Raw genomic sequence first — 56,527 nt, forward strand, 5'->3', positions numbered from 1 at the left:
GCCGACCCAGTCCCAGAACTCGAACATGTTGTCCGTGTCGATGCCGAAGTCGGCGACCTTCCCGGCGTTCGTCGACAGCGCCACGAAGTGCTTCGCCACCGCGGCGTCGTCGCCCAGCGCGGCCAGCAGCCACTGGCGCGCGGAGGTGGCGTTGGTGATGGTCTCGATGGTGGTGAAGGTCTTGGAGGCGATGATGAACAGCGTCTCCGCCGGGTCCAGGTCCCGGGTGGCCTCGTGCAGGTCGGCACCGTCCACATTGGAGACGAAGCGGACCGTGAGGTCGCGGTCGGTGAAGGTGCGCAGCACCTCGTAGGCCATCGCGGGGCCGAGGTCGGAGCCGCCGATGCCGACGTTGATCACATTGCGGATGCGCTTGCCGGTGTAGCCGGTCCACGCGCCGGAGCGGACCCGGTCGGCGAAGCCGGCCATCTTGTCCAGCACCGCGTGCACCTTGGGCACGACGTTCTCGCCGTCGACCTCGATCACGGCCGACCTTGAGCGTGTACCCGGTGCCGCGCCCGGGGTCGGATGCGAACAGTTCCCTCAGCCGGGTGTCCGCCAGCTCCTCCCGGTGCTTGGCGAGGGCGGTCCACTCGGGCGTCTGGTGGAGCCTGGTACGGCCGTCTGCGTTCATGTCCGTCTTCAGCCTTCTTTCCTGCAACCTGTCCGCTGCCGGCTCCAACCTAATTGATCAGCGCCCCGGGTGAGCGGTCGCGCCGCCGTTCTCCGGGGCGACGACGGATACGTCCGGCCCGCGGGCCGGTATCAGCGCGGCGACGGCCGACGCGAACAGGACGGCCGCGAGCAGGGCGGGTGCGTTGAGGCCGTAGAGCCCGGCCACGGCGCCGCCGAGGAACGCGCCGAGCGGGGCACCGGAGACGGAGGCGGTGCGGAAGGCGGCGGCGATGCGGCCCACCATCGACTCGGGGCCGCGTTGCTGCATCAGCGTGACCTGGTTGACGTTCCACACCATGGTCATCGCGCCGAGCAGGACCATCCCGGCGACCAGCGCGGCCACGTGCCGCACGGAGCCGATGAGCAGCAGCGAGCCCGTCTGGAGCACGCAGCCGTACAGCAGGGCCCGCACCCGCCCCGTCCGGCGGGCGATCCGCTGGGCGACGAATCCGCCGGCCAGGCTGCCGGCCGAGTACGCCGTCATGGCGGCGACATAGCCGGAGTCGCCCGCGTCCAGCCAGCGGGTGACGTGCAGCGCCAGCGTGGCGATCAGGGCGCCCATGCCGATGTTGCACAGCAGCGTCGCCAGGCACACCGCGCGCAGGACCCGGTCCCGGCCCAGGGCGCGCAGGCCCGCGCCGACCTCCGAGCGCAGGGTGGTGCCCGCCGCGCGCGGCTCCCGCTCCGGCGGGCGTATCCGCAGGGACGCCACGAGCGCGGCGGCCACCAGATAGGTGCCGGCGTCCGTCGCGAACGGCGTGAAGGCGCCGGCCGTCAGCAGCAGCGGCACGAACGGGGCCGCCAGCAGCCCGCCCGCGAGTTGCTGACCGGTCATCAGCCGGGCGTTGGCGCTGCCGAGCGCCCCGCGCTCCACCAGGGAGGGCAGCAGGGCCGTGGCGGCGTTGTCGAAGAGCGTCTGGAGCGCGGTGAGCGAGAAGGCGAGGGCGATCAGCAGCGGGACGGAGGCGTGCCCCAGACCCACGGCGAGGGCGAAACCGGCGACGAGCACGCCCCGTACGGTGTCCACGAGCCACATCGCCCGCCGCTGGTCGACCCGGTCCGCCAGGGCGCCGCCGAGCAGCCCGAACAGCAGCCAGGGCAGATAGCCGCAGGCGGTGACGGAGGCGACCACGAGGGGCTCGTCGGTGAGGCGCACGGCGAGCAACGGCAGCGCGGAGGTGCGCAGCGCGTCACCGAACCGGGACACCACGGCGGCCGTCCACAACCGCCCGAATCCCCCGCGCCAGGCGGGGGTGCCCCCGCTCTCCGTGCCGGCTCCGGCCACGCTCTCCCCCTCACGATGTGCGATGCGCACACCGTAGAGGGCACCACTGACAATCGGTCGGGGCCGAGGGGGCGTCAGACGGCTCCGGCCAGGCGCCCTCGGGCACCCGGCCGGTGTGAAGTCCTAGATCTCGCCCCGCAGTTTGGCGAGCGCCTCGGCGAGGATCGCCTCGCCGTCCGCGTCGCTGCGCCGCTCGCGGACGTACGCGAGATGCGTCTTGTAGGGCTCGGTGCGCGGCGGGGCCGGCGGGTTGTCCCGGTCCTGGCCGGCCGGAAAGCCGCAGCGGGGGCAGTCCCAGGTCTCGGGAACCTGCGCGTCGCTGGCGAAGCTGGGCTGCGTCTCGTGCCCGTTGGAGCACCAGAAGGAGATGCGCAGACGCGGTGCGGACTCGCCGCGCTCGGCCTCGCCCATCGGCCCCGCCCCGACCCGGCTTCCTCGGATCGCGTTGCCACTTGCCACGGTCGTAACTCCCTGCGTGATGGTGCCGCGAAGCGAGTCGGCGTTTCGCTTCGCCGCGAGCGCCTCAGTCTACGTAAGGCCCAACGCGCGTCCAGTGATTGGAGTTACCGGCCCCCACACCAAGACGCAAGCCCCATGATAGGCCGCGCTCACAGGCGCGTACCCAACATGGGGCTTTGCGGGGGAAATCCGCGGCGCGGTCCGGAAGTACGGCTGGTTCGCGCCGGTCGTGCGTCAGCTGTTCGACTTCATCACGAGGCCGAGGACGATGATGCACGCGAACCACAGCAGGGCGATCACGATGGTGATCCGGTCGAGGTTGCGCTCGGCGACCGAGGAACCGCCGACGGAGGACTGCATGCCGCCGCCGAACATGTCGGACAGGCCGCCGCCCTTCCCCTTGTGCATCAGCACCAGCAGCATCAGCAGCAGGCTGAAGACGATCAGGGCGATCGAGAACCCCAAAACCACGGCTGGACCAACTTCCTCGGATTCGGATGGACGACGGGGGCACAGCGCTCGGCTGTGCCCCCGCAAGAGTACGACGTATCGCCGCTACCGCCTACTCACGGTCGGGGCGTCACTGATCGCGGAAGCGCACGATCTTGACGAACTCGTCGGCGTCCAGCGAGGCGCCGCCGACCAGGGCGCCGTCGATGTCGGGCTGGGCCATGATCTCGGCGCAGTTGCCCGACTTCACGGAGCCGCCGTACTGGATGCGGACCTTGTCGGCCACGTCCTGGGAGTACAGCTCGGCGACCTTGGCGCGGATCGCGGCGCAGACCTCCTGGGCGTCCTCGGCGCCGCAGACCTTGCCGGTGCCGATGGCCCACACCGGCTCGTAGGCGATCACGATCGTCTCGGCCTGCTCGGCCGGGAGGTCCTTCAGACCGCCCTCGACCTGGGCGAGGGTGTGGGCGACGTGGTTGCCCGCCTCGCGGACGTCCAGCTCCTCGCCCACGCACAGGATCGGGGTGAGGCCGTGCTTGTAGGCGGCCTTGACCTTGGCGTTGACCAGCTCGTCGGTCTCGTTGTGGTACTGGCGGCGCTCGGAGTGGCCGATCACCACGTAGGTGCACTTCAGCTTGGCCAGCATCGGCCCGGAGATCTCGCCGGTGTAGGCGCCGGAGTCGTGCTGGGAGATGTCCTGGGCACCGTACTTGATCTTGAGCTTGTCGCCGTCGACCAGGGTCTGCACGGAGCGCAGGTCGGTGAAGGGCGGCAGGACGGCGACCTCCACGGCCTCGTAGTCCTTGTCGGCCAGGGCGAAGGCGAGCTTCTGGACGTGCGCGATGGCCTCGAGGTGGTTGAGGTTCATCTTCCAGTTGCCCGCCATCAGCGGCGTGCGCGTGCTCATCGAGGTCAGTCCTCCAGTGCGGCGAGGCCGGGGAGCGTCTTGCCCTCGAGGTATTCGAGGGAGGCGCCGCCACCGGTCGAGATGTGGCCGAATGCCTTCTCGTCGAAGCCGAGCGTACGCACGGCCGCGGCGGAGTCACCGCCGCCGACGACGGTGAAGCCGTCGGATGCGACGAGGGCCTGGGCGACCGCCTTGGTGCCCTCGGCGTAGTCGGGGTGCTCGAAGACGCCCATGGGACCGTTCCAGAAGACGGTCGCGGCGTCGGCGAGCTTCGAAGCGTACAGCTTGCGGGTCTCCGGGCCGATGTCCAGGCCCTCCTGGTCGGCCGGGATCGCGGTCGCGGCGACCGTGGTGGGGTTGGCCGGGGCCTTGGTCTTCAGGTCCGGGAAGTCGGGCGAGACGAGGACGTCGACGGGGAGGACGAACTCCACCCCGCGCTCCTCGGCGCGCTTCATGTACTCCTTGACCGCCGGGATCTGGTCCTCCTGGAGCAGGGAGATGCCGACCTCGTGGCCCTGGGCCTTGAGGAAGGTGTAGGCCATGCCGCCGCCGATGAGGATGCGGTCGGCCTTCTCCAGCAGGTGGTCGATGACGCCCAGCTTGTCGGACACCTTGGCGCCGCCGAGCACGACCGCGTACGGCCGCTTGACGTCATCGGTGAGCTTCTTCAGCACGCCGACCTCGGTGGCGATCAGGTAGCCGGCGTAGTGCGGCAGCCGGGCCGGGAGGTCGAAGACGGAGGCGTGCTTGCGGTGGACGGCGCCGAAGCCGTCGCCCACGTAGACGTCCGCGAGGGCGGCGAGCCGGTCGGCGAACTCCCCCCGCTCGGTGTCGTCCTTGGAGGTCTCGCCGGGGTTGAAGCGCAGGTTCTCGATGACCGCGACCTGGCCCGGCTGGAGGCCGTCGACGGCGTCGTGGGCGGCGGGGCCGACGGTGTCCTCGGCGAAGGCGACGGGGGCGCCGAGCAGTTCACCGAGGCGCTCGGCCGCGGGCAGCAGCGAGAAGGCGGGGTCCGGGGCACCCTTGGGGCGGCCCAGGTGCGAGGCGACGACCACCTTGGCGCCCGCCTCCGCGAGGGCCTTGACGGTGGGCAGGACGGCGCGGATGCGGCCGTCGTCGGTGATCGTGCCGTCGGCGAGCGGCACGTTGAGGTCGGCGCGGACGAAGACCCGCTTGCCGCTCACGCCGTCGGCGAGAAGTTCGTCGATCGTCTTCATGGGGTGGACTCCTGAGGAGGGCTCGTGTGCACCTGATCGTAAAAGGGCGTGGTCGCTACGTGGGACAGGGCCCGGTCAGCGCGACGGTGCGCTGCCCGAGCCCTGCTCTCACTTCGTGGTCCTGCTGTTTGCGATCAGAGCTGGTTGCCGACGAAGACCGTGAGATCCACGAGGCGGTTGGAGTAGCCCCACTCGTTGTCGTACCAACCGATGACCTTCACGTTCTTGCCCTCCTGGACCATGGTCAGGGAGGAGTCGAAGGTGCAGGACGCCGGGGCGTTGACGATGTCGGAGGAGACGATCTGGTCCTCGGTGTAGTCGAGGAGGCCCTTCAGCTCGCCCTCGGCGGCCTTCTGGAAGGCGGCGTTGACCTCTTCCTTGGTGACCTCGCGGCTCAGTTCCACGACCAGGTCGGTGACCGAACCGGTCGGGACCGGGACGCGCATGGCCATGCCGTCCAGCTTGCCCTTGAGGTGCGGCAGGACCAGGGCGGTGGCCTTGGCGGCGCCGGTGGTGGTCGGGATGATGTTCTCGGCGGCGGCACGGGCGCGGCGCAGGTCCTTGTGCGGGAAGTCCAGGATGCGCTGGTCGTTCGTGTACGCGTGCACCGTCGTCATCAGGCCCTTGACGATGCCGAAGTTCTCGTCGAGGACCTTGGCCATCGGCGCCACACAGTTGGTGGTGCAGGAGGCGTTGGAGATGACGTGGTGGTTCGCCGGGTCGTACTTGTCCTGGTTGACGCCCATGACGATGGTGATGTCCTCGTCCTTGGCCGGAGCCGAGATGAGGACCTTCTTGGCGCCGCCGGCGATGTGCTTCGCGGCGTCTTCCTTCTTGGTGAAGATGCCGGTGGACTCGATGACGATGTCGACACCCAGCTCGCCCCACGGGATGTCGGCCGGGTTGCGCTCGGAGAGCACCTTGATGGTGTGGCCGTCGACGGTGATCGTGTCGGCGGTGTGGGTGACCTCCTGCTTGAGGCGGCCCAGGATCGTGTCGTACTTGAGCAGGTGGGCGGTGGTCGCGGTGTCACCCAGGTCGTTGACAGCCACAACCTCGATGTCCGCCCCCTGCTCCAGCAGGGCGCGGAAGTAGTTACGACCGATGCGGCCGAAGCCGTTGATGCCTACGCGGATCGTCACGAACCGATCTCCTCGTTGGTACGCCGGCTATGCGGTGCCGGCGAGCTCTGTTTGGGATGTCCCCGACCACCCCCGACCCTACCTCTCCGAGGCCCCCTGGGTGACATCGAGACGACCCATACACGGGCAGGCGGTCCGTACCCGCCAGTAGAGGTACGGACCGCCCCGGATCGACAGTGGATTCACCCGTATTTGTTAGGGATTGCCGGGCACTCTCGACGCCATTTTCACTCGTTCGTGAGCGGGTCGGCTCACTTGATGAACCGCCCGTCCGCGCACCGTTGAGAGGGGTCTCCGCTCACCTGTCGAGCGCGGCGAACGCCTTCCTCAGCAGGGCCGTCCGGTCGGCCGCCGAGACCACCTGCTCCAGGCCGAATCCGAGCAGCACGGTGTCGTCCGTGGTGACCGCCGCGTAGGTCCGGAACAGGGCCCCGCCTCGGGCCCAGTCCTTCTGCACCGGGGCGCTGCCCGCGGGCGGTCCGGCCGCCCGCCAGGCGCCCAGGGACGCCTCGAAGCCCTCCGTCTCCCGCGCCGCGCCGCCGAGGACCAGCGAGGCCTCGTCGGCCAGGACGCCGTACCCGCCGGTGCCGGTGTCGGTGATGTAGCCGATCGAGACCTCGACGGACTTCCCGGCGTACGCGCTCAGGTCGAAGCTCACCTGCTGCCAGCCGTCGGAGGCGCCGTCGAGGCTGTTCCAGGAACCGGTGGTCCCGGTCGCGGTGCAGGTGGTGCCGGCCGGCGTCAGATAGTGCTTCAGCCACGGGTGCTCGCCGAGCAGGGAGCCGCACTCGTCCGGCACGGCCGTCCGCGTGGCCCCAGAGGTCTCCGGCAGCGTGGTCCAGTCGTCGGCGCCCACGGTGTGCGCCTCGACCACCGCGTGGTCGTAGCCGGGTTCGGTGTCCCACAGCAGCCGGGCGCCGAGGGCCGGCCGGTCGGCGGCGGTGACACCGGTGAGGTCGATGGTGCGGGTGAGCCGCTTGTAGGCGTTGTCGGTGTGCGCGGCGACGGCCATGAAGGCCCCCGCGTACGGCCCGTACGGGTTGACGGTCCCGCGGAACGCCCCCGCGGCCGCGCTCCTGAACTGCGGGAACTCGGCGACCGGCAGCTCCTCGGAGGTGACGCCGTAGGTACCCGCCGCGTCCAGCGGGTTGCCGGGCGCGTCACCGAGGGCGCCGGAGAAGCCGGCGAGCGCGCCGGAGCCGGTGAAGCCGGTGGCTCCCTTGGCCGGCATACGGCTGTAGGCGCCCAGGTAGTACTGGCTGAAGTCGTCCGACGGGGTGCCGTCGCCGAGGTCGACGCTGCCGCCGGCCCGCTCGCCGGCCTCGATCAGCCTGCCGCCCTCGTTGAGGTAGGCGCGCAGCCGCAGCTGGGTGGCGTTGCCGGGGCCGTTCGCGCCGGAGTAGTGCACGACCGTCCGGAAGTGCTTCAGCACGCCGAGCGCGTCCGGGGCGCCCTGGGTCGCCACGTCCCACACGAGGGCCCGGTGCCCGGCCGCGCGGAGCGCGTCCGCGTAGATCCGTGCCTGGGTGGCGGCGGTCGCCTCCTCGGCGACCACGAGGGTGTCGGCGGCCGGCCGCCGCGCGACGGTGTAGGTGAAGTGGGGACTGGAGACCTTCCTGCCGCTCCTGGTCTCGCCGGTGAACCACACCTCCACCCGGTCGCCCGGCTCGCCGTCCCGCACCTTGGCGCGGTACTCGTCGAAGTAGAGGTTGTCCTCGCCGCCGTAGGTCTCGCCGCCCTTCCAGGGCCTGAGCGCCTGGTCGAGCGTACGGCCGCCGTTGACGCGGTACTTGAGCTCCTTGTCCCGGACCGCCTTGCGGGCGACGACCGCGACCTCCTGGTCCGCGCCCCGGGAGTACGACGTGGTGAACGCGGCCGGGGTGAAGTCGGCTGCGTCCAGGCCGACGGCGGAGGCCGGCCGGTCGGGGTGCGCCGCGGTCTCGGCGACGGAGAGCGCGAACGGGATGTTCTTGGCGAACTCCCGCTGGATCAGCGTCTCGTCGTCCGGAAAGGTGAAGCCCGACCGGCAGTCCCGGCTGTTCCAGGCGTCGTCCGGGTCGCTGTCCGAGGCGGTCTTGCAGGTCGACATCTCCGGGGTGAACATGACCATCCCGTTGACGTTCGACGCGTGGCCGTCCGCCTCGCCGTTGGTGGTGTACAGCTCGGAGGAGAGCTGCGGGCGGTAGCCGGGGACGGCCGAGTTGTCCGGTGTGCCGGCCAGTGCCCGGTTCAGGACGTCGTCGGGGGTCGGCGTGGCCACCTGCCAGCCCACTCCGTAGAGCAGGAGTTCGGCCGCGGAGTGGTAGTTGATGCCGTAGCGGAAGCCGATCCGCTTCTCCAGGGCGTCCAGGGCCCTGGTCTCCGGCTCGGAGGCGGGGCTCGCGCCGCGGTAGGTCTGGCTGGTGGGGTTGGGGGACGAACCCTCGTTGTCGTAGCCCCACTTGTAGGGGAAGTTGCGGTTGAGGTCGACACCGTCACCGCTGCCGATGACTCCGTCGCCGTCGACGTCCCGCAGGTTCTTGCGCCACAGGCGGGTGTCGGGGCCCTTGAAGGTGTAGTCGTAGCCGTCCGGGTTGGCCGAGAGGACGAACCACAGCTCGGTGGAGTCGACGATCTTCTTGATCCGCCGGTCGGTCTTGTAGTGGTCCAGGTAGTAGTGCATCAGCCGGCGGGTCATCTCCGGCGTGATCCACTCGCGCGCGTGCTGGTTGGACATGTAGAGCACGGCCGGCTTGGAGCCGTCCTCGGACTTCCTGGCGTTCCCGGTCAGTTTGAGCGCGAGGATGTCCTGGCCCTTGATGGTCCTGCCGATGGACTCGACCTTGGTGAGGCCGGGGTGGGCCCCGGCGGTGCGGAGGATCTCCTCCTTCAGCCCGCCGCTTCCGCTGTACGGGCGGAAGACGCCCTGGGCCGCGTCCTCGATGCGGGCCTCGGCCTTGGCCGAGAGGGTGTGCTCGGTGAGGGCGACGCCCTGCTCGCGCAGTCGCGCGGCCTGTTTGCCGGTGAGGTAGACCTCGACCCGGGTCCTGCCTCCCCGGGCCGTGCGCTCACCGAGTTCGTGGCCGTCCTGACCGGCCTGGAGCAGCAGGGGTACCTGTTGCTCGGTGACCTCCGCGTGGAAGACCCTGACCTCTTCCGGCGCGGGTGACGGGTCTTCGCTCCGTGCCTGGGCTGTGGGTGCGAGGCTCGCTCCGCCGATCATCAGCGCGCCGACAGCGAGGATCGATCTCGCTCTGTGTCTCATGAACCCCCCTACAGGTGGTCCGCACCAGCGGCGAACAAGGCTGCCAGGCTCATGGCACTCGATGATCGAGTCAAGAGCGCCTCATGGACACGCGAACGCCGGTGCCGATCACCCGAAAGGGGGGTGACGGCACCGGCGAGTTGACGCTCCGTCCGGTGTCAGCCGGCCAGGTTCTCGGCCAGTTCCTCGGTGAGGTTGGCCTCCGTGCCGGGGATGCCCAGGTCGGCCGCCCGCTTGTCGGCCATCGCCAGCAGCCGGCGGATACGGCCCGCGACCGCGTCCTTGGTCAGCGGCGGGTCGGCGAGCGCGCCCAGCTCCTCCAGGGAGGCCTGCTTGTGCTCCATGCGCAGCCGCCCGGCGGCGGCGAGGTGCTCGGGAACCTCGTCGCCGAGGATCTCCAGGGCCCGCTGGACACGGGCGCCGGCGGCCACGGCGGCCCGGGCCGAGCGGCGCAGGTTGGCGTCGTCGAAGTTGGCGAGCCGGTTGGCCGTGGCCCGCACCTCGCGGCGCATCCGGCGCTCCTCCCAGGCCAGCACCGACTCGTGCGCGCCCAGCCGGGTGAGCAGGGCGCCGATCGCGTCGCCGTCGCGGACGACCACCCGGTCCACCCCGCGCACCTCGCGGGCCTTCGCGGCGATGGACAGTCTGCGGGCCGCGCCGACCAGGGCGAGCGCCGCCTCCGGGCCCGGGCAGGTCACCTCCAGAGAGGAGGAACGGCCGGGCTCGGTCAGCGAGCCGTGCGCCAGGAAGGCCCCGCGCCAGGCCGCCTCGGCGTCGCAGGTGGCACCGGAGACCACCTGCGGGGGCAGCCCGCGGATCGGCCGGCCCCGCCCGTCGACCAGGCCGGTCTGCCGGGCCAGCTGGTCACCGCCCGCGACGACCCGGACGACGTAGCGCGAGCCGCGGCGCAGCCCGCCGGGGGCCATCACGATCAGCTCGGAGCTGTGGCCGAAGATCTCCAGGATGTCCCGCTTGAGCCGGCGCGCCGCCATCGCGGTGTCCAGCTCGGCCTCGATCACGATGCGCCCGCTCACCAGGTGGAGGCCGCCGGCGAACCGCAGGATGGCGGAGACCTCCGCCTTCCTGCAGCAGGTCCGGGTGACGGGGAGCCGGGAGATCTCGTCCTTCACCGCTGCCGTCATCGCCATGGGCCGATCCTTCCATGCATCCGAAAAATACGGTCGTACGCGGCGGCCAACAGCTCCGGGTCGTGCCGGGGCGATCCGTCGGTCCGGGCCACCGGCGCCAGCTCGACCGCGGCTCCCAGCCGCTTGGCGGCCTCGGTGAGTGAATCGCGGTCGGGCACGGCGGCCTCGTCGGCCAGCACCACGTCCAGGGCGAGTTTAGGGGCGTGTCGCCCCAAAACCTCCAAATGACGCTGCGGGGAGAAGCCCTCTGTTTCTCCCGGCTGCGGCGCCAGGTTCAGGGAGAGCACACGGCGCGCCTTGGTCTCGGTGAGGGCGTCCAGCAACTCGGGCACCAGCAGATGCGGGATGACCGAGGAGAACCAGGAGCCGGGGCCGAGCACCACCCAGTCCGCGTCCAGGACCGCCGCCACGGCTTCGGGGACCGCGGGCGGGTCGTTGGGCACCAGGTGCACCGACTGCACCTCGCCGGGGGTCAGGGCGACCGTGGCCTGCCCGCGCACCGTGTCCACGTCGTCCGGGCGGTCCGGGTCGTGGCCCTTGACCAGGGCCTGCAACTCCAGCGGCACGGCGGACATGGGCAGCACCCGGCCGTGCGCGCCGAGCAGCTTGCCGACCAGGTCCAGGGCCTGCACATGGTCGCCGAGCTGCTCCCACAGGGCGACGATCAGCAGGTTGCCGACCGCGTGCTCGTGCAGATCGCCCTGGGACTGGAAGCGGTGCTGGATGACCCGGGCCCAGGTCTGGCCCCACTCGTCGTCGCCGCACAGCGCGGCCAGCGCCTTGCGCAGATCGCCGGGCGGCAGCACGCCCAGCTCGTCCCTGAGCCGGCCGCTGGAGCCGCCGTCGTCGGCCACGGTGACGACGGCGGTGAGATCGCCGGTGATCCGGCGCAGCGCGGCGAGCGACGCGGACAGGCCCATGCCGCCGCCGAGCGCGACCACTTTGGGCTGGGCCCCGCGCCGGCGGGGCCGGCCGCCGCGGGCCTCGGCCGGGCGGCCGGCGCGCGCCTCGGGCACCATCCGGCGCAACCTGCCCAGCCGCGGTGTACGTTGCGTCATTCCCGTCCCATGTCCCGGTGTACGACCACCGTCTCCACGCCCTCGGCCGCGAGACGCGCGGCGAGCTTCTCCGACATCGCGACCGAGCGGTGCTTGCCGCCGGTACAGCCGATGGCGATGGTCACATACCGCTTGCCCTCGCGCCGGTAGCCGGTGGCGATGAGCCGCAGGAGCTCGGCGTACCGGTCCAGGAACTCCTTCGCACCGGGCTGGTTGAAGACGTAGGCCGCGACCTCCTCGTTGAGGCCGGTGTAGGGGCGCAGCTCCGGGACCCAGTGCGGGTTGGGCAGGAAGCGCATGTCCGCGACCAGGTCGGCGTCGACCGGGAGGCCGTACTTGAAGCCGAAGGACATCACCGTGGCCCGCAGCTCGGGCTCTTCCTCGCCGGCGAACTGGGCGTCCATCTTGGCGCGCAGCTCGTGCACGTTGAGGCTGGAGGTGTCGATCACCAGGTCGGCGTCGCCGCGCAGCTCGCGCAGCAGCTCGCGCTCGGCGACGATGCCGTCCACGATGCGTCCGTCGCCCTGCAGCGGATGCGGCCGGCGCACCGATTCGAAGCGGCGGACCAGGGCCTCGTCGGAGGACTCCAGGAAGACGATCCGCCGGGTGACGCCCCGGGTGTCCAGGTCGGCGAGGGACTCGCGCAGGTTGTCGAAGAAGCGCCGGCCGCGCACGTCCACGACGACCGCGATCCGCGCCACGTTGCCCTGCGAGCGGGCGCCCAGCTCCACCATGGTGGGGATGAGGGCGGGCGGCAGGTTGTCCACGACGAACCAGCCGAGGTCCTCCAGACACTTGGCGGCCGTGGACCGGCCGGCTCCGGACATCCCGGAAATGATCACCAGCTCGGGGATGGCCGCCTCGGGGACCCCGGCTGTCTCGCTGCCCGTATTCACCTGTGCTCCGTTGTCCTGGCCCGTCTCCCGGCCGGCGTCGGGCCGGGCCGTGCCCTGGCCGGTGTCGTGCCGGACGGCCTCGCCGCCCGTGGCGCCGTGCGCCTGATCTCGCTGTGCCCTGGGCTGTGCGTCGTGCTCCGTCATGTCTCCTGCCCCCGTCGTTCGTCCGGGACGCCCGCGGTCACGGGCTCCCCTGAGGAATCCCCCGTCGTGTCGGGTTCCTCGTCCTCAATGATCTCTCCGGTCGCCGTGTTCACGGCGGGTGCGGCCGGGGCCGCCTGGGCGAGGGCCACGGCGATGGTCTCCGCCGTCTTCCGGCCTATCCCGGGAACTTCCTGGATCTGCTCGATGGTGGCGGACCGCAGCTTCTTCACCGAGCCGAAATGCTTGATGAGGACCTGTTTGCGGGTCTCCCCGAGGCCGGGGACGTCGTCCAGCGGACCGGCGCGGAAGCGCTTGGCGCGCTTGGTGCGCTGGTAGGTGATCGCGAAGCGGTGCGCCTCGTCACGCACCCGCTGGAGCAGGTAGAGCCCCTCGCTGGTGCGCGGCAGGACCACCGGGTCGTCCTCGCCGGGCACCCAGACCTCCTCCAGGCGCTTGGCGAGACCGCACACGGCGATGTCGTCGATGCCCAGTTCGTCCAGGGCGCGCTGGGCCGCGGCCACCTGCGGCTGACCGCCGTCGACGACCACCAGCTGGGGCGGGTAGGCGAACTTCCTGGGCCGGCCGTCGTCGTCCTTGAGGGAGTCCGTGATCACCTCCGGGCCGGCGAGCGTGCCGTCGGTGTCCGCGCCGTCCGCGCCGTCGGTGCCACCCGCGCCGTCGGTGCCGTCGGCCCACTCCCCCGTCCGCTCCTTCTCGGCGAGGTAACGCCTAAAGCGGCGGCTGATCACCTCGTGCATGGAGCGGACGTCGTCCTGACCGGCGAAGCCCTTGATCTGGAAGCGGCGGTACTCGCCCTTGCGCTGGAGCCCGTCCTCGAAGACGACCATGGAGGCCACCACGTCGTCGCCCTGGAGATGGGAGATGTCGTAGCACTCGATCCGCAGCGGGGCGCTGTCCAGGCCGAGGGCCTCGGCGATCTCCTCCAGCGCGCGCGAGCGGGTGGTCAGGTCGGAAGCGCGCCTGGTCTTGTGCAGCGCGAGGGACTGCTGGGCGTTGCGCTGCACGGTCTCCATGAGCGCCTTCTTGTCGCCGCGCTGCGGGATGCGCAGCGACACGTTCGCCCCGCGACGGCCGGTCAGCCACTCCTGGACCGGCTCGACCGGCTCGGGCAGGGCCGGGACCAGCACCTCCTTGGGAACGGCGTCCCCGCTCTCCTCGCCGTACAGCTGCTGGAGGGCGTGCTCGACCAGCGCGCCGGTGGTGACGTCCTCGACCTTGTCGGTGACCCAGCCGCGCTGACCGCGGACCCGGCCGCCGCGTACGTGGAAGATCTGCACCGCCGCCTCCAGCTCGTCCTCGGCGACGGCGATGAGGTCGGCGTCGGTCGCGTCGGCGAGAACGACCGCGTTCTTCTCCATGGCCTTCTTCAGCGCCCCGATGTCGTCGCGCAGGCGAGCCGCCCGCTCGTACTCCATCTCCTCGGCCGCCTCCATCATCTGCTTCTCCAGACGGCGGAGGTAGGTGCCGGTCCGGCCGGCCATGAAGTCGCAGAATTCCTCGGCCAGCTCCCGGTGGTCCTCGGGGGTGATCCGGCCGACGCAGGGCGCGGAGCACTTGTCGATGTAGCCGAGCAGACAGGGGCGGCCGGTGCGGGCGGCGTTCTTGAAGACGCCGGCCGAGCAGGTGCGCACCGGGAACACCCGCAGCAGCAGGTCGACGGTGTCCCGGATGGCCCAGGCGTGCGCGTACGGCCCGAAATACCGCACGCCCTTCTTCTTGTGACCGCGCATCACCTGGACGCGGGGGAACTGCTCGTTCAGCGTCACCGCGAGGTACGGGTAGCTCTTGTCGTCGCGGTACTTGACGTTGAACCGGGGGTCGTACTCCTTGATCCAGGAGTACTCCAGCTGGAGCGCCTCGACCTCCGTGGACACCACGGTCCACTCCACGGACGCGGCGGTGGTCACCATCGTCCGGGTGCGCGGGTGCAGGTTCGCCAGGTCCTGGAAGTAGTTCGCCAGGCGCTGGCGCAGGCTCTTCGCCTTTCCGACGTAGATCACCCGGCGGTGCTCGTCGCGGAACCTGTACACCCCCGGGGAGTCCGGGATGTCACCCGGCCTGGGGCGGTAGCTGGAGGGGTCGGCCATGTCTCACACCCTACTGGCGAGCACCGACACCGCGTCGGGCCTGTGCCGGGCCTGTGGATAACCTCCGCGCCCGCATGCCGGCACACCCGGGACCGGCGGTGCGCCGTGGGCGGCCGAGGGGTGCGCCGTGGGGGGCCGAGGTGGTGCGCCGTGGGCCGGGGGAGCCACCGCCGGGCGCTGGACCAGTGGTGTCCGGTTGCCGCCTGACTGGACCAGCGCTGTCCGGTGGCCGCCTGAGTCGACGGCCAGGATCCGGCCATGCCGGGTGCCGGGGACGCGCCGCCCGCTGCCCGCCCGCCGCTCTCCGGCGGGGCCCGGGAAGAGGGCCGCACCACGCCACGCCCCGGCCCGCTCCGCCGTCCGCGCTACGGCGAGGTCCGGCCAGTCGTCCGGAACGGCCGGGCCAAGGTGTTGTCGGGTCCTGGTCAACACGCTTCAATGCGGGGGAATCGGGGCCGCGCACCGGGCGGTGCGGGCGTGGCCCGCCCGGCCACGGGTGTGCGCCGCGCCCCCGGAGGCGGCCCCGCACACCCGCGCAGGCGGTGTGACCGGCCGTAGTGACACTCACAGAAAGGCCCCTCGGCATGCGGCATGCCACAGAGCACGCGGACCTTCCCACCGCGGAACTGGCCACGGCCCTGCGGGGCGGCCCCTTCCACGTGGCGCTGCGCGCCGCGATCGCCGCACGTGGACTGCCGCTCCAGCGGGTGCAGCACCATCTGTCACGCCACGGGGTCAAGGTGGGCGTCACCAGCCTGAGTTACTGGCAACAGGGCGCGCGCCGACCACAGCGCCCGGAGTCGCTGCGGGCCGTACGGGCGCTGGAGGAGATCCTCCGGCTGCCCGACGAGTCGCTGATCCGGCTGCTCGCCGAATCCGACGGACACGCGCCCGCCGACCACCCGGCGGGCCGCTCCTACCGCTCCCTGGTCGAGGCATCGGACGTCCTCGACCGGCTCACGGCCGGCCTCGGCTGGTCACCGGACGGCGGACTGCGCACCCTGAGCCACCACGAATGCGTCCGGATCGGCGCCCGGCGGGAGCTGGTGAGCCGCGAGGCCCACCACATCGTGCGCGCCCACCGCGACGACGTCGACCGCTTCGTCGCCGTCCATCACGGCGACCCCGGCTGCGACCCCCGCCGCGTCACCGTGCACGCCCTGGAGAACTGCCGCACCGGCCGCCTGCGCTGGGACCGGGACACCGGCGTCCTGGTGGCCGAGCTGCTCTTCGGCACGCGGCTGCGCTCGGGCGACACCTTTCTCTTCCGGTACGCCGTCGAGGACGGCACGGCCGGGGCGTCCCGTGAGTATCTGCACCGGTGTGGCTTCCCCGGCGGCCAGTACGCGCTCCAGGTGCGCTTCGACCCGGCGGCGCTGCCGGTGCGCTGCCATCGCTTCGCCCAGCACTCGGTCGCGGCCCCGCGCACCGGCCGGCAGGAGCTGTCCGTGACCGGCCCCCACCACAGCGCCCATGTGGTCGAACCGCGGCTCCGGCCGGGCATCCTGGGGATCGCCTGGGACTGGGAGTGACCGGTCCCCCGGCCCCGCGCCGCCCGGCCGAGGGGCGCTCGGCCCGGCCCGGCGGCGCCGCGGTCAGTTCGCGGGACCGGCGACGAACCGGCCGTCGGTGGCCTTCACCGCCAGCTCGGTCAGCGGCTCGGTGGCCGGCGCCGCGACCACCTTGCCGGTGACGGCGTCGAACCGGCTGCCGTGGCAGGGACAGATCAGCGTCGTCCCCTCCAGCTTGTTGATGGGGCAGCCCGCGTGCGTGCAGATCGTGCTGTACGCCTTGAGGCCGCCGTCCTGGTCACGGCTGACCACCACGTTGTGATCCCGGTAGAGCTTCGCCCCGCCCTTCGCGACCTCGCTCTCCTTGCCGAGGTCGACGGCCTCGGTGGCGGCGGACGCGGACGAGCCGTCGTCGTCCGGAGCGGAACACGCCGCCAGGGCGAGCCCGGCGACCGGGGCCGCGGCGGCCCCTCGAAGGACGGTACGACGGCTCGCGGAGGAGCAGGCGGGCATCTGGACTCCACTGGTCAAGGGGTGTGCGGAGCGCACGATACCGGGACAGAGGGGCCGCTTCCCGGGCGGGGGGCGGCGGGCGGGGTCGCTCACGTGAGCGTTTACGCCGAGCCGGGTCATGGGATAGCGTCCCGGCCGGAAGACGACCGAGGGCCGGGTGGTCGGATCGGTGAGGAACGGTGGGCCCGCGCGGTGAAGGTTCGTCCACCGTGTGTCCTGCGACCGCCCCGGTGCCGGGCCGCGCCGAAGCCGCCGGACGCACCGCACCATCCGCGCTGTCCGAGAAGGGAACCGCCTCGTGATCGTCGTCGCCGGTGAGGCACTGATCGACCTGGTACCGCAGGGGCTTGGTGCCCTCGCGGAGCTGAAACCGGCGCTGGGCGGCGGCCCGTACAACACCGCCGTGGCCCTCGGCAGGCTCGGCTCCCCCACCGCCTTCTGCTCGCGGATGTCGACCGATGCCTTCGGTGAGGCCCTGCTGGACGGGCTGCGGCGGGCCGGAGTCGACGTGTCCCACGTGCGACGGGGACCGGAGCCGACGACCCTCGCCGTGGCCACGGTCGACGCCGGCGGCTCGGCCGCCTACTCCTTCTATGTCGAAGGCACCGCCGACCGCCTGTTCACCGCCCCCGCCGCGCTCCCCGCCGGGACGCGCGCGGTCTCCTTCGGTACCTGCTCGCTCGTCCTGGAACCGGGGGCGAGCGCCTACGAGGAACTGCTGCGGACCGCTGCCGGGCAGGGGCTGTTCACCGCGCTCGACCCCAATATCCGGGCGGGACTGATCCCGGACGCGGACGCCTACCGGGAGCGTTTTCAAAGCTGGCTGCCCTCGGTGACGCTGCTGAAGCTGTCCGCGGAGGACGCGGCGTGGCTCGGTGGCACCCCGCGCGCATGGCTGGCCGCGGGTCCGGCGGCGGTGGTGATCACGCGGGGCGGCGATGGTCTGACCGTGTACACCCGGGACGGCGGGGAGCATTCCGTGCCGGGTGAGAAGGTCGATGTCGTGGACACCATCGGGGCCGGCGACACGGTGAACGCGGCTTTGCTGCACGGGCTGGCCGAGCGTGACGCGCTGTCCGCCGAGGCGCTCGCCGCCCTCGGGGCGGAGGGCTGGACGCGGCTGTTGCGCTTCGCGGCGCGGGCGGCGGCGATCACCTGCTCGCGGGCGGGGGCCGAGCCGCCGTACGCGGCGGAACTGGGCGATCCGGACGCGCTGTGAGCGGCTGTTCTTCCCTGTGCTGTTGACAAGGTACGACCGGGACGGTGGTGTGCGGAGGCCTGCCGGGCCGCCGGACCGGGCCTGCCGAGGGTGGAACGAGCGGCGCCCCGCGAGGAGTTCCCGCGGGGCGCCGTTTGCTGACGAGGCGTCGGGCCGACGGCCGGCTGCACCGAGCCGGCCTCGGGGGCCCGTCGGCTCAGGAACTGCGGGACCGCGTGGTCTTCTTCGCGGGCGTCGCCTTCTTGGTGGCCGTGGCGGCCTTCTTGGTCGCGGTGCTGTTGGCCTTGGACGTGGTGGTGCTGTTGGCCTTGGACTTGGTGGCGGTGCTGTTGGCCCTGGCCGTCACCGTCTTCTTGGCCGGTGCCTTGGCCGCGGCCGTCTTCCTCCGGGTCGTGCCGCCGGGCTGTGACTTGACCTGCTGGGCGTCGCTGACGCGGTCGGCGCCGAGGATCTCCCGCAGGAACTTGCCCGTGTGGCTGGCCGGGACGCCGGCGACCTCCTCCGGCGTGCCCTCGGCGACGACCAGGCCGCCTCCGGCGCCGCCCTCGGGGCCCATGTCCACGATCCAGTCGGCGGTCTTGATCACGTCGAGGTTGTGCTCGATGACGATGACCGTGTTGCCCTTGTCGACCAGTCCGCCGAGGACCGTGAGCAGCTTGCTGATGTCCTCGAAGTGCAGACCGGTGGTCGGCTCGTCCAGGACGTAGACCGTGCGCCCGGTGGACCGCTTCTGCAGTTCGCTGGCGAGCTTGACGCGCTGCGCCTCACCACCGGAGAGGGTGGTGGCGGACTGGCCGAGGCGGACGTAGCCGAGACCGACGTCGTTCAGCGTCCTCAAGTGCCGGGAGATCGCCGGGACCGCCTCGAAGAAGTGCATGGCCTCCTCGATCGGCATGTTCAGGACCTCGGCGATGGACTTGCCCTTGTAGTGGACCTCCAGGGTCTCCCGGTTGTACCGGGCGCCGTGGCAGACCTCGCACGGGACGTAGACGTCCGGGAGGAAGTTCATCTCGATCTTGATCGTGCCGTCGCCCGAGCAGTTCTCGCAGCGGCCGCCCTTGACGTTGAAGGAGAAGCGGCCGGGCAGGTAGCCCCTGACCTTCGCCTCGGTGGTCTCGGCGAACAGCTTGCGGATGTGGTCGAAGACACCGGTGTAGGTCGCCGGGTTGGACCGCGGGGTCCGGCCGATCGGCGACTGGTCGACGTGCACCACCTTGTCCACCAGGTCGTCGCCGTCGACGCGGGTGTGCCGTCCGGGGACGGTACGGGCGCCGTTCAGCTCGCGGGCCAGGTGGGTGTACAGGATGTCGTTGACCAGGGTGGACTTGCCGGAGCCGGAGACACCGGTGACGGCCGTGAACACGCCCAGCGGGAAGGACACGTCGATGTCCTGGAGGTTGTTCTCGCGGGCGCCGTGCACGGTGAGCTGCCGGGACGGGTCGCGCGGGCGGCGCACGTCCGGGAGCGGGATCGCCTTGCGGCCCGAGAGGTACGCACCGGTCTGCGACTCGGTGTTGGCCAGCAGTTCCTTCACGGAGCCGCTGTGCACCACCTTGCCGCCGTGCTCGCCGGCGCCGGGGCCGATGTCCACGATCCAGTCGGCGACCTTGATCGTGTCCTCGTCGTGCTCCACGACGATGAGCGTGTTGCCCATGTCCCGCAGCCGGACCAGGGTCTCGATCAGCCGGTGGTTGTCCCGCTGGTGCAGACCGATGGACGGCTCGTCCAGGACGTACAGGACGCCGACGAGGCCGGAGCCGATCTGGGTGGCCAGGCGGATGCGCTGGGCCTCGCCGCCGGAGAGGGTGCCGGCCGCGCGGTTGAGCGAGAGGTAGTCCAGGCCGACGTCGACCAGGAAGCGCAGCCGCTCGTTGACCTCCTTCAGGACCCGCTCGGCGATCTTCTTGTCACGGGCGCTCAGCTTCAGCTCGCCCAGGAAGTCCGCGCAGTCGCTGATCGACATCGCGGAGACCTCGGCGATCGACTTCCCCATGATCGTGACCGCGAGGACGATCGGCTTCAGGCGCGTGCCCTCGCAGGAGGGGCAGGGCACCTCGCGCATGTAGCCCTCGAAGCGCTCGCGGCTGGCGTCGCTCTCGGCCTCGCTGTGCCGGCGCTTGACGAAGGGCACCGCTCCCTCGAAGGGGGTGGTGTAGACCCGCTCGCGGCCGTACCGGTTGCGGTAGCGCACCTCGATCTGGGTCTTGTGGCCGTAGAGCAGGGCCTTCTTGGCGCGCTGCGGCAGGCCCGCGAAGGGGATGTCCGTGCGGAAGCCGAGGGCGTCCGCGAGGGCGCCGATCAGACGGCCGAAGTAGTCCTTGGTGTGTCCGTGCGACCAGGGGTGGATGGCGCCCTCGTCCAGGGACTTGTCCTCGTCCGGGACGATCAGCTCCGGGTCGACCTCCATGCGCGTGCCGATGCCGGTGCACTCGGGGCAGGCGCCGAAGGGCGAGTTGAAGGAGAAGGAGCGGGGCTCCAGCTCCTCGAAGGACAGGTCGTCGTACGGGCAGTAGAGGTGCTCCGAGTACATGCGCTCGCGCTCGGGGTCGTCCTCGGGGAGATCCACGAAGTCGAGCACGACCATGCCGCCGGACAGGCCGAGGGCCGTCTCCACGGAGTCGGTCAGGCGCCGCTTGGCGGAGTCCTTCACCGTCAGGCGGTCCACGACCACCTCGATGGTGTGCTTCTCCTGCTTCTTCAGCACCGGCGGGTCGGACAGCTGGACGGTCTGGCCGTCCACGCGCGCGCGGGAGTAGCCCTTGGTCTGGAGGTCGGCGAAGAGGTCGACGAACTCGCCCTTGCGCTCGCGCACCAGCGGGGAGAGCACCTGGAAGCGGCTTCCCTCGGGCAGCTCCAGGACCTTGTCCACGATGGCCTGCGGCGACTGGCGCGAGATGGGGCGGCCGCACTCGGGGCAGTGCGGCTTGCCGATGCGCGCGAAGAGCAGACGCAGGTAGTCGTAGACCTCGGTGATCGTGCCGACCGTCGAGCGGGGGTTGCGGGAGGTCGACTTCTGGTCGATGGAGACCGCGGGGGAAAGACCCTCGATGAAGTCGACGTCGGGCTTGTCCATCTGGCCGAGGAACTGCCGCGCGTACGAGGAGAGCGACTCCACGTAGCGGCGCTGGCCCTCCGCGAAGATCGTGTCGAAGGCCAGGGAGGACTTGCCCGACCCGGACAGGCCCGTGAAGACGATGAGCGAGTCACGAGGCAGGTCGAGCGAGACATTCTTCAGATTGTGCTCGCGCGCGCCACGGACGATGAGACGGTCGGCCACGCCGGTCCGCACCTTTCTTGGGAGAAGTGACAGGGGCGGGGCCCCTGTGCTTCTTCAGACTAGGGGGAGCCACTGACAACGTCGGGCGGATTGCCCGGTTGCATAACAATCCCCGGCCCTCCAGCATGCCCGATGCCGCCACCGACGATATAGCACGTGCATTCGATTTGCGGGCGGGGTTCGTCACCTTCACCCGAAGGAGTGGCCGGGCTAGGGTCGGCGCCATGATGGATCACGCTCATGACCTGGTCTGTGTACGTGAGGCGACCGACCGGCTGCTCACCGCGGTCGCCGCACTGGACGACGCCGCGCTCGCCGGGCCCTCCCGGCTCCCGGGCTGGAGCCGCGGGCACGTCCTCGCCCACCTCGCCCGCAACGCGGACGCTCTCGTGAACGTCCTCCAGGGCCGCCCCATGTACGCGAGCGCCGAGGCGCGGGACGCCGACATCGAGGAGGGCGCGCCGCGTCCTGTGCGGGTCCAGGTGGCCGACGTCAGGGACAGCGCGGGCCGCTTCCAGGCGGCCGGGGACGCGCCCGCGGACTGGTCGCGCACGGTGGAGCTGCGCAACGGGGTCACCGACTCCGCGTCACGGGTCCCGTTCCGCCGGTGGGTGGAGGTGGAGCTGCACCACGTCGACCTCGGGATCGGCTACGAGCTGGAGTATCTGCCGGGCGAGTTCACGGAGCGGGAGACCGGCTTCCTCGCGGAGCGGTTCTCCGGGCATCCCGACGTCCCCGCGATCCGTCTCACGGACGGCACGCGCGCGTGGATCACCGGGCGGGGGGCCGACGCGCCGGGGATCACGGTCACCGGCCGGCCGGCGGACCTGCTGGGCTGGCTCGCCGGACGCCGCGACGGCGCGGCGCTGGAGGTGACCGGCGGGGAGCTGCCGAAGCTGCCCCCGCTCTAGGACGCCGTTCGCGGAGCAGGGCGGTCCACGGGCCCGGCCGAACGGCCGTGCGCCGGGCCGTCCCGCTATAGGCTGCCGACATGACGTACTCCGGAGAGGTCAAGGTCGGCGGACCGGCGGATGTGCACGAGCTGAAAGACCTGATGATCACCAAGATCGCGGTCGGCCCGATGGACAACAACGCCTATCTGCTGCGCTGCCGGGCCACCGACGAGCAGCTCCTGATCGACGCCGCCAACGACGCGCGGACGCTCCTCGGCATGATCGGTGACGACGGCATCGCGTCCGTCGTCACCACGCACCGGCACGGTGATCACTGGCAGGCGCTCGCCGAGGTGGTCGCGGCCACGGGCGCCCGTACGTACGCCGGCCGCGAGGACGCCGCGGGCATCCCCGTGCCCACGGAGGTCCTCGTCGACGACGGCGACGTGATCAGGGTGGGCCGGGTGGAGCTGACCGCACGCCATCTGGTCGGTCACACGCCCGGTTCGATCGCGCTGGTCTACGACGACCCGCACGGCCACCCGCACGTCTTCACCGGCGACTGCCTCTTCCCCGGCGGTGTCGGCAACACGCACAAGGACCCGAAGGCGTTCGCGAGCCTGATCCACGACGTGGAGACGAAGATCTTCGAGGTGCTGCCGGACGAGACCTGGGTCTACCCGGGACACGGCAACGACACGACGCTGGGCGCGGAGCGGCCGCATCTGCCGGAGTGGCACGCGCGCGGGTGGTGAGCGGGGGCCGGGCGCTGCACGAACGCCGCACGGCTCCGTCCGCGCCCCCTGCCGAGCTCCCGGTGCCGAGAACAGCCGCGCTCGGGCGCATTCGGTCGTGCACGGGCCGCGCGGGAACGTCGCACACGCGCCGGGCGCGCTCCGCACACCTCGCATGCTCCGGGCGCACGCCGCCTCGGCACGCGCCCCGTGTGATTCCTTCGCCCGGACGGAGCCCCCGTGCGCACTCGCGGAGAACGGCGCTTGGCAGTCAACTGGTAGCAGCCCGCGCAGGACACCCGTTCCTGAAGCGGTAGGGCCGCCGGTCTCCAACCCACCGCCCTCGGCCGGCGGCCCAGGCATCGTCCGCGCGCGTCAGACACGCGGCCAGGTTCACACAGCCGCAACACCCGTTCCCACTATGCGGACAACTAACGCTGTGACCTGGACAGATGCCGCGTTCGCTGCCACTCTCCCGCCATGCATCCTGCCCCTCGCACCCCGCGCCGCGCGGTCGCCGCCGTCACCGTAGCCCTGCTCGCCACCGCTGTCGGCTGTGCGCCGCAGCCCGAGGAGAAGGCGTCCGCCACCTCGTCCGGGCCGGCCGCGAAGAGCTGCGCCCAGGGCAAGCTCGCCACGAAGACGTCCGGGAAGCTGACGATCGCGACGGACGAACCGGCGTACGAGCCCTGGTTCAAGGACGACAAGCCCGCCAACGGCCAGGGCTTCGAGTCGGCGGTCGCCTATGCCGTGGCGAAGCGGCTCGGCTACGACAAGAGCGCGGTCGTCTGGCAGCGCGTGCCGTTCAACAAGGCGTTCGCGCCGGGTGTGAAGAGCTTCGACTTCGACATCAACCAGGTTTCGATCAGCGACGAGCGCAAAAAGGCCGTCGACTTCTCCTCCGGCTACTACGACGTGCGCCAGGCCGTCATCGCGCTCAAGGGCGGCAAGGCGGCCAAGGCGAGGAGCGTCGCGGACCTGCGCGAGCTCAAACTCGGCGCCCAGGTGGGCACCACGAGCCTCGACTACATCACCGACCTGGTGAAGCCGACCCGGCAGGCGGCCGTCTTCGGCAAGAACGACCAGGCGAAGTCCGCGCTGAAGAACGGTCAGGTCGACGCCGTCGTCACCGATCTGCCCACCGCGTTCTACATCACCGCTGCCGAGGTCACGGACGCTCAGATCGTCGGCCAGTTCGAGAACCAGGGCGGCGCGCCCGAGCAGTTCGGACTCGTGCTGGACAAGGGCAGCGCGCTGACCTCGTGCGTGACCGCCGCCGTCGACGCCCTGCGCGAGGACGGCACGCTGGCCGGCATCGAGAAGCAGTGGCTCTCGGACGCCGTCGACGCCCCGGTGCTCAAGTGACGGTCGTCAAGGGCGAGCCGGCCCCGGAAGGGGCGGACGACACCGGGGAGATGACCCGTGGCGGCCCGGACGGCGACGGCTACGTGCCCTCCGAACGGCGGCTGGCCCGCGAACGCCACCGCCGCGCGCGTGCCCGCCGCGCCACGGCGGTCGCGGCCCTGTCCACCCTCGCCACCGCGGCACTGCTCTACCTGATCGTCGTCAACGCCCCCGGCTGGCCGCGCACGAAGGAGACTTTCTTCAGCGCCCACTACGCGCGCGAGGCGTTCCCGAAGGTCCTCGAAGGGCTGTGGCTGAACCTCCGGCTGCTGCTGGTGTGCGGGGCGGCCGTCCTGGTCCTCGGCATGCTGATCGCGATCGCGCGGACCCTGCGCGGCCCGGTCTTCTTCCCGCTGCGGGTGCTGGCGGCGGCCTACACCGACTTCTTCCGCGGTCTGCCCCTGATCATCAACCTGATGATCGTCGTCCTGGGCGTGCCGGCGCTGCGGCTGCAAGGGGTGACGGTCGATCCGGTGCTGCTCGGCGGCACGGCGCTGACGCTGACCTACTCGGCCTATGTGGCGGAGGTGTTCCGGGCCGGCATCGAGTCCGTCCACCCCTCGCAGCGCGCGGCGGCCCGCTCGCTGGGCCTGACCAGCCGGCAGGCCCTGCGCTACGTCGTGCTGCCGCAGGCGGTGCGCCGTCAGGTGCCGCCGCTGCTCAACGACCTGGTGTCGCTGCAGAAGGACACCGGCCTGGTCTCCATCGGCGGTGCGGTGGACGCCGTACGCGCGGCCGACATCATCGTCGGCCGGAGTCTGAACTACACGCCGTACATCGTCGCGGGGCTGGTCTTCGTGGCGCTGACCATCCCGATGACCCGGTTCACCGACTGGGTGACGGCCCGGATGGACCGGCGGCGGGCGCAGGGAGGGTCCCTGTGACCACCCGGGGAGGATCGCTGTGAGCACGCTGGAGAACGCGCCCGAGGGTCACGGGCCCGTCCTGCGCCTGGAGTCGGTCCGCAAGACCTTCGGCGGCTCGGTCGTCCTGCGCGACGTGTGTCTGGAGGTCGCCCCGCACACGGTGACCGCGCTGATCGGCGCCTCCGGTTCGGGCAAGTCCACGCTGCTGCGCTGCGCCAACCTCCTGGAGGAGATCGACGACGGCGCCATCTGGCTGGACGGCGAGGAGATCACCGACCCGCGGGTGGACCAGGACGCGGTACGGCGCCGGATCGGCGTCGTCTTCCAGGCGTACAACCTGTTTCCGCACATGACGGTGCTCGACAACATCACGCTCGCGCCGCGCCGGGTGCACGGCGTGGCCCGCGCGGAGGCCGAGGAACGGGCCAGGGAGCTGCTGGAGCGGCTCGGCCTGGCCGGGAAGGCGGATGCCTACCCCGACCGGCTCAGCGGCGGCCAGCAGCAGCGTGTGGCGATCGTACGGGCCCTCGCGGTGCGGCCCCGGCTGTTGCTGCTGGACGAGATCACGGCCGCGCTCGACCCGGAACTGGTGGGCGAGGTGCTGGAGGTGGTCCGCGGCCTGAAGGAGGAGGGCATGACCATGGTGCTGGCGACGCACGAGATGGGGTTCGCGCGGGACGTCGCCGACCAGGTGTGCTTCCTGGACGGCGGGGTCGTGCTGGAGCGCGGCAGCGCCGAGCAGGTCTTCGGCGCGCCTCGGCACGAGCGCACCCGGCGCTTCCTGCGCCGGATCGTGGAGGCGGGCCGGCTGTAGTCCCGCGCGCGACGTCACGCGTCCGCCCGCGCCGCCCCGAGCAGCGCCGCGACCCGCTCCACGCCGAACACATAGCCCTGCACCCCGCAGCCGGCGATCACGCCGTCGGCGCGCTGGGAGACGTACGAGTGGTGCCGGAACGGCTCGCGCTGGTGGATGTTGGAGATGTGCACCTCCAGCACGGGCATGCCGTCGCAGGTGTTGAGCGCGTCCAGGATGGCGACCGACGTGTGCGAGTACGCGCCGGGGTTGATGACGATCCCGCAGTGTCCGAGCCGCGCCTCGTGGATCCAGTCGACGAGTTGGCCCTCGTGGTTGGACTGCCGCAGGTCCACCGTGCCGCCGTAGGCGGCCGCCGCCTTGGCGCACAGCGCCTCCACGTCGGCCAGGGTGTCCTTGCCGTAGATCTCGGGCTGGCGCTGGCCGAGCAGGTTCAGGTTGGGCCCGTTGAGGATCATGATCGGGGCGTTGGCCAGGGTGCGGGGCACGGTTCCTCCGGTCCGTCGGTGGGCGGCGCGTCCGCGACCGCCGCTCGTCACGGACCGGTCTATCACGCCGTCCCCGAGCGGGCAGCGGGCCCCGCACGCCGGTCTCCACGGCGCGCACCACCGGTCTCGTGATCACCTCCGCACGCCCCCGTAACTCCTGATCACGGTGGGTAGTTGACCCATCATGCACGATGTACAGGCTGTGAACAGGCCGTCCATGCCGCGGCTCGCCGCCGCCTCGCTCGCCGGGACGGCGATCGAGTTCTACGACTTCTTCGTCTACGGCACCGCGGCGGCCCTGGTGCTCGGACCGCTGTTCTTCCCGACGTTCTCGCCTGTGGCGGGCACGCTGGCGGCGTTCGGGACGTTCGGGGTGGGGTTCATCGCCAGACCGCTGGGCTCGGTGCTGTTCGGGCATCTCGGGGACCGGCGCGGCCGGCGGCCGGTGCTCGTCGCCTCACTGCTGCTCACCGGCGCCGCCACGGTTGCGGTCGGCTGTGTGCCGTCCTATGACTCCATCGGCATCGCCGCGCCCCTGCTGCTGCTCGTCCTGCGCTTCCTCCAGGGGCTGGGGCTCGGCGGCGAGTGGGGCGGGGCGGTACTGCTGACCACCGAGCACGCCCCGGCCGGACGGCGCGCCCTGTGGGCGAGCTTTCCGCAGGTGGGCCCGGCGCTCGGCTTCGGGCTGGCCAACGGGGTGGTGCTCGCGTTGTCGGCGGCGCTGTCCGACGCGGAGTTCGCGCGCTGGGGCTGGCGCGTGCCGTTCTGGGCGGCCGGAGCGCTGGCACTGGCCGGCCTGTGGCTGCGCTCGTCCCTCGCGGAAAGCCCCAGCTTCCTGAAGATCGACGACCACGCGCGCGTGCCGTTCTTCGAGGTCGTACGGCATCACGGGCGGCTGGTGCTGCTGACGGCCGGAGGGCTCGCGGTGGGCTACGCGGTGTTCTACGCGGTGACGACCTGGTCGCTGACGTACGCGACGGAACGGCTCGGCGTGAGCCGCACGGTCATGCTGACGTGTGTCCTGGGCGCGGTGCTCGTGCAGGGGGCACTGGTGCCGCTCGTGGCGCTGTTCGCCGACCGGTTCGGGCGCCGGCCGATGTGTGTGGCGGGGTGCGTGGCGTGCGCCCTGTGGATGCTCCCGATGGTCGCGCTGCTGGCGACCGGGGAGCCGCTGCTGATGTTCCTGGGCATCCTGGGCGCCCTGCTGGCCTTCGTCACCGCGTTCGCGGTGATCGCCGCCTATCTGCCGGAGCTGTACGAGCCGCGGGTGCGCTGCACGGGCGCCGCCGTGGGCTACAACCTGGGCGGGGTCCTCGGCGGCGCCCTCACCCCGATCGTGGCGACGATGCTCGCGGAGCGGGGCGGGCGCGTGCCGTGGGGCGTGGGCGCGTATCTGACGGGGATCGCACTGATCAGCCTGGTGTGCTTCATGCTGCTGCCGGAGACGCGTCCGGTGCCCGTGGCGGCGGTGGAACCGAACCCGGCCACGGGCTGACCGGAGGTGCCGCGCGCGGGCCCTCGGCTAGGGGTTCACCGCCAGTTCCAGGTAGGCGGCGAACAGCACCAGGTGGACGCCGCCCTGGAGCGGGGTGGCCCGGCCGGGCACCACGGTCAGGGAGCTCACCACCACGGTCAGCGCGAGCATCAGCATGTGGGTCGGGCCGAGGCCGAGGACGAGCGGCCCGGACAGCCAGACGGAGGCGAGGGCCACGGCGGGGATGGTCAGGCCGATACTCGCCATCGCGGAGCCGAGCGCGAGGTTGAGGCTGGTCTGCACCCGGTCCCGGCGGGCGGCGCGCAGTGCGGCGATCGTCTCGGGCAGCAGGACGAGCAGGGCGATGATCACACCGACCACCGCGTGCGGCAGTCCGGCCGCGGCCACCCCCGACTCGATCGTGGGCGACACCCCCTTGGCCAGGCCGACGACTCCCACCAGGGCCAGTCCGAGCAGGCCCAGGCTGAGCCAGGCCTCGCGCGCGGACGGAGGCGAGGCGTGGTCCTCGCCGCTGATCACCGTGCCCTGCCGGGTGACGGGCAGGAAGTAGTCACGGTGCCGCACGGTCTGGGTGGTCACGAACAGTCCGTAGAGGATCAGTGAGGACAGCGCGGCGAAGGTCAGCTGGACGGTGGAGAACTCGGGTCCGGGCTTGCTGGTGGTGAAGGTCGGCAGCACCAGGCTGAGCGTGGCCAGCGTCGCCACGGTCGCCAGCGCGGCGCCGGTGCCCTCGGGGTTGAAGAGCGCCGTGCCGTGCCGCAGGGAGGCGACGAGGAGGCTGATCCCGACGATGCCGTTGCAGGTGATCATCACCGCGGCGAAGACGGTGTCCCTGGCCAGCGTGGAACTCTTGTCGCCGCCGTCGGCCATGAGGGTGACGATCAGAGCGACCTCGATGATCGTGACGGCGATGGCGAGCACCAGGGAGCCGAAGGGCTCGCCGACCCGGTGGGCGACCACCTCGGCGTGGTGCACCGCCGCCAGGACGGCACCGGCCAGGACCAGGGTCACCAGGCCGACGAGGACGCCGGGCAGGTGCCGGCCCCAGGTGAGGGCCAGCAGGACGACCGCGAGCACCGGCACGAGCATCGTCCATTGGCGGGTGAGCGACCGGAGCCGAGTGGTCATGCGGCGATGGTCGCAGAGGCGTACAGCATTCGCATTCCGTTCTTTTCGGATACCTCTCATCCTTTCCGTTGCGGGATCCGGTGCCGGTGGGACCACACCCCGTCTCATGGCGAGACCTCGCCCGGGGGGCAGGGCGAGGTCTCGGACGTGCGCGACGGTGCCGGCGGGCGGCGGCGCCGTCACACGTCGACGCTCTCCTTCGGGGCGTCTTCGCCGTCGGCGTGCGCCGCCTGCTTCCTGGTGGCGAGCAGGCTGGTCACCGTGGTGACGGCGAGGACCACGCAGATCACGCCGAGCGAGACGGGGATGCTGATCTCGGGGACGTGGACGCCGGACTCGTGCAGGGCGTGCAGTACGAGCTTGACGCCGATGAAGCCGAGGATGACCGACAGCCCGTACGACAGGTGGACCAGCTTCTTGAGCAGTCCGCCGATGAGGAAGTACAGCTGGCGCAGCCCCATCAGGGCGAAGGCGTTGGCGGTGAAGACGATGTACGGGTCCTGGGTCAGGCCGAAGATCGCGGGTATGGAGTCCAGGGCGAACAGCACGTCGGTGGTGCCGATGGCGAGCATCACGACCAGCATCGGGGTCATGACGCGCTTGCCGTTCTGCTGGATCCACAGCTTGGTGCCGTGGTAGCGGTCGGCCACGCCGAACCTGCGCTCGGCGGCCTTCAGGAGCTTGTTCTCCTCGTACTCGTCGTCCTGCTCGTCCGCGCGGGCCTCCTGGATGAGCTTCCAGGCGGTCCAGATCAGGAAGGCGCCGAAGAGGTAGAACACCCAGGCGAAGCTGGCGAGGATCGCGGCTCCGGCGGCGATGAAGACGGCCCGCAGGACCAGGGCTATGAGGACGCCGACGAGCAGGACCCGCTGCTGGTACTGGGTGGGCACCGCGAACTTCGCCATGATGAGGACGAAGACGAAGAGGTTGTCGACGCTCAGGGACTTCTCGGTGATGAAGCCCGCGAAGAACTCGCCGGCCGGCTGACCGCCGCCGAAGACGAGGAGGCCGAGACCGAAAAGGCCGGCCAGGGTGATCCAGACGACCGTCCAGACACCCGCTTCCTTGATCGATACCTCATGCGGCTTGCGGCCGATGAAGAAGTCGACCGCGATCAGCGCGGCGAGACCCGCGATGGTGAGGACCCACAGGCCCATGGAGACTTCCACTGCACCTCCGGCATTGCGTGACGGCAAACACATCAGCGTTGTCGCTGCCGGAGGTCTCTTCCGCCCTCGATGGGCCGGCGCCCCGGGACCTGAACCGGTCCGTATTGACGGGTGCGCCGCAGTCAGGAGTACTCCCCTCCGTACGGAAGACAGTACCCCAACCACCAAGGAAAGGTAAAGAGCTTAGTAAAGCAAATCCCAAGTCAGCAGGTCAGAGGTGCTTTACCAATGCTTGGCACAGGCTCCCCCGCGCTCGCGGTGCCGAGCCCCGCGGGCGGGCAGCCCTGCTCAGAGGTGCCGGCGGATCGCCGGCATGAGGTCCTGGAAGGTGCGGCCGTCGGCCGGGGCACCGAGGGCGGTCATCGTCCAGCCGGAGCCCGCCCGGTGCACCTTCGCCATGATCTGGGCGGTGTAGTCGCCCCCTCCGGCCAGGGTGTAGCGGGCGAGTTCCTGGCCGTTGGTCTCGTCCACGAGCCGGCAGAACGCGTTCTGCACCTCCTGGAACGTCTGGCCGGTGAAGGAGTTCACCGTGAAGACGATCTGGTCGATGCGGGCCGGGACGCGCTGCAGGTCCACCAGGATCGCCTCGTCGTCGCCGCCCTGGCCGGCACCGCCGACGAGGTTGTCACCGGTGTGGCGCACCGAACCGTCGTCGCTCACCAGGTGGCGGAAGAAGACGACGTCCTGCGGTTCCTGGCCGGCGAAGAGCACCGCCGAGGCGTCCAGATCCACCTCGCGGGTGCGGGAGCCGAACAGGCCGCGCCGCTTGGCCGCCTGCCAGCCGAGCCCCATGCGGACCGCGGTCAGGGTGGCCCCGTCGTTCTTCTCCAGGCTGATGGCCTGACCCTTGGACAAGTTGACGGACACGACTGGATCCCCTCTCGACAGTCCCCTGCTGCCGCGCCGGGCCGATGCACGGCGCGGTTTCCAGAACCCTACGCAGGGCGGCCCGCCGGTACCGACCCCGGCCCGCGCTTTGTGTCGGTGTTGCAACACTTGGCACACAAATGCCGAGGTCGGTGGGGCGAGGGGTCAGGCCAGGCCGGCCTCTCGCATCTGACGCAGCTCCTTCTTCATCTCGGAGACCTCGTCGCGCAGCCGGGCCGCGATCTCGAACTGCAGCTCCGCGGCGGCGGCCCGCATCCGCGCGGTCATCTCCTCGATCTGCTCGGCCAGCTCGGCCGCCGGACGGTCCGTGGGCACCGCCTTGCCCTTGGCTGCCTTGCCGGCCTTCGCGCCCTTGGCCGCCTTGTCCCCGAGCGACGGGACGGGCGCCTTCGCCCCCTTGCCGTCCTTCGTCTTGCGGTAGCCGGAGCCGAGGAGCTGTTCGGTGTCGACCTCCTCGCGGGCGATCTGCGCCACGATGTCGTTGATCTTCTTGCGCAGCGGCTGCGGATCGACGCCGTTGGCCTTGTTGTAGGCGATCTGCTTCTCCCGGCGGCGGTTGGTCTCCTCGATGGCCTTCTCCATCGCCGGGGTGATCTTGTCGGCGTACATATGGACCTCGCCGGAGACGTTGCGCGCCGCGCGGCCGATCGTCTGGATCAGCGAGGTGCCGGAGCGCAGGAAGCCCTCCTTGTCGGCGTCCAGGATCGCCACCAGCGACACCTCGGGCAGGTCGAGGCCCTCACGGAGGAGGTTGATGCCGACCAGGACGTCGTACTCACCGGCGCGCAGCTCGCGCAGCAGCTCGACGCGGCGCAGGGTGTCGACGTCGCTGTGCAGATAGCGCACCTGGATGCCGAGCTCCAGGAAGTAGTCGGTGAGGTCCTCGGCCATCTTCTTGGTCAGCGTGGTGACGAGGATCCGCTCGTCCTTCTCGGTGCGCTTGCGGATCTCGTGCACCAGGTCGTCGATCTGGCCCTCGGTGGGCTTGACGACGACCTGCGGGTCGACCAGGCCGGTCGGGCGGATGATCTGCTCCACGACGCCGTCCGAGCGGGACAGCTCGTAGGCACCCGGGGTGGCCGACAGGTAGACGGTCTGCCCGATGCGCTCCTGGAACTCCTCCCACTTCAGGGGACGGTTGTCCAGGGCGGAGGGCAGGCGGAAGCCGTGGTCGACCAGGGTGCGCTTGCGGGAGGCGTCGCCCTCGTACATCGCGCCGATCTGCGGGACGGTGACGTGCGACTCGTCGATGACGAGGAGGAAGTCGTCCGGGAAGTAGTCCAGCAGGGTGTTGGGCGGGGAGCCGGGGGCACGGCCGTCGAAGTGCATCGAGTAGTTCTCCACGCCGGAGCAGGTGCCGATCTGGCGGAGCATCTCGATGTCGTACGTGGTGCGCATCCGCAGCCGCTGGGCCTCCAGGAGCTTGCCCTGCTTCTCCAGCTCGGCCAGGCGCTCCCCCAGCTCCTTCTCGATGTCGTTGACGGCCCGCTCCATGCGCTCGGGGCCGGCGACGTAGTGGGAGGCGGGGAAGACGTAGAGCTGCTGGTCGTCGCTGATGATCTCGCCGGTGAGCGGATGGAGCGTGGAGAGCGCCTCGATCTCGTCGCCGAACATCTCGATGCGGACGGCCAGCTCCTCGTAGACCGGGAAGATCTCGATGGTGTCGCCGCGGACACGGAAGGTGCCGCGGGTGAACGCCAGGTCGTTGCGCGTGTACTGGATGTCCACGAAGCGGCGCAGCAGTTCGTCCCGGTCGATCTCGTCGCCGACCCTGAGGGGGACCATGCGGTCCACGTACTCCTGCGGCGTACCGAGGCCGTAGATGCAGGACACCGAGGCGACCACCACGACGTCGCGGCGGGTGAGCAGCGAGTTGGTGGCGGAGTGACGCAGCCGCTCGACCTCCTCGTTGATCGAGGAGTCCTTCTCGATGTAGGTGTCCGATTGGGGGACGTACGCCTCGGGCTGGTAGTAGTCGTAGTACGACACGAAGTACTCGACCGCGTTGTTCGGCAGCAGCTCGCGGAACTCGTTGGCCAGCTGGGCGGCCAGTGTCTTGTTCGGCGCCATCACGAGCGTGGGGCGCTGGAGCTTCTCGATCATCCACGCCGTGGTGGCGGACTTGCCGGTGCCGGTCGCGCCCAGGAGGACGACGTCCTTCTCACCGGCCTGGATGCGCCGGGCCAGGTCGATGATGGCCGCCGGCTGGTCGCCGCTGGGCTGGTAGGGACTGACGACCTCGAAGGGCGCCACCGTGCGTTCGATGTGGGAAACGGGCCGCATGTCATCCACCGTACGACCCCGCACTGACAACCGGCTCCGGTCAGCGGTTCTGCGGGGCGCGGGGGCGGTCGTGCCCGGCGCGGCGGACCGGCCCGTGGCCCTGGTGGACGACGGGGTCCTGGACCGTGTGGGAGGCGACGGCGGCGGCCGGGACGCCCGGTTTGTGCTCGACGGGCGTCCAGTCCGGCCCGCCCACGACCATCAGCGGATCGAAGACCACGACGACACCCGCGATGAGCAGGAAGGCGAGCGGGCCGATCAGCATCGGTGCCAGCGAGGACGCCGCGGAGCCGCCCTCGGCGGGGTGGGGGGCGCCGTCGAGATGGACGCCGAGGGCCGCCATCCCGGTGTAGTGCATGCCGCTGACCGCCAGCCCCATGACGAGGCTGGCGCCCACACTCCACGCGAAGCCCCGTACCTGTCCGGCGGCCCACAGGGCGGCGGTGGCGGCCACGACCGCTATGACGACGGAAGCCGCGACGGTGAACGTGTTGTAGGTGAACTGCCCGTGGAAGCGGACGCCCGCCATGCCGAGGTAGTGCATCGAGGCGACGCCGAGGCCGGTGATCGTGCCGCCGGTGAACAGCGGGGTGCCGGTGGCGCCCCGGTAGCCGACGATGAAGATGCCGATGCCGACCATGACGATGGCGAGCCCCAGGCTCGCGTAGGTGAGCGGCTTGTCGTAGTGGATCGGCGTCTCCTTGATGGTGAAGCCCATCATGGCGACGAAGTGCATGGTCCATATGCCGGAGCCGATCGCCGCCGAGCCGAGGGCCAGCCAGGCGGGGCGCCGGGAATGGGTGACCAACAGCGACCGTGTGGTGCAGCGCAGACCGAGCGCGCCACCCAGGCAGGCCATCAGATAGGCCACCAACGGGGTGACGGCCCCGTAGCTGAATCCGTCGACCGTGCCTTGCATCCGCGGCTGCCCTTCCGCCTTCTTGCGTCCCGGAATACCTGAATATGCCCCCGTCCCAGGACGGCGCGGGCGGTCAGGGTTGTCGCAGAGAGTATGACTCCCACCGGAATGGTCGAACGACTTTCCGGCAAAGAAACACGCCCTTGCCGCAGATGTGCGTCACCGGTGAGCGGACTCGGCACACCCCCTTCAGTATGTGGCCATCCTGCGCCGGGTGCCGCTGACGCTTTGCTGTCAGTCTGGTGCTGTCGGTATCCCTCGACGGGAGGAGTACGCATGTACGCGCGCGCAGTCGCCGGGACGGTCGTCGCGGCTCTGGGAGCGGCGGCGGTCCTGCTGAGCACCGGTTCCGGCGCCCGGGCGGGCGACGGGGTGGTGCCCACCGTGATCGCCCACCGGGGTGCCTCCGCCTACGCCCCCGAGAACACCCTGGCCGCCATCGACAAGGCCGCCCGGCTGGGCTTCTCCTGGGTGGAGAACGACGTCCAGCGCACCAAGGACAATCAGCTGGTGGTCCTGCACGACGACACCCTGGCGCGCACCACGGACGTCGAGGAGGTCTTCCCCGGCCGGGCCCCGTGGAAGGTACGGGACTTCACCGCCGCGGAGATCGCCCGGCTGGACGCGGGCAGCTGGTTCTCGCCCACGTACGCGGGCGCGCGCGTGCCGACGCTGAAGCAGTACATGCGCCGGGTCGAACGCAACCACGAGAAACTGGTTCTGGAGATCAAGAACCCGGAGCTGTACCCGGGCATCGAAAAGCAGACACTCAAGCTCCTCCGCAACGAGGGCTGGCTGGACCGCCGGCACCGCAGCAGGCTGGTCGTCCAGAGCTTCAGCGCCGACAGCGTACGGACGGTGCACAAGCTGAGGCCCGCGGTCACCACCGCGTACCTGGGTTCGCCCGCCGTGACGGAGCTGAAGAACTTCGCGCGCTTCACGGATGCGATCAACCCCCCGAACGGGTCGCTCACCAAGGAGTACGTCTCGGCGGTGCACGGCCTGCGCGGGCCGCACGGCCGGCCGCTCAAAGTGTTCACCTGGACGGTGGACTCCGCGGCCGGCGCCCGCCGGGTCGCCGGCTACGGAGTCGACGGGATCATCACCAACAAGCCGGACGTGGTGCGGGACGCCCTGAATTCGCAGTGACCGGGCGAGCATTGTCAGTGCCGGGCCGTACCGTGGGCGCATGGACAGCCTCGGGCAGGATGAGCAGCGGGTCGTATGGGCCGTGGTCGGCACGGACATCGGCCCGCTGATGCTGGCGGCGACTCGGAGCGGCCTGGTCAACGTGGTTTTCCACGCCTCGGACGCGGTGCGCGACCGGGCACTGGAGCGGCTGGGCGGCCGGCTCGTGGAGGATCCGGGCTCCCCGCTGCTGGCGGAGGCGATACGCCAGCTGCGGGCGTACTTCGCGGGCGAGCGGCACGGCTTCGACCTGCCGCTGGACTGGTCGCTGAGCTCCGGGTTCAACCGGCAGGTGCTGCGCGAGCTGGCGTCCGGTGTGCCGTACGGCAGCGTGGTCGGGTACGGCGATCTGGCGGGGCGGGTCGGGCAGCCCGGCGGGGCGCAGGCGGTGGGTGTGGCGATGGGTTCCAATCCGCTGCCGGTGGTGGTGCCCTGTCACCGGGTGGTGGAGAGCGACGGCGGCATCGGCGGTTTCGGGGGCGGGCTCGAGACCAAGCGGAAGCTGCTCGCCCTGGAGGGTGTGCTGCCCGAGCCCCTGTTCTGACCGGCTCCGGGTACGGCTAGTCGTAGTGCCGTGCCTCGAAGACGTTGCCGTCGGGGTCGCGGAAGTAGAAGCTGCGCGTCGCATGGCCGCGGGCGCCCGACAGGCCGGGGTCGATGCCGGACACCGGGACGCCGTGCTCCTCCAGGCGGGCGCGCAGGGTGTCGAAGGCGTCGGCCGGCAGGGCCAGGCAGACGTGGTTGACCGGGTGGCCCGCGCTGTCGGCCGAGCCGGGCAGCATCCTCATCCGTGCGGCCAGACTGTGCGGGGCGAGGTCGAGGATGGTCTCCTCGTTGACACGTACGGACGGGAAGGACACCTTGCCTTCCGCGTACTCGGCGAGCCCGATCGGTTCCAGGCCGACGGCCGTTTCGTAGAAGGCGGCCGCGGCGACCGGGTCGGCCACCCACAGGACGACGTGGTCGAGACGCGTGCTGTTCTTCGTCATACGCCCCAGGCTGGTGGCCTCCCGGGCGGCCCACAAGCGTTTAGCCGGGGCCGGGGCCCGCCAGAGATGAGAGAGACCGACGGACAGGAGGCGGGCACATGGTGCTGGTGGTGTCGGAAGAAGTCCGGGAGGCGATCGGCGCGCGGCGGCCGGTGGTGGCCCTGGAGTCCACGATCATCGCGCACGGCCTGCCCCGCCCGCGCAACCTGGAGGTGGCACTCGAACTGGAGGAAGCGGTACGGCGGGAGGGTGCCGTGCCGGCGACCGTCGCCGTGCTCGACGGGCGGCCCCGGGTCGGTCTGGACAAGGAAGAGCTGAAACGGGTCGCGAACGAGGACATACGCAAGCTGGGCCACCGCGATCTGCCGCTCGCCATGGCGGCGGGGGTGAGCGGGGCGACCACCGTCTCGGCGACGGCGCAGCTGGCCGCGCTGGCGGGCATCCGGGTGTTCGCCACCGGCGGGCTGGGCGGTGTGCACCGGGAGTGGACGGTCACCCAGGACGAGTCGGCGGACCTGGGGCTGCTGGCGCGGACCCGGATCACGGTGGTGTGCGCGGGCGTGAAATCGATCCTGGACGTGCCGGCGACCCTGCAACGCCTGGAGACGCTGGGCGTGGCCGTCGCCGGGTACGGCACGCACCGCTTCCCGGGCTTCTATCTGGCGGACTCGGGGCATCCGGTCGACTGGACGCTGGACACTCCGGCGCAGGTCGCCGCCGTCATGCGCGCCCAGGACGCGCTGGACGCGCCGGAGTCCGCGCTGATCGTCGCCAACCCGGTCTCCGAGGCGGAGCAGCTCGATCCCGCTCTGCACGGACGCGTGCTCGCCGACGCGCTGCGCGCCTGCGCGGAGCGGGGCGTCACCGGGCAGGCGGTGACGCCGTTCCTGCTCGACTACCTGGTACGGCACACCGATGGAGCCTCACTGCACGCCAACCTGGCCGCGGTGCGCGGCAACGTACGGCTGGCGGCGCGTATCGCCACGGCGTGGGCCAGGGGGTGAGCGCGGACCGGAACGGAAGCCTGCTGGTCGTCGGGGACGTGGTCACCGACGTGGTGGCCCGGCACCGGGGGCCGCTCGCGGCCGGCACCGACACGGCCGCCGCGATCCGGACGCTGCCGGGCGGCGCGGGCGCCAACGTGGCCTGCTGGGCGGCGTACGCGGGCGCGGCGGACGTACGGCTGCTGGGGCGGGTGGGTGCGGACTCCGGGGCCTGGCACGAGCGGGAGCTGGTCGCGGCCGGGGTGCGGCCCCGGCTGGTGGTGGATCCGCACGCGGCGACCGGGACGGTGATCTGCCTCGTCGACACGGGTGCGGCGGCCGAGCGGACGTTCCTGACGGACAGCGGGGCGTCGTTGCGGCTGGGCCCCGAGGACTGGTCGGACACGCTGCTCGACGGGGTCGGCCGGCTGCATGTGTCGGGCTATCTGCTGTTCACGGAGCCGAGCCGGGCGCTCGCCGGGACGGCGCTGGCGGCGGCACGCGCGCGGGGCGTGCCGGTCAGTCTCGATCCGGCGTCGGCCGGTTTCCTGGTGGGGCTGGGGGTGGACCGTTTTCTGGCGTTCGCACAGGGACTGGACGTGCTGTTGCCCAGCCGGGACGAGGCGTGCCTGCTGACCGGGCTGCCGGATCCGGCGGACGCGGCGGCCAAGTTGGGCCGTCTGGTGCCGTTGGTGGTGGTCAAGGCGGGGGCGGACGGGGCATGGGTGGCCCGGCGTGGTGCCGTACCGGTCCGGGTCCCGGCCCTGCCGGTGGCGCCCCGTGACACCACGGGCGCGGGTGACGCTTTCACCGGCGCGTTCCTCGCCGCCCTGCTGGCGGGCGCGGACCCGGACGAGGCGGCGGCGCGGGGCTGCCGGGCGGGTGCGGAGGCGGTCCGCCGGGTCGGCGGCAGACCACCGCATCGGGGCGGCGGGAGCTGAGCCCTGTCGTGGGCCGCGCTGGTCGCCCCGATCGTGCCGGGGCGCGGCGGCTCTCGGGATGTCCGGAGGCTTGGAGGGCCGAGCCGTGAGCAGGGTCTCTCCAGGCACTAAGGGGTGCCCGGCGGCCGGTTGCCGTCGTTCTCCCGGTCCCGGGCGGCCTGCCGGGAGCGGGGACGGTGGCAGTGGCAGTGGCGGTGGCGGTGGCAGTGGCAGTGGCAGTGGCGGTGGCGGTGGCGGGCGAAACGGTTCGGCTCCGCGCATCACCGCGCCTCGCCCCGGCACGGCACGACCTGGCATGACACGGCACGGCGGGCTACGGCTTGTAACCCCAGGCAGAGATCATCGGGGCGGTGGCCAGGTCCATGGCGCCGGACTCCACGTTGGCCAGGTGCCGGTCGATCTCCGCGTCGGTGGCGAGGCCCGCGGCGACCAGCCGGTCCCGGATCTGACGGACCGTCGCGGCCTCCAGGGCGGTGCAGGCGGGCGAGGTCATGGGGAAGTACGCGTCGGCCGCCACGCCGTGCAGACCGGCCTCGCGGAGCAGCCGCGGGAGTTTGCGGCCGTAGGACAGGTCGGCGCCGCGGCCGGCGAGCAGCTCGCGGAAGCCATGGCGCAGCCGGTTGGCGAGTCGCTGCTCGGGGCCGGACTCGTCGGGGCAGATCAGGGGCTGGAGGGCCGGGTCGGCGTCCTCGATCAGCAGCCGCCCGCCGGGCCGCAGAGAGCTGATCATCGACCGCAGGGCCCTGTCCCGGTCGGGTACATGGACGAGGACGAGCCGGGCATGGACCAAGTCGAAGCCCTCACCCGGCGGCTCCTCGGCGCCCACGTCGTGAACGCGCACCTGTACCGGCGGGCGGGCCGCGGGGGCGAGCCGCGTGGTGTCGATGTCGGTGGCGACGACCTGCCCCGCCCGTCCGACCCTCTCGGCGAGCCAGGACACGACGGAGGTGCCGCCGGCCCCGACTTCCCAGCAGCGCCGGCCCGGTCCGACGCCGAGTGCTTCGAGGTGCCGGAAGGTCGTGGGATCGAAGAGCGCGGCGAAGGCGTCGAAGCGCCGGCCCGCCTCGTCCTGCCGGTTGTCCAGGAGATACCCGTCCGATGGCGTCATGGGTCCGATCATCCCAGTCGCCCGGATTCCCGGTTCGGCCGTCCGTTGTCCACAGGCGGGAACAAAGCGGAACTCCCTGTTCCCACAGGCTTCCACGCACTGTGCCCGGGACTGGCAGACTTGCGGGGCAAGGCGCGGAAGCGTCGCACTCGGAGATCCACGCGAGGAGATCCAGATGTCCATGGCAGGGAATCTGCGGAAGGTCACGGGGCTGGGCGGTGTCGGCGGCCTGCGCAAGGTGGCGCGGCTGGCCCGGCGCCGGCCGCGCGTGGACCTGAGCCATCCCGCCAGATCACCTCTGGGCTCCTCGGTGGTGAACTGCGTGACCTATCAGGACGGCGTGCGCGTCCCGGGGGGCGCCGATCTGGTGGATGCCGTGCGGCTGGTGCGCAAGACCGGTGAGGGCTTCGTCTGGCTCGGGCTGCACGAGCCGACGGAGCGTGAGTTCGCCGGGGTCGCCGAGCTGTTCGACCTGCATCCGCTGGCGGTGGAGGACGCGGTCGAGGCCCATCAGCGGCCGAAGCTGGAGCACTACGGGGACACGCTGTTCGCGGTGTTCAAGACCGTCTGCTACGTGGAGCACGAACGGCTGACGGCGACCAGCGAGGTGGTGGACACCGGAGAGATCATGGTGTTCGTCGGCGAGGACTTCGTGATCACGGTGCGGCACGGACGCCATGGCTCGCTGGGCCCGCTGCGCGAGGAGCTGGAGACGGATCCACAGCAGCTCGCCAAGGGGCCGGCGGCGGTGCTGCACGCGATCGCCGACCTTGTGGTCGACGACTATCTGAACGTCACGGACGCGGTCCAGGGTGACATCGACCAGGTCGAGACGGAGGTGTTCTCGGAGAACGGCGCGCGGCTCGACCCCGGCCGTATCTATCAGATGAAGCGTGAACTGCTGGAGCTGAAACGGGCGGTGGTGCCGCTGGGCCGACCGGTGGAGGACCTGGCGACCCGGCCCATCCGGGTCGTCGCCCCGGAGATACAGGCGTACTTCCGGGATGTGCTCGACCATCTGATCCGGGCCAAGGAGCAGATCGCCGCGTTCGACGAGCTGCTCAACTCCATTCTGCAGGCGCACCTGGCGCAGGTGACCGTCGCGCAGAACGAGGACATGCGGAGGATCACGGCGTGGGCCGCGGTGATCGCCGTGCCGACGATGGTGTGCGGGGTGTACGGCATGAACTTCGACCACATGCCGGAGCTGCACTGGCGGCTGGGCTACCCCCTGGTCATGGTCGTGATGGCGGCGGCGTGTCTGGCGCTGTACCGGGGCTTCCGGCGCAACGGCTGGCTCTGAGCGGCGGGCACGCCGGGGCCGCGCCCGAGCGGTACCACCGCGGATACGGCACCGGCACGCCGGCTCCCCCGGTCTCCCGGTGGCCGGCGGCCCGCCCGCCCACCGGGTCAGCCGCTCCAGGCGGGGTGGCGCGGGTCGTCGGCGCGGACCAGCACGTCCGCCGTGCCGGCCGGGTCGGCTTCGGCCTCGTAGCGCTCGAAGGCGGGGAGGGTCCAGTGGTCGGCCTCGGGGGTGCGGCGGCGCAGGGCGCCCGGGGAAAGGAGGAGATGCACGGTCAGGTCGAAGGGGAACCAGTGACGCAGCAGGAGAGGACCATGGAGCAGGAGAATCCCGCCGGGCGGCAGTTGGACATAGGGACTGCGGGTGGCCCGGTCCGTGACCGGGTCCCATAGGTCGGGCAGGATCCGCCCGCTGCCTCCGGGATCGAGCGGGCCGAACACCTCCCGCCACAGGGCATTCGTGTCGAACCACCCGTTGTAGTACGACTCCGCGTCGTGCCGCCCGTGCTCCAGGCGCAGCGACGCCGGGCGCAGGAAGCCCTCCGTGCCGATGACGAGGGAGGGACGGCCGCGTACGCGCAGCGCCTCGCCGACACGCCTGGCCAGGTCTCCCGGCTGGGCGGCCGGGGCGCCGTCGAAGCCGACGCGTGGCCAGGCCCCTCCGTCAGCCGGCGTCGCGTCGGCCAGCCGGTCGGCGAGCCGCTCGGCCAACCGGTCCCAGGTGATCGCTTCCAGTCGCACGAGGCCCATGATGCCGGGTGCCCGGTGGGGCGACGAGAGCGGCCGGCACGGAGGCCGGGCACGCGACGGGTCGTGAGCAGGGCGGGCAGGGCAGTCGGGTGCCGCTCTTGACGCGGGGCACGAGGTGCGGGTGCGGGGTACGGGGTCCGGTGCAGCGCGGCCGGGCGTGCGCTGTCCGGGAAGGCGGTGGTCTCGGTGGTTGTGGCGGGCGTACGGCATGCGGACACGCCGTACGGCCGGCTTGCCACGGGTCCCGCGCGAGCCCCGGCAGAAAGCGCTGTCCGCCGTCCTGCGCGTGGGCCCGTGGGGACGTATCGTGGCCGGAAGAGTGCTGCCCGATGTCGGACGGACCTTCGTACACCCGGCGCCTGTGGTGCCCCGTACGCGAGGAAGACGCCATGGCCGATCCCAAGGGGTTCATGACCACGCCGCGCCAGGAGTGGCCGCGGCGGCCCGTCGAGGAGCGGGTGCGGGACTGGGACGAGGTGTACGTCCCGGGCGCGCTGCTGCCGATCATCAGCGAGCAGGCCGACCGCTGCATGGACTGCGGCGTCCCGTTCTGCCACCAGGCGTGCCCGCTGGGCAATCTCATCCCCGAGTGGAACGACCTGGTCTCGCGGGAGGACTGGCGGGCCGCCTCCGACCGGCTGCACGCCACCAACAACTTCCCGGAGTTCACGGGCCGGTTGTGTCCGGCACCGTGCGAGGCGGGGTGTGTGCTGGCGATCAACCAGCCGGCCGTCACCATCAAGAACGTCGAGTGCGCGATCGCCGACCGGGCGTGGGAGGAGGGCTTCACGCCGGCCCGGCCGCCCGAGCGGCTGTCCGGGAAGACGGTGGCCGTCATCGGCTCGGGCCCCACCGGGCTGGCCGCGGCGCAGCAGCTGACCCGAGCCGGGCACACGGTCGCGGTGTACGAGAAGGACGACCGGATCGGTGGGCTGATGCGGTACGGCATCCCCGCGTTCAAGATGGAGAAGCGGCATCTGGAGCGGCGGATCGGGCAGATGCTGGCCGAGGGGACGAGGTTCCGCACCTCGACGGCGGTCGGCCGGGATGTTCAGGCGGCCGCGCTGCGGGGCCGGTACGACGCGGTGGTGATCGCGACCGGTGCGACGGCGTGGCGGGAACTTCCGGTGCCGGGCCGGGAGTTGCACGGCATACACCAGGCGATGGAGTACCTGCCGCTGGCGAACCGGGTGTGCGAGGGGGACTTGGAGGTCTCGCCGCTGTCGGCCGCCGGCAAGCACGTGGTGATCGTCGGCGGCGGGGACACCGGAGCGGACTGTCTGGGCACGGCGGTGCGCGAGGGGGCCGCGTCCGTCACCCAGCTGGACATCTACGCGCAGCCGGGTGCGGAGCGCGACGAGGACAGCGACCCGTGGCCGACGTACCCGAAGGTCTACCGGCTGTCGGCCGCGCACGAGGAGGCGCGGGAGCTGCGGACGGCGCCGGCGGCGGATGCGGACGCCCGGCTGTTCGCGGCGTCCACGCTCCGCTTCACGGGAGACGAGAGGGGGCAGGTGCGGTCACTGCATCTGACGGAGGTCGACGAGCGGCGGCTTCCGCTGCCGGGCACCGGGCGGGCGCTCCCGGCCGACCTGGTGCTGCTCGCCCTGGGGTTCTCCGGGCCGGACCGGGAGGACGGGCTGATCGAGCAGCTGGGGCTGGCGCTGGGGCCGCGCGGCACGATCGCCCGGGACGACGGGTTCGCGACCAATGTCCCCGGGGTGTTCGCCGCGGGCGACGCGGCGCGCGGGCAGTCGCTCATAGTCTGGGCGATAGCGGAGGGCCGGGCGGTCGCGGCGGCCGTCGACCGCTATCTGACGGGGAGTTCCCGGCTCCCGGCCCCGATCACCCCCACGGACCGGCCGATGACGGTCTGAACGACGGCAGAGCGACGGCACCGCCGACCACCTCCCAGGGCACCGCCCGCACCACCCGGCGCCCTTCCGCGGCACCCTTCCGCGGCGCCCAGGCAACGTCTGCCACCCGGCGCTCCCTCCCGCCACCGTCCGGACAACCGGCACCACCGGCTCCGCCACCTCACGGGCCGGGCCGGCTCCGCCATCCCACGGGCCGTTCCGGCCCCGCCGCCCCAGGCCGGCACCCCGCCCTCGGCCTGCCCTCAGCCGGCGCGTTCGTCCGTGCCCGCCACCTTCCCCGTGGCCAGGGCCACCCGGTTCCAGGTGTTGATGGTGAGGATCAGGGACAGGACTTGGGCCAGTTCCCGTTCGCCGAAATGGGCGGCGGCCTCGGCGTAGACAGTGTCGGGGACGCCGCCGTCGGCGATCAGGGTCACCGCCTCGGTCAGGGCGAGCGCGGCCTGTTCCCTGGGGGTGAAGAAGTGCCGGGCCTCCCGCCAGACGGCGACGAGGTGGAGCCGGTCCTCGCTCTCCCCGGCCTTGCGGGCGTCGTTGGTGTGCATGTGCAGGCAGTAGGCGCAGTGGTTGAGAAGGGAGGCACGGATCTGGATCAGTTCGACCAGGGCCGGGTCCAGGCCCGTGCGGGCGGCGCTGTCGAAGCGGATGATCGCGCGGTAGACCTCCGGTGCGGCCTTCGAGAAGTCCAGGCGGGTACGGGCGGCCTCGGCGGCGGCGATCCCTGCCGTGGGGTCGAAGGGGGCGTCGGAGGTGCTGATGGAGTGCGTGTCCGTCGTCGTCATGTGCTCCACCGTAGGAGCCGGAAAGACCGGCTGTAGGGTGCATTTCCATGACGGAATCGTGGGTCAATTACGCGGAGCGGATCGGCGTGGACCTGCATCTGGAGCTGTCCGGGCCGGGCGGTCGGCGGGCCGCGCTGACCCGGGCGCTGCGGGAGGCGGTCCGCGGTGGCCGGCTGGCTCCGGGCACCCGGTTGCCGCCGTACCGCTCGCTCGCCGCGGACCTGGGCGTGGCCCGGAACACGGTGGCCGACGCCTACGCGGAACTGGTCGCGGAGGGCTGGCTGACCGCCCGGCAGGGTTCGGGGACCCGGGTCGCCGAGCGGGCGCGTCCGTTGCGCCGGGCCGTGGGTACGCCGGCCCAGGCGCCGGCACACGCGCGCGGCCCGCGGCACGATCTGCGGCAGGGCAGGCCGGACGCGTCGGCCTTTCCGCGCGCGGAGTGGGCGGCCTCGTACCGCCGGGCGCTCCAGGCGGCGCCCAGCGAGGCGTTCGGGCCGGGCGATCCTGCCGGGCGCCGGGAGCTGCGGGAGACGCTGGCGGAGTACCTGGCCCGCGCGCGTGGGGTGCGTACCGGGCCGGAGCGGATCGTGATCTGCTCGGGCTTCGCGCACGCGCTGCGGCTGCTCTTCGGCCGGGACACGCCGGGCGGACCGGGTGGGACAGGCGGGCCGGCCGGCGGCGGGGTGCTGCGCGGTCCGCTGGCCGTGGAGGCGTACGGTCTCGGTTTCCATCGGGATCTGCTCGCGGCGGCCGGTGTGCGCACGGTGCCGCTGCCGCTGGACGAGCACGGTGGGCAGGTGGCGGCGCTCGGGCGTGAGCGGGCCGTGCTGCTGACGCCCGCGCACCAGTTCCCGACCGGTGGACCGCTGCTTCCGGAGCGCCGGGCGGCGGTGATCGACTGGGCACGCGCGCGGGGGTCGGTGGTGCTGGAGGACGATTACGACGGCGAGTTCCGCTACGACCGCCGGCCCGTCGGCGCGCTTCAGGGGCTCGACCCGGAGCGGGTGATCCACATCGGGTCGGTCAGCAAGAGTCTGTCACCGGCGCTGCGGCTGGGCTGGATGGTCCTGCCCGAGCGGTACGTGGAGCCGGTGCTGGCGGCCAAGGGCGAGCGGGAGGGCTGGGCGAGCGTGCCGGACCAGCTGGCGCTCGCGGACTTCGTGGCCCGCGGGTCGTACGACCGGCATGTGCGGCGGATGCGGCAGCGGTACCGGAACCGGCGTGACCGGCTGGTCGCCGCGCTGGCCGAGCGGGCCCCGCACATCGAGGTGACGGGCATCGCGGCGGGGCTGCACGCGGTGCTGCGGCTGCCGCCCGGCACGGAACAGACGGTGCTGGAGTCCGCCGCGCGGCGGGGCGTCGCCCTCGACGGGCTCGCCGCGTTCCGGCACCCGGACGGCCCGGCACCGGCGGGAGACGGCCTGGTGGTGGGGTACGCGGCCCCGGCCGACCACGCCTACGGGGCGGCGCTGGAGGCGCTGTGCGAGGTGCTCGCGGCGGCGTGACCTCCGTGCGCCCGGGCGGCACACCCGAAGCGGAGGAGGCCCGGCGACGACCAGAGCCACTCCCCTACGGCTCGCGGGCCACCGCGCCGTACCCCGGGAGCACGCCGGGTCTCGGAGGCGATCCCCGGGCGACCCGGCGCCGGTCGAGTGCGGTGGGCATGCCGGTGCCGGTGTCCAAGTCGGGCCACGAGAGGGGAGTTGAAACCAAGAATCAAAAGCGTCGACGGGGCACCGGGCCGGGCCGTCGGCGAGTTCAGGACAGCAGGAAGTCGGCCACCCCCGCCTTGGCGCCCTCTATGAACGCGGTCATCTCGTCCATGGTGTAGATCAGCGCCGGTCCGTCCGGATCGGTCGACTGGCGCACGGCGATCCGGCCGTCGGCGAGCTTCATCGCCTCCAGGCAGTTGCCGCCGTTGCCGCCGCTCCAGGGTTTGTGCCACCCCTCGCTGCCCAACTCCCGCGCGGGCATGCCGTTGTAGACGCGCCCGCGCGGCGTGATGCGATCCATTCACAGCTCCTTGCGGAGATCCCGGAGGATCTCCTTCGTGCGTTGTGCCGTAGCGGCCTGCGCCGCCATGCGGTCCATGACCTCCAGGTGGGTCGCCACCTCGGCGCGCGCGTCCAGGTAGACGGCGCCGGTCAGGTACTCGCTGTAGACCATGTCCGGCAGTTCGGACACGGCGAACCGGAACAGCACGAAGGGCCCGTACGTCCCCGGGTGCGGCCCGTTGGCGAACGGGGCGACCTGGAGCGTCACATGGGCCAACTCCGTGGCCTCAAGCAACTTGTCGATCTGCGCGCGCATGACCTCCGGGCCGCCGACCGGACGACGCAGCGCGGTCTCGTCCATCACCGCCCAGAAGCGGGGGGCGTCGGGCCGGGTGAGCAGGGCCTGGCGCCGCATGCGCAGGTCGACATGGCGCTCGATGTCGTCCGGGCTGGTCTGGCCGATGGCGCCGGACCTCAGCACGCCGCGCGCGTAGTCCTCGGTCTGGAGCAGGCCGGGGACGAAGTGCGGCTCGTAGGAGCGGATGAGGCTGGCCGCGCCCTCCAGGCTGACGTACATCGAGAACCAGCCCGGCAGGATGTCGTGGAACCGCTGCCACCAGCCGGGCCGGTTCGCCTCCTCGGCCAGTTGGACGAAGACGTCGGCCTCGTCGTCGGGGACGCCGTAGGCCTTCAGCAGCAGTTGCAGGTACGGGATCTTGAGGGCGACCTCCGCCGTCTCCATACGACGGACGGTGGCGGGGGCGACGTGGAGGACCCGGGCGGCCTCCTCGCGCTTCAGCCCGGCGCGTTCCCGCAGGTCCTGCAGGCGCCGGCCGAGGACCACCTGGCCCACCGTCGGCGCGGACCGCGGTTCGCTCACGCTCTCACCTCCACCGAAAGCCTCCACCGAAAAGTTTCCCGACAGCCCTGCGGCGCCATTCGAAGGTTCATTCGAAGACCGGGCCCGATCTCCGAGGACTCCAATTGGCGCCGCGCGAGGTGCTGTTGCGAGCAGTGTGCCACGCTCCCTGACAGAGTCCCACAACACTCTGCATTTTTCAGAGTGACTCTTGCCAAGTGTCCGCGACGGGGCGATAGTGGCAGGCGTGATTCCGTCCGCGCCTTTAGGAACAGACGCCGCCGCCGGCCGTACCGGTCTCGGCGCCGAGGGGGGCATCCCCGCGCGAGCCGGTTCGGGCCTGGTGGAGGGGGCAGCCCTCCAGGCAGGCGCCGCCGGCCGCAGGTTCCGTTTCGAGCTGGCCGCCCATCCCGGTTCCGTCGCCCAGGCGAGACGTCTGACCCAGGCCCGGCTGACCGGCTGGTCGGTCTGCGCGGACACCTGTGACAGCGCGGCCCTGGTCATGTCCGAGCTGGTCACCAACGCCATCGTGCACACCGCGAGCAGCCGGGTCGTGTGCGAGCTGCACGACCACGACGACATGGTGCGCATAGCCGTCCGAGACGAGGGCTGTGCTCCTGGCGAGCCCCACCCGTCCCCGCAGCGCCCTGACGAGGAGCACGGGAGGGGGTTGCTTCTCGTGGACGCGCTGTGCCGGGCCTGGGGCGCCCAGGAGCACGGCCCCGGCCTGCTGGTCTGGGCCGAACTGCCCCGCGGCACCGAGTCCGCCCAGGACGCGCCGGAGCCGCGCGCCGACCTCGGCTGGGGCGCCCGCCCCAAGCCGGGCCGCCCGGAGGACTCCGGGGAGGAGCAGCAGGCCGAGGCGGAGCGCTACCGGCGCGAGCCGGAGCAGTACGACGGCGGTGCCCGCCACGCCGGGCGGCACCGGCACACGGCGTCGGCGGAACAGCCGGAACACCCCTGCCGCACGCCCGAACAGCGTCATCACCGGGAGCTGCCGTGACGGGCGCCTCCGGCGCCGGGCGGACCGGTGACGCCGGGACCGGGACCGGGAGCGCCGCGACCGGTGCCGGGGCCGACTCCCCTGCCGGTGCCGACTCCTCTGACTGTGCCGGACCCCTTGCCCGTGCCGGGTCCCCTGCGGGTGCCGGCGCCGGCGCCGACAGCGCCTTCGGCCTGGACACGCTCGTGCGGATGCAACGCCGGCGGGCGGCCCCGGAGCAGGACGCCGGCCGGCCGCTGTCGCTGCCGGACGGCATGACCGCGCCGCTCGGCTGGGACGCCGTGGCCGTGCCCGACCACCTGGGCCCCCTCGTCGTGCCCTGGCTGCCGAGGGTGGGCTGCGTGTACACCGACGGCTCCCAGTGGTGGTGGATCGTGCCGTCGGACTCCGACTACGCCCTGCCCTGGCCGTCACCGGCCCGCTACACCACGGGCGCCCTGGTCACCGGCACCGCCCGGCTGATCCACCGCCCGGCGGGCACGGTCCCGTACACCCCGCCGATCCCGCTGTACCTGGCCCTGTGCCGGGTGACGGGGACGGCTCCGGACTGGTCACGGGCCGCGTCGGCGTAACCCCGCACGCCCCACGTACACCCCCCTACGCAGCGCACGCCCCCCTGCACGCGCTGCCTCCGCACCTCACCCGCCCCGTACGCCCTCGTACGCCGCGCACACCCCGTCAACGCCCCGGCACCCCGGCGCCCCCGTACGCCTCCTCCCACCCTCGTACGTCTCTCATGCCCTGCCCCGCCGGCTCACTCGGCCGGCTCGCCGCCGCGGACGATCACCAGGAAGGCGTCCGTCGCGAGGTCCATGACGACCTCGGCGGGCAGGCCCTCCATCCGTCGGGCGTGCGCGAACTCCTCCGCGGGCCAGGAGCCGCGGGGACCACCGGCGGGAAAGCGTTCGAGCACCCTTCGCCCGTTCACCATCTCGACCTCCAGAAGCGTCGTACGTGTAGGGAGTCAACGCCCTGGAGGGGGAAAACGCCTCGCCCGGTGACGGTACTGAGACCTTGCCGACACCGGTTCGGCGCGGACCGTGAGGATCCGTTCACCGGGGTGACACGAACCGCACACTCCGTATAGCCGGTCGTACTGATCGTATCGGCCGCATGTATCAGTAGTCGTACTCGTCGTGCAGCCGCAGCCGGTCGCTGCCGGCCGGGGTGCGGCCGAGCGCGGTCAGGTCGAGCAGGGCCGCGGTGGTGCCCAGTACGTCCAGCCCGTCGTCGTACAGCGAGTAGGTGTGGAAGACCCGGTCGTGGTCGCGCAGGAAGCAGCTGACGCCCGCGCGTTCGACCAGTTCGCCGTCCGCCTCCACGGTCGCCTCGAAGTCGCGGTTGAAGTCGCTGTCCGCCGAGGAGTACCAGGGCACCGCCCAGCCCATCCGCGCCTTGAACGGCAGGATCCGGGTGAACGGTGCCCGGGAGACGGCCGCGAAGGAGGTGTTCCGGGCGCGCAGATGGGCGAGGTGACCGACCTGGTCCAGGAAGGCCGCGCAGCACGGGCAGCCGGTCTCCCACTCCGGCGCGAACATGAAGTGGTGCACGACGAGCTGGGCCCGGCCCTCGAAGAGGTCCAGGAGGGTGGCCTTGCCGTCGCCGCCCTCGAAGACGTAGTCCGGGTCGACCTCGACCATGGGCAGCCTCCGGCGCTCGGCGTCCAGGGCCTCGCGCGCCCGCCTGACCGCCTCCTCCTTGCGCCGCAACTCCTCGCGCGCCGCGCGCCACCGCTCACGCGAGACGATCTCCGGAAACGACATGGGTCCTCCTGTCCGACGGTCCGTCCGGGGTGGTGACCGTCGGCGCGCGCGGAACTCATCGCCGCGAAGGGGGAGTTTTTCGGCCAGTCTCACCGGGCTCCCCCGCCACCCGCGTTCCGCCCGGCGGCGGGCTCAGGTGTCGTACTCCTGGACGCGCCGGCCGTGGCCGCGCGCGGTCAGCCCGGGCAGCCGCCGCGTCAACTCCCGTACGACGTCTTCCACGTCGAGGGTGAGCAGTACGCGGTCCCGCATCAGGACGCGGCCGTCGACGATCGTCGTGCGGACGTCGGCCGCGCGGGCGCTGTGCACCAGGGTCGCGGCGAGGTCGTGGACCGGCTGGGTGTGCGGGCCGGTGAGGTCGACGAGGACGATGTCGGCGCGCCGGCCGGGCGCGAGGGAGCCGATCCGGTCCCCGAGGCCGACCGCGCGGGCGCTTTGCGAGGTGGCGTGGTGCAGGGCCTGACGGGCGGTCAGCCAGCGCGGGTCGCCCTCGGCGGACTTCTGGATCAGGGAGGTCAGCGCCATCGCCTCCCACACGTCGAGGGAGTTGTTGGAGGCGGCGCCGTCCGTGGCGAGGCCCACGGGGACGCCGGCCGCGCGCAGGGCCCGCACCGGCGTGGTCGTCGGCCAGGCGAACTTCAGATAGCCGCGGGGCGCGGTGGCCACCGCCGTACGCCCGCCGGTGCGTTCCAGCAGCGGCAGGTCCCGCTCCAGGATGCCGGTGCCGTGGGCGATGAGCAGGTCGGTGTCCAGCAGGCCGGCGCGGTCCAGGATCTCGATGGGGGTGCGGCCGTGCCGGGCCAGGCTGGTCTCGGTCTGGTCGCGGTTCTCGGCGGCGTGGATGTGGACGGGCAGGCCGTGCGCGCGGGCGAGCCCGGCGGTGACGGTGAGGTCGGCGTCGGTGACGGTGTAGGGGGCGTGCGGGGCGAGGGCGGTGGTGACGCGGCCGTCGGCGGCGCCGCGCCGGCGGAGCGCGAACTCCAGCGACGCTTCCCGGCCCCGGGGCCCCTGGCCGGAGAAGTAGACCTGCCCGAGGTGGGCGCGCAGCCCGCACTCGGCGACGACGTCGGCGACCGTGTCCATGTGGAAGTAGTGGTCGGCGAAGCAGGTCACCCCGCCCCGGATCATCTCCGCGCAGGCCAGTCGCGCCCCCAGTGCCACGTCCCGCTCGGTGAGGTTGGTCTCGACGGGCCAGACGACGTCGTTGAACCACTCCGCCGTCGGCAGGTCCTCGGCGAGCCCCCGCAGGGCCACCATCGGGGCGTGCGTATGGCAGTTGACCAGACCGGGCAGCGCGACCTGCCCGTACGCCTCGATCCGCGTGCCGGCCGGCACGTCCCGGGCGGCGGCGGCCGTGGTGACCGCTTCGATCGTCCCGTCACGGACGACGATCGCGGCGTCCTCGCGGAATCCGATCCGCTCCGCGTCGTCGTGCACCAGGGCGGCGCAGCCGGTGATGACGAGGTCGGCGGAAGAGCCGCCCGGGTTCCCCACGACACTCATACGACCAACGTACGGCCCTTTCGCCGGGCGGTGCGGGGTGCTCCGGTACGACTACGACCGCGGGCGGCCGGTACGGCTACGACCGCAGGGCTACGGCGGCTCGGTGCGGGTACGGCGGCTCGGTACCGGCTACGCCGCGACGGGCAGCGGTACCCGTACGCCCCGTCGCTCCAGCCGTTCCAGCTCCGCCAGTGCCTCGCGCAGCCGCCGGAGGTGCCGGGGGGTGAGCCGCCCGGTGTCGTCGAGGTGCACGGCGCAGGCCGTGGTGGTGTCCACGAGCCGTTCCAGTGCCTCGGCGACGGCGTCCGTGCCCTCCGTGTGCCGGGCCAGGGCGGGCAGTTCGGCGGCGGCGTGCGAGATGGCGGTCCGGGCTTCGGCGAGGGTCCGGTAGGCCTCCCGGCGCAACGCCCACCGTTCGGCACGGTCACCAGGGCCCCCGCCCTTCGTCCACCGCTCGGCACGGTCACCGGGCTCCCCGGGCGGCACCCGGTGCTCGGCGTGGTCACCGGACCCGGCGGCGGGCTCGTGACCGGGCGGGCCGAGGACGTGCAGCAGGTAGGCGTGGGCCGCGCCTCCGGCCACCGCGAGCCGGTCGCGTACCCCGCCGCCCCGTTCCCTGGGCATCGGCAGGTGTCCCACGACCAGCACGAGCGCGCAGGCCAGCAGGGTCTCGCCGATCCGGCCGGCCGAGGCCTGCGGTTCGCCGCCGGCCATGACCAGGGCGAGGACGAGGACGGTCACGACGGCGGTGAGCGCCGCGAAGTGCCGGGTGGCGACCGGTATGAGCGCGCCGCACACCGCCACCAGCGCGATCAGTCCGGCCGGGTGGGGCAGCAGCGCGGCGAGCCCGGCGAAGACCAGGGCGCCGAGGACGGTGCCGGCGGCCCGGCACAGCACCCGGGAGGCGAGCGGGCCGAGGTCGGGCTTGACGAGGAAGACGGCGGTGGCGGGCAGCCAGTACCAGTGCGGGTGCGGCCCGTACCAGCGGGCGTGGTGCAGGGCCTGGGCGATGGCCGCGCTGGCGCCGAAGCAGAGGGCGACGCGCAGACCGTACTCGCGCCCGCCGGCGCCGAGCGCGGCCCGCAGCGCCCGGCGCGGCCCCCGGCGCCGGACGGGCAGCCCGCGGTGGGCGCCGTCGCCCCGGTCGAAGGCCTCGGCGGCGCCCAGCAGGGCGTCGTCCAGGGCGCGCAGGGCGGGGAGCACGGAGGGTGCCTCGGGTGCGCGGAGCCGGGCGGGCGGCAGGTGCGGGGCGGGCAGCGGGCCGGGGCCGGTGTCGGCGCGGACGGCCGCGGCGAGCCGCCGGGGTCCGCGCGCCGCCCGCGCCGGCACCGGCTCCCCGGCCCAGCACAGGGCGGTGGCGGCCTCGGCGAGGGGCAGCGCCGCGGCGAACCGCGCGTGCAGCCGGCGTTCGGCGGCGGAGGCGGCGTGTCCGCGCAGCCGGGGTCCGGCGAGGGTGTCCTGGGCGTGGTCGAGCGCGGCGGTCAGCGCGGCCCGCCGGGCGGTGGCGTGCGGGCCGCCCGCGGCCTCGACCAGCGCGGCGATCGCGTCGTACACGCCGGCGACCGCGGCCCGCTCCCCGTCGAACCGGAAGTCCCCGGCGAGCGACCCGGGGGTGGGCAGGACGAGCCGCAGCACGAGCAGCCAGCCGGCCCCGGCGAGGAAGGCGAGGGCGCGCTGCCAGCCGGGGTCGGCCGCGGGCGTCCCGGCGCCGACCGCCGCGGCGACCAGCAGCTGGGTGCCGGCGGCGGAGGCGACGGGCCCGACGGCGCTGATGCCGCCGGCGGCCAGACCCAGCGCGGTGAGCACCAGGGTCAGCGGCACGGCGGACAGCCCCTGCCCGGCGTACGTCCCCACGAGCAGCCCGGCCGCTCCGGCCGACGCGGGGACGCCGAGCCGGCGCACGGAGGCCCGCCGGCCGCCCGGCCGGTCGTTGATGCCGGCGAGCATGGCGCCGATGGCGGCGAGCACCCCGAGGGCCGTCCGGCCGAGGAGCATCCCGGCGAGCAGCGACGGCCCGGCGGCGAGGGCGCCCCGGCACACCGCGTTCCAGGGGACGGGTTCGCGCTGGGCGCGGAACGCGTGGGCGAGCCAGGGGGGTACGGCGGGCACGGCGGGCCGGGACACGGGGCTCCTGTTCATTCGAGGGCGGGGGTGGGCCTTCGGACGACGGTGGCCGGTGGAGGTGGTTCCACGGTAGATCGCGTTCCCCACGCGAACGGAACGCTCACGTTTCGCCCGTGTGAAACCTGCCGGGGCGGCCGTTTTCTTTATGAACGCAATGCCGAACGCAATGCCCGCAGGGCCTCCTCCCCTTCGTCGACGACGCTCCCCACGGCCTCCTGGGCGTCGTTAATTCGGATGCGGGCGAGGCCGCCGGGCCGGATCATCGGGCATCTGTCCGCCACCCCCCGTAGGAGCCGCTTCCGTGATCCGGCGTGTGACCGTCCCCGCCCTGTTCCCTCCGCCCGCCTACTCCCACGCCTCGGTCGTGGAGGCGGGCACGAAGCTCGCGTTCCTCGCCGGGTCGGTGCCGCTGACCGCCGACGGGGAGCTGGTGGGGCCGGGGGATCCCGTGCGCCAGGCCGAGCAGGTGATCGCGAACCTGCGCGAGCAGCTGCGGGCCGTCGGCAGCGATCTGGAGCACGTGCTGGCGACGGACGTGTACGTGGTCGGCGACGACACCGCCGCGCTGTCCGCGGTGTGGCGGGTCGTGGAGTCCTCGGGGCTGAGCACGGGCCCGCACTCGTCCACGCTGCTCGGTGTGTCCTGCCTCGGCTATCCCGGCCAGCTCGTGGAGATCACGGCCACCGCCGTGGTGCCGGAGCCGGCGGCGGACCCGGTCGTGCTGCGCCGTGCCGTGGCGGCCGACGCCGGTGCCGTCGCCGACGTCTATCTGCGGTCCTTCGCCGCCGCGCTGCCGACCGTCGTCCGCCCGCACACCGACGACGAGGTCCGGGACTACTTCCGTGAGGTCGTGGTGCCGGCCCGGGAGACCTGGGTGGCGGAGGCGCCCGGCGCCGGGGTGGTCGGTCTGATGGTGCTGGACGGGGAGGCGCTGGACCAGCTGTACCTGGACCCCGAGTGGCGGGGCCGGGGCATCGGGGACCGGTTCGTCGCGCTGGCCAAGGAGCGCAGCCCGGGCGGGCTGACCCTGTGGACGTTCCAGGTGAACAAGCCCGCCCACCGCTTCTACGAGCGGCACGGCTTCACCGCCGTGGCGTTCACCGACGGCAGCCGCAACGAGGAGCGCGAACCGGACGTACGTTACGACTGGCGCCCCTGAACCGTCCCTGACGGTTACGACCGACGCCCCTGAACCCTCCTCCCTGACGGACCGGGTGCCGTGGAACGCCCGACGAGGAGGGCCGAGCGCGGCCGTATCGGCTCCTCACGGCAGCCCTGCCGCGTCCGCCGCCGTACGCAGGACCTCCCGCAGCATCTCGGCGGTGAGCCGGCCGGTGAAGGTGTTGCGCTGGCTGACGTGGAAGCAGCCGAAGAGGTCAAGGCCGTCCAGCGCGACCCGGGCGCCGTGACCGAAGGCCGGGCGGGGGCGGGGCACCGTCCAGCCGGCCGCCGCGAACGCGGGCAGCGCGGCCTGCCAGCCGAAGGCACCGAGGACGACGGCGGCCTTCAGCGTCGGCCGGAGCAGCGTCAGCTCCTGGACCAGCCAGGGGCGGCAGGTGTCGCGCTCCCCCGGGGTCGGCTTGTTGGCGGGCGGCGCGCAGTGCACCGGCGCCGTGACCCGCACGCCGTACAGCTCCAGCCCGTCGTCCGCGCTGACGGAGGTGGGCTGGGAGGCGAGCCCCACGTCGTACAGCGCCTGGTAGAGCACGTCTCCGGAACGGTCTCCGGTGAACATGCGGCCGGTGCGGTTGCCGCCGTGCGCGGCCGGGGCGAGCCCGATGATCACCAGCCGGGCGTCGGCGGGGCCGAAGCCGGGCACCGGCCGCCCCCAGTACGTCCAGTCGGCGAACGCGGCCCGTTTCGTACGGGCCACCTCCTCCCGCCACTCGACCAGCCGGGGGCAGGCCCGGCACCCGGCGACGCGCCGGTCCAGCCGGGCGAGGGCGCTGGTGTTGTCCATACGGTCACCGTAAGTCGGGGGCGGGTGGCGGGGTGAGGCGGAGGCGGGGCGGCGAGGTGGGCCGGGGTGCGTGGGGGCCGGGGTGCGTGGGTGCCCGGGTGAGCGCCGGGAAAACGCCTCCGGCTCGGCGGCCGGTGCGCGTTAAGGTCGGGACATGGCTTCCGAGGATGCGGACGAGAACGTGGACCGTGGGACCGGCGAGGGGACGGGCGGGCCGGTCGGGGCGGGCTCCGCCCCCGCCGCACAGCCGCTCGACCCCAAGATCGCCGCCGCGGTGGCCGCGGCCGAGGCCGCCGCGCCCGCGGGCGGCGAGACCGTCCGCGTCGACAGCTGGATCTGGGCCGTCCGTCTGATCAAGACCCGCTCCCTCGGCGCCACCGCCTGCCGGGGCGGGCATGTGCGCGTGAACGGCGAGCGGGTGAAGCCCGCCTACTCCTTGCGCGTCGGTGACGAGGTACGGCTGCGGCACGAGGGCCGGGAGCGGGTCGTGATCGTCAAGCGCCTGATCCGCAAGCGGGTCGGGGCGCCCGTGGCCGCGCAGTGCTACATCGACAACTCCCCTCCGCCCCCGCCCCGCGAGGCCGTCGTCCCCGTCGCCCTCCGCGACCGGGGCGCCGGCCGCCCCACCAAGCGCGACCGCCGCGAACTCGAACGCCTCCGCGGCCTGGCCCTCGGCACCCCCACCGGTTTCGCCGGCCCCGGCCCCTCCACCGGCCGCGTCGGCCCGACCGGCACGGGCGGCTCGGGCACGGGCGGCCGCAAAGGCACCGGCGGTCCGGGCGGCCGTGGCGGACACCGCGGCTCCGCCACGGGCGACTGACCCGACGGCCCCGGCGGCCCCGGCGGTCCCCCGCACGGCAGGTGAGCCGGCAGGCCCGGCCGCCTGCCCCGCCCCCCTGTCGTCGGCCCGCCCGGGCGACCGCCCAAGACCCGCGCGGCCCCCGCTCATCCCACCGGCACGGCCCTCACCCATACCCCGTCCGGGGTCAGATACCTGTCGACCCGCAGTCCCGCCTCCGCCAGCGCCGACTCGAACCGCTCCTTCGTCAGGGGCCTGGACAGGAAGGTCT

50 protein-coding genes and 2 pseudogenes (1 of these 52 cut by a window edge) are annotated in these 56,527 nt (G+C 72.3%); 20 read left to right on the plus strand and 32 right to left on the minus strand.

Annotation, left to right across the window (positions count from 1 at the left end; all coding sequences use genetic code 11):
* The 12 genes and pseudogenes from IH25_RS37415 to uvrC all read right to left on the minus strand — a co-directional run.
* Nucleotides 1–634 (minus strand): annotated as a pseudogene (locus IH25_RS37415) (glucose-6-phosphate isomerase); the annotation flags it as partial.
* A gap of 57 nt (nt 635–691) precedes the next feature.
* Nucleotides 692–1,885 (minus strand): MFS transporter, encoded by a 1,194-nt coding sequence (locus IH25_RS0107595; protein ID WP_030605093.1) that lies wholly within the window; start codon nt 1,883–1,885, stop codon nt 692–694.
* 198 nt (nt 1,886–2,083) lie between these two features.
* On the minus strand, nt 2,084–2,419 hold the full coding sequence (locus IH25_RS0107600; protein WP_078637775.1) for an RNA polymerase-binding protein RbpA: 336 nt from the start codon (nt 2,417–2,419) through the stop codon (nt 2,084–2,086).
* 234 nt (nt 2,420–2,653) lie between these two features.
* Nucleotides 2,654–2,890, minus strand: a complete 237-nt coding sequence (gene secG, locus IH25_RS0107605; RefSeq protein ID WP_078844172.1) for a preprotein translocase subunit SecG — start codon at nt 2,888–2,890, stop codon at nt 2,654–2,656.
* A 109-nt stretch (nt 2,891–2,999) separates the two neighbouring features.
* A complete protein-coding gene (gene tpiA / locus IH25_RS0107610) occupies nt 3,000–3,776 on the minus strand; it encodes a triose-phosphate isomerase (protein ID WP_030605101.1) in 777 nt (258 codons plus the stop codon).
* A gap of 5 nt (nt 3,777–3,781) precedes the next feature.
* Nucleotides 3,782–4,993, minus strand: a complete 1,212-nt coding sequence (locus IH25_RS0107615) for a phosphoglycerate kinase (protein ID WP_030605105.1) — start codon at nt 4,991–4,993, stop codon at nt 3,782–3,784.
* Between the two features lie 134 nt (nt 4,994–5,127).
* The gene (gene gap / locus IH25_RS0107620; RefSeq protein WP_030605107.1) at nt 5,128–6,135 is read right to left on the minus strand and encodes a type I glyceraldehyde-3-phosphate dehydrogenase; all 1,008 of its coding nucleotides are present in this window, start codon (nt 6,133–6,135) and stop codon (nt 5,128–5,130) included.
* Between the two features lie 298 nt (nt 6,136–6,433).
* Entirely contained in the window at nt 6,434–9,379 is a 2,946-nt protein-coding gene (locus tag IH25_RS0107625) for a M14 family metallopeptidase (protein ID WP_030605110.1), read from the minus strand.
* A 158-nt stretch (nt 9,380–9,537) separates the two neighbouring features.
* The gene (gene whiA / locus IH25_RS0107630) at nt 9,538–10,527 is read right to left on the minus strand and encodes a DNA-binding protein WhiA (RefSeq protein ID WP_030605113.1); all 990 of its coding nucleotides are present in this window, start codon (nt 10,525–10,527) and stop codon (nt 9,538–9,540) included.
* Nucleotides 10,518–11,585 carry a gluconeogenesis factor YvcK family protein gene (locus IH25_RS0107635; protein ID WP_030605116.1) on the minus strand — a complete coding sequence of 356 codons (1,068 nt, stop codon included), beginning with the start codon at nt 11,583–11,585 and terminating at the stop codon, nt 10,518–10,520. The genes whiA and IH25_RS0107635 overlap by 10 nt, the downstream gene beginning before the upstream one ends.
* A complete protein-coding gene (gene rapZ, locus IH25_RS0107640; protein ID WP_030605119.1) occupies nt 11,582–12,625 on the minus strand; it encodes an RNase adapter RapZ in 1,044 nt (347 codons plus the stop codon). The genes IH25_RS0107635 and rapZ overlap by 4 nt, the downstream gene beginning before the upstream one ends.
* Complete coding sequence (gene uvrC, locus IH25_RS0107645; protein ID WP_030605122.1) at nt 12,622–14,733, minus strand: excinuclease ABC subunit UvrC; 2,112 nt, start codon at nt 14,731–14,733, stop codon at nt 12,622–12,624. The genes rapZ and uvrC overlap by 4 nt, the downstream gene beginning before the upstream one ends.
* A 584-nt stretch (nt 14,734–15,317) precedes the next feature.
* On the opposite strand from uvrC, the gene IH25_RS0107650 reads away from it, so the two are divergent.
* Nucleotides 15,318–16,265, plus strand: coding sequence for a hypothetical protein (locus IH25_RS0107650; protein WP_030605124.1), 948 nt, complete (start codon nt 15,318–15,320; stop codon nt 16,263–16,265).
* A 63-nt stretch (nt 16,266–16,328) separates the two neighbouring features.
* Here IH25_RS0107650 and IH25_RS0107655 read toward each other — a convergent pair whose 3' ends face one another.
* Complete coding sequence (locus IH25_RS0107655) at nt 16,329–16,757, minus strand: Rieske (2Fe-2S) protein (protein ID WP_030605127.1); 429 nt, start codon at nt 16,755–16,757, stop codon at nt 16,329–16,331.
* A gap of 298 nt (nt 16,758–17,055) precedes the next feature.
* On the opposite strand from IH25_RS0107655, the gene IH25_RS0107660 reads away from it, so the two are divergent.
* A complete protein-coding gene (locus IH25_RS0107660) occupies nt 17,056–17,976 on the plus strand; it encodes a carbohydrate kinase family protein (RefSeq protein WP_030605130.1) in 921 nt (306 codons plus the stop codon).
* A gap of 196 nt (nt 17,977–18,172) precedes the next feature.
* Here IH25_RS0107660 and uvrA read toward each other — a convergent pair whose 3' ends face one another.
* Nucleotides 18,173–21,253 carry an excinuclease ABC subunit UvrA gene (gene uvrA / locus IH25_RS0107665; protein WP_030605133.1) on the minus strand — a complete coding sequence of 1,027 codons (3,081 nt, stop codon included), beginning with the start codon at nt 21,251–21,253 and terminating at the stop codon, nt 18,173–18,175.
* 224 nt (nt 21,254–21,477) lie between these two features.
* Between uvrA and IH25_RS0107670 the strand changes: the two genes are divergently transcribed.
* The 5 genes from IH25_RS0107670 to IH25_RS0107690 all read left to right on the plus strand — a co-directional run bounded on the left by IH25_RS0107670 (nt 21,478) and on the right by IH25_RS0107690 (nt 25,964).
* Nucleotides 21,478–22,164: a maleylpyruvate isomerase family mycothiol-dependent enzyme gene (locus IH25_RS0107670; RefSeq protein WP_030605135.1), complete on the plus strand. Its 687-nt coding sequence runs from the start codon at nt 21,478–21,480 to the stop codon at nt 22,162–22,164.
* Between the two features lie 80 nt (nt 22,165–22,244).
* A complete protein-coding gene (locus IH25_RS0107675; protein WP_030605137.1) occupies nt 22,245–22,901 on the plus strand; it encodes an MBL fold metallo-hydrolase in 657 nt (218 codons plus the stop codon).
* 459 nt (nt 22,902–23,360) lie between these two features.
* Nucleotides 23,361–24,245: an ABC transporter substrate-binding protein gene (locus IH25_RS0107680; protein WP_030605141.1), complete on the plus strand. Its 885-nt coding sequence runs from the start codon at nt 23,361–23,363 to the stop codon at nt 24,243–24,245.
* Nucleotides 24,242–25,168, plus strand: a complete 927-nt coding sequence (locus tag IH25_RS0107685) for an amino acid ABC transporter permease (RefSeq protein WP_030605144.1) — start codon at nt 24,242–24,244, stop codon at nt 25,166–25,168. The genes IH25_RS0107680 and IH25_RS0107685 overlap by 4 nt, the downstream gene beginning before the upstream one ends.
* 19 nt (nt 25,169–25,187) lie before the next feature.
* Nucleotides 25,188–25,964 carry an amino acid ABC transporter ATP-binding protein gene (locus IH25_RS0107690; protein ID WP_037654547.1) on the plus strand — a complete coding sequence of 259 codons (777 nt, stop codon included), beginning with the start codon at nt 25,188–25,190 and terminating at the stop codon, nt 25,962–25,964.
* A gap of 14 nt (nt 25,965–25,978) precedes the next feature.
* On the opposite strand, the gene aroQ is transcribed toward IH25_RS0107690, so the two are convergent.
* Nucleotides 25,979–26,452 (minus strand): type II 3-dehydroquinate dehydratase, encoded by a 474-nt coding sequence (aroQ, locus tag IH25_RS0107695; RefSeq protein WP_030605150.1) that lies wholly within the window; start codon nt 26,450–26,452, stop codon nt 25,979–25,981.
* A gap of 184 nt (nt 26,453–26,636) precedes the next feature.
* On the opposite strand from aroQ, the gene IH25_RS0107700 reads away from it, so the two are divergent.
* Nucleotides 26,637–27,947 carry an MFS transporter gene (locus IH25_RS0107700; RefSeq protein WP_245172726.1) on the plus strand — a complete coding sequence of 437 codons (1,311 nt, stop codon included), beginning with the start codon at nt 26,637–26,639 and terminating at the stop codon, nt 27,945–27,947.
* Nucleotides 27,948–27,974: 27 nt separating this feature from the next.
* Here IH25_RS0107700 and IH25_RS0107705 read toward each other — a convergent pair whose 3' ends face one another.
* The 5 genes from IH25_RS0107705 to IH25_RS0107725 all read right to left on the minus strand — a co-directional run bounded on the left by IH25_RS0107705 (nt 27,975) and on the right by IH25_RS0107725 (nt 34,334).
* Nucleotides 27,975–29,075: a calcium:cation antiporter gene (locus IH25_RS0107705; RefSeq protein WP_030605155.1), complete on the minus strand. Its 1,101-nt coding sequence runs from the start codon at nt 29,073–29,075 to the stop codon at nt 27,975–27,977.
* A gap of 179 nt (nt 29,076–29,254) precedes the next feature.
* Nucleotides 29,255–30,244 carry a TerC family protein gene (locus IH25_RS0107710; protein WP_030605158.1) on the minus strand — a complete coding sequence of 330 codons (990 nt, stop codon included), beginning with the start codon at nt 30,242–30,244 and terminating at the stop codon, nt 29,255–29,257.
* Nucleotides 30,245–30,532: 288 nt separating this feature from the next.
* Nucleotides 30,533–31,111, minus strand: a complete 579-nt coding sequence (locus IH25_RS0107715; protein WP_030605161.1) for a TerD family protein — start codon at nt 31,109–31,111, stop codon at nt 30,533–30,535.
* 165 nt (nt 31,112–31,276) lie between these two features.
* The gene (uvrB, locus tag IH25_RS0107720; protein WP_030605164.1) at nt 31,277–33,415 is read right to left on the minus strand and encodes an excinuclease ABC subunit UvrB; all 2,139 of its coding nucleotides are present in this window, start codon (nt 33,413–33,415) and stop codon (nt 31,277–31,279) included.
* Nucleotides 33,416–33,455: 40 nt separating this feature from the next.
* Complete coding sequence (locus IH25_RS0107725) at nt 33,456–34,334, minus strand: MHYT domain-containing protein (protein WP_030605167.1); 879 nt, start codon at nt 34,332–34,334, stop codon at nt 33,456–33,458.
* Between the two features lie 276 nt (nt 34,335–34,610).
* Here IH25_RS0107725 and IH25_RS0107730 point away from each other — a divergent pair, with 276 nt between their 5' ends.
* Complete coding sequence (locus IH25_RS0107730; RefSeq protein ID WP_030605170.1) at nt 34,611–35,483, plus strand: glycerophosphodiester phosphodiesterase; 873 nt, start codon at nt 34,611–34,613, stop codon at nt 35,481–35,483.
* A gap of 40 nt (nt 35,484–35,523) precedes the next feature.
* Entirely contained in the window at nt 35,524–36,066 is a 543-nt protein-coding gene (locus tag IH25_RS0107735) for a methylated-DNA--[protein]-cysteine S-methyltransferase (protein ID WP_030605172.1), read from the plus strand.
* Between the two features lie 16 nt (nt 36,067–36,082).
* On the opposite strand, the gene IH25_RS0107740 is transcribed toward IH25_RS0107735, so the two are convergent.
* Nucleotides 36,083–36,511 (minus strand): VOC family protein, encoded by a 429-nt coding sequence (locus IH25_RS0107740; protein ID WP_030605175.1) that lies wholly within the window; start codon nt 36,509–36,511, stop codon nt 36,083–36,085.
* 98 nt (nt 36,512–36,609) lie between these two features.
* On the opposite strand from IH25_RS0107740, the gene IH25_RS0107745 reads away from it, so the two are divergent.
* Nucleotides 36,610–37,515, plus strand: coding sequence for a pseudouridine-5'-phosphate glycosidase (locus tag IH25_RS0107745; RefSeq protein ID WP_030605177.1), 906 nt, complete (start codon nt 36,610–36,612; stop codon nt 37,513–37,515).
* Nucleotides 37,500–38,435, plus strand: a complete 936-nt coding sequence (locus tag IH25_RS0107750) for a carbohydrate kinase family protein (protein ID WP_030605179.1) — start codon at nt 37,500–37,502, stop codon at nt 38,433–38,435. Before IH25_RS0107745 ends, IH25_RS0107750 begins: the two co-directional genes overlap by 16 nt.
* A gap of 313 nt (nt 38,436–38,748) precedes the next feature.
* On the opposite strand, the gene IH25_RS0107760 is transcribed toward IH25_RS0107750, so the two are convergent.
* Nucleotides 38,749–39,543 (minus strand): class I SAM-dependent methyltransferase, encoded by a 795-nt coding sequence (locus IH25_RS0107760; RefSeq protein ID WP_030605182.1) that lies wholly within the window; start codon nt 39,541–39,543, stop codon nt 38,749–38,751.
* A gap of 175 nt (nt 39,544–39,718) precedes the next feature.
* Between IH25_RS0107760 and corA the strand changes: the two genes are divergently transcribed.
* The gene (gene corA, locus IH25_RS0107765; RefSeq protein ID WP_030605186.1) at nt 39,719–40,846 is read left to right on the plus strand and encodes a magnesium/cobalt transporter CorA; all 1,128 of its coding nucleotides are present in this window, start codon (nt 39,719–39,721) and stop codon (nt 40,844–40,846) included.
* A 107-nt stretch (nt 40,847–40,953) separates the two neighbouring features.
* Here the strand turns inward: corA and IH25_RS0107770 are convergent, their stop codons facing one another.
* Complete coding sequence (locus IH25_RS0107770; protein WP_030605189.1) at nt 40,954–41,595, minus strand: nucleoside/nucleotide kinase family protein; 642 nt, start codon at nt 41,593–41,595, stop codon at nt 40,954–40,956.
* A gap of 389 nt (nt 41,596–41,984) precedes the next feature.
* Here IH25_RS0107770 and IH25_RS0107775 point away from each other — a divergent pair, with 389 nt between their 5' ends.
* On the plus strand, nt 41,985–43,472 hold the full coding sequence (locus IH25_RS0107775; RefSeq protein ID WP_030605191.1) for a glutamate synthase subunit beta: 1,488 nt from the start codon (nt 41,985–41,987) through the stop codon (nt 43,470–43,472).
* Between the two features lie 242 nt (nt 43,473–43,714).
* Here IH25_RS0107775 and IH25_RS0107780 read toward each other — a convergent pair whose 3' ends face one another.
* The gene (locus IH25_RS0107780; RefSeq protein ID WP_030605193.1) at nt 43,715–44,251 is read right to left on the minus strand and encodes a carboxymuconolactone decarboxylase family protein; all 537 of its coding nucleotides are present in this window, start codon (nt 44,249–44,251) and stop codon (nt 43,715–43,717) included.
* Nucleotides 44,252–44,298: 47 nt separating this feature from the next.
* Here IH25_RS0107780 and pdxR point away from each other — a divergent pair, with 47 nt between their 5' ends.
* Nucleotides 44,299–45,756, plus strand: a complete 1,458-nt coding sequence (gene pdxR, locus IH25_RS0107785; protein WP_030605196.1) for a MocR-like pyridoxine biosynthesis transcription factor PdxR — start codon at nt 44,299–44,301, stop codon at nt 45,754–45,756.
* A 253-nt stretch (nt 45,757–46,009) separates the two neighbouring features.
* Here pdxR and IH25_RS0107790 read toward each other — a convergent pair whose 3' ends face one another.
* Nucleotides 46,010–46,264: a DUF397 domain-containing protein gene (locus IH25_RS0107790; RefSeq protein WP_030605199.1), complete on the minus strand. Its 255-nt coding sequence runs from the start codon at nt 46,262–46,264 to the stop codon at nt 46,010–46,012.
* On the minus strand, nt 46,265–47,125 hold the full coding sequence (locus IH25_RS0107795; RefSeq protein WP_030605203.1) for a helix-turn-helix domain-containing protein: 861 nt from the start codon (nt 47,123–47,125) through the stop codon (nt 46,265–46,267).
* Nucleotides 47,126–47,351: 226 nt separating this feature from the next.
* Between IH25_RS0107795 and IH25_RS0107800 the strand changes: the two genes are divergently transcribed.
* Both IH25_RS0107800 and IH25_RS0107805 read left to right on the plus strand, forming a co-directional pair.
* Nucleotides 47,352–48,107 (plus strand): ATP-binding protein, encoded by a 756-nt coding sequence (locus IH25_RS0107800; protein WP_387872510.1) that lies wholly within the window; start codon nt 47,352–47,354, stop codon nt 48,105–48,107.
* Between the two features lie 191 nt (nt 48,108–48,298).
* On the plus strand, nt 48,299–48,679 hold the full coding sequence (locus IH25_RS0107805) for a hypothetical protein (protein ID WP_209445288.1): 381 nt from the start codon (nt 48,299–48,301) through the stop codon (nt 48,677–48,679).
* Nucleotides 48,680–48,861: 182 nt separating this feature from the next.
* Here IH25_RS0107805 and IH25_RS41540 read toward each other — a convergent pair whose 3' ends face one another.
* The 4 genes from IH25_RS41540 to IH25_RS0107825 all read right to left on the minus strand — a co-directional run bounded on the left by IH25_RS41540 (nt 48,862) and on the right by IH25_RS0107825 (nt 53,497).
* On the minus strand, nt 48,862–49,038 hold the full coding sequence (locus IH25_RS41540; RefSeq protein WP_167346014.1) for a hypothetical protein: 177 nt from the start codon (nt 49,036–49,038) through the stop codon (nt 48,862–48,864).
* Nucleotides 49,039–49,225: 187 nt separating this feature from the next.
* Nucleotides 49,226–49,870: a DUF899 domain-containing protein gene (locus IH25_RS0107815; RefSeq protein ID WP_030605210.1), complete on the minus strand. Its 645-nt coding sequence runs from the start codon at nt 49,868–49,870 to the stop codon at nt 49,226–49,228.
* Between the two features lie 132 nt (nt 49,871–50,002).
* Nucleotides 50,003–51,373, minus strand: a complete 1,371-nt coding sequence (locus IH25_RS0107820; RefSeq protein WP_030605212.1) for an amidohydrolase — start codon at nt 51,371–51,373, stop codon at nt 50,003–50,005.
* Nucleotides 51,374–51,502: 129 nt separating this feature from the next.
* Nucleotides 51,503–53,497: an FUSC family protein gene (locus IH25_RS0107825; RefSeq protein ID WP_245172727.1), complete on the minus strand. Its 1,995-nt coding sequence runs from the start codon at nt 53,495–53,497 to the stop codon at nt 51,503–51,505.
* 403 nt (nt 53,498–53,900) lie between these two features.
* On the opposite strand from IH25_RS0107825, the pseudogene IH25_RS43190 reads away from it, so the two are divergent.
* Together IH25_RS43190 and IH25_RS42180 are read left to right on the plus strand one after the other, a co-directional pair.
* Nucleotides 53,901–54,131: pseudogene (locus IH25_RS43190) on the plus strand (RidA family protein); the annotation flags it as partial.
* A gap of 57 nt (nt 54,132–54,188) precedes the next feature.
* Complete coding sequence (locus IH25_RS42180) at nt 54,189–54,656, plus strand: GNAT family N-acetyltransferase (protein ID WP_245172733.1); 468 nt, start codon at nt 54,189–54,191, stop codon at nt 54,654–54,656.
* Between the two features lie 105 nt (nt 54,657–54,761).
* Here the strand turns inward: IH25_RS42180 and IH25_RS0107840 are convergent, their stop codons facing one another.
* Entirely contained in the window at nt 54,762–55,457 is a 696-nt protein-coding gene (locus IH25_RS0107840; RefSeq protein WP_030605229.1) for a uracil-DNA glycosylase, read from the minus strand.
* Nucleotides 55,458–55,611: 154 nt separating this feature from the next.
* Between IH25_RS0107840 and IH25_RS0107845 the strand changes: the two genes are divergently transcribed.
* The gene (locus IH25_RS0107845; RefSeq protein ID WP_037654551.1) at nt 55,612–56,277 is read left to right on the plus strand and encodes an RNA-binding S4 domain-containing protein; all 666 of its coding nucleotides are present in this window, start codon (nt 55,612–55,614) and stop codon (nt 56,275–56,277) included.
* Between the two features lie 125 nt (nt 56,278–56,402).
* Here IH25_RS0107845 and IH25_RS0107850 read toward each other — a convergent pair whose 3' ends face one another.
* On the minus strand, nt 56,403–56,527 hold the 3' end of the coding sequence (locus IH25_RS0107850; RefSeq protein WP_037654583.1) for a class I SAM-dependent methyltransferase. 556 nt of this gene lie beyond the right edge of the window; only the last 125 of its 681 coding nucleotides appear in the window; its start codon lies off the right edge, out of view; the stop codon is at nt 56,403–56,405.

Origin of the sequence: Streptomyces achromogenes subsp. achromogenes (assembly GCF_000720835.1) — a bacterium.
GTDB classification, from domain to species: Bacteria; Actinomycetota; Actinomycetes; order Streptomycetales; family Streptomycetaceae; genus Streptomyces; species Streptomyces achromogenes.

Excerpts from the sequence above, each read along its gene's own strand:
- IH25_RS0107615 (WP_030605105.1), bottom strand. The coding sequence starts at position 4,993 with ATGAAGACGATCGACGAACTTCTCGCCGACGGCGTGAGCGGCAAGCGG.
- IH25_RS0107700 (WP_245172726.1), top strand. The coding sequence starts at position 26,637 with ATGCACGATGTACAGGCTGTGAACAGGCCGTCCATGCCGCGGCTCGCC.
- IH25_RS0107625 (WP_030605110.1), bottom strand. The coding sequence starts at position 9,379 with ATGAGACACAGAGCGAGATCGATCCTCGCTGTCGGCGCGCTGATGATC.
- IH25_RS0107805 (WP_209445288.1), top strand. The coding sequence starts at position 48,299 with ATGCAACGCCGGCGGGCGGCCCCGGAGCAGGACGCCGGCCGGCCGCTG.
- IH25_RS0107840 (WP_030605229.1), bottom strand. The coding sequence starts at position 55,457 with ATGGACAACACCAGCGCCCTCGCCCGGCTGGACCGGCGCGTCGCCGGG.
- whiA (WP_030605113.1), bottom strand. The coding sequence starts at position 10,527 with ATGGCGATGACGGCAGCGGTGAAGGACGAGATCTCCCGGCTCCCCGTC.
- IH25_RS0107635 (WP_030605116.1), bottom strand. The coding sequence starts at position 11,585 with ATGACGCAACGTACACCGCGGCTGGGCAGGTTGCGCCGGATGGTGCCC.
- IH25_RS0107770 (WP_030605189.1), bottom strand. The coding sequence starts at position 41,595 with ATGGGCCTCGTGCGACTGGAAGCGATCACCTGGGACCGGTTGGCCGAG.
- IH25_RS0107815 (WP_030605210.1), bottom strand. The coding sequence starts at position 49,870 with ATGTCGTTTCCGGAGATCGTCTCGCGTGAGCGGTGGCGCGCGGCGCGC.
- IH25_RS0107675 (WP_030605137.1), top strand. The coding sequence starts at position 22,245 with ATGACGTACTCCGGAGAGGTCAAGGTCGGCGGACCGGCGGATGTGCAC.
- uvrB (WP_030605164.1), bottom strand. The coding sequence starts at position 33,415 with ATGCGGCCCGTTTCCCACATCGAACGCACGGTGGCGCCCTTCGAGGTC.
- IH25_RS0107670 (WP_030605135.1), top strand. The coding sequence starts at position 21,478 with ATGATGGATCACGCTCATGACCTGGTCTGTGTACGTGAGGCGACCGAC.
- IH25_RS0107655 (WP_030605127.1), bottom strand. The coding sequence starts at position 16,757 with ATGCCCGCCTGCTCCTCCGCGAGCCGTCGTACCGTCCTTCGAGGGGCC.
- IH25_RS0107760 (WP_030605182.1), bottom strand. The coding sequence starts at position 39,543 with ATGACGCCATCGGACGGGTATCTCCTGGACAACCGGCAGGACGAGGCG.
- IH25_RS0107650 (WP_030605124.1), top strand. The coding sequence starts at position 15,318 with ATGCGGCATGCCACAGAGCACGCGGACCTTCCCACCGCGGAACTGGCC.
- IH25_RS0107820 (WP_030605212.1), bottom strand. The coding sequence starts at position 51,373 with ATGAGTGTCGTGGGGAACCCGGGCGGCTCTTCCGCCGACCTCGTCATC.
- IH25_RS0107735 (WP_030605172.1), top strand. The coding sequence starts at position 35,524 with ATGGACAGCCTCGGGCAGGATGAGCAGCGGGTCGTATGGGCCGTGGTC.
- IH25_RS0107725 (WP_030605167.1), bottom strand. The coding sequence starts at position 34,334 with ATGCAAGGCACGGTCGACGGATTCAGCTACGGGGCCGTCACCCCGTTG.
- IH25_RS0107705 (WP_030605155.1), bottom strand. The coding sequence starts at position 29,075 with ATGACCACTCGGCTCCGGTCGCTCACCCGCCAATGGACGATGCTCGTG.
- corA (WP_030605186.1), top strand. The coding sequence starts at position 39,719 with ATGTCCATGGCAGGGAATCTGCGGAAGGTCACGGGGCTGGGCGGTGTC.
- IH25_RS0107730 (WP_030605170.1), top strand. The coding sequence starts at position 34,611 with ATGTACGCGCGCGCAGTCGCCGGGACGGTCGTCGCGGCTCTGGGAGCG.
- IH25_RS0107845 (WP_037654551.1), top strand. The coding sequence starts at position 55,612 with ATGGCTTCCGAGGATGCGGACGAGAACGTGGACCGTGGGACCGGCGAG.
- IH25_RS0107680 (WP_030605141.1), top strand. The coding sequence starts at position 23,361 with ATGCATCCTGCCCCTCGCACCCCGCGCCGCGCGGTCGCCGCCGTCACC.
- IH25_RS0107790 (WP_030605199.1), bottom strand. The coding sequence starts at position 46,264 with ATGGATCGCATCACGCCGCGCGGGCGCGTCTACAACGGCATGCCCGCG.
- IH25_RS0107740 (WP_030605175.1), bottom strand. The coding sequence starts at position 36,511 with ATGACGAAGAACAGCACGCGTCTCGACCACGTCGTCCTGTGGGTGGCC.
- IH25_RS0107775 (WP_030605191.1), top strand. The coding sequence starts at position 41,985 with ATGGCCGATCCCAAGGGGTTCATGACCACGCCGCGCCAGGAGTGGCCG.
- uvrC (WP_030605122.1), bottom strand. The coding sequence starts at position 14,733 with ATGGCCGACCCCTCCAGCTACCGCCCCAGGCCGGGTGACATCCCGGAC.
- rapZ (WP_030605119.1), bottom strand. The coding sequence starts at position 12,625 with ATGACGGAGCACGACGCACAGCCCAGGGCACAGCGAGATCAGGCGCAC.
- pdxR (WP_030605196.1), top strand. The coding sequence starts at position 44,299 with ATGACGGAATCGTGGGTCAATTACGCGGAGCGGATCGGCGTGGACCTG.
- IH25_RS0107780 (WP_030605193.1), bottom strand. The coding sequence starts at position 44,251 with ATGACGACGACGGACACGCACTCCATCAGCACCTCCGACGCCCCCTTC.
- IH25_RS41540 (WP_167346014.1), bottom strand. The coding sequence starts at position 49,038 with ATGGTGAACGGGCGAAGGGTGCTCGAACGCTTTCCCGCCGGTGGTCCC.
- tpiA (WP_030605101.1), bottom strand. The coding sequence starts at position 3,776 with ATGAGCACGCGCACGCCGCTGATGGCGGGCAACTGGAAGATGAACCTC.
- IH25_RS0107745 (WP_030605177.1), top strand. The coding sequence starts at position 36,610 with ATGGTGCTGGTGGTGTCGGAAGAAGTCCGGGAGGCGATCGGCGCGCGG.